The following is a 49,405-nucleotide window of genomic DNA, read 5'->3' as shown; positions in this document are numbered from 1 at the left end:
GCGCCACGGCGCGCCCGAAACGGCGCGCTCGGCCCGGGCCGCGGCCGCCGCCGCCCGCGAGGCGGCACCGGCGCCGGCCGAAGGCCTGCCGCCGCAGCCAGACCGTCTTCTTGCCGCGTCCGCCCAGCCCGCCTTGCCAGCCGGCGCGGCCCTGCACGGGGCCGGCGAAGCCGGCGAGGCGGCTGCGGCCGGCCCTGTTACCGGCCTGCCCACCGGCGCCTGGCCCACCGCCCAGCCAGGCGGCGCGCACGCCCTGCCGCAGGGCGCCACCATCGCCGCGCCGCTGTCCAGCCCCCAATGGGGGGCCGAAATGAGCCGCCAGGTCGTGCAGCTGAGCCAATCGGCCGACGGCAGGCAGCAGATCGCCGAACTGCGCCTGGATCCGCCCGAGCTGGGCCCGCTGCGCATTACGCTGAGCCTGCAGGACGGCGTGGCGCACGCCGTCTTCGCCTCCAGCCATGCGGCGGTGCGCCAGGCCGTCGAAGCCGCCTTGCCCACGCTGGAGCAGTCGCTGGCCCAGGCCGGGATATCGCTGGGCCAGGCCAACGTCAACGACCAGCAGCAACCCGGGCAGCAAGGCTTTGCGCAGGCGCAGTCCGCGCCGCGCACGGCCGGCGCCGCCAGCCAGGACCAGGAAGGCGCCACGCCCGTCCCGCGCACGGCGGCAGCCGATCCGCGCTCGCTGGTGGACACCTTCGCCTGAGCGCGCCACGGCCATGACGGCACGGGCGCGCAATAGAACGAGATGCGCGCCTAATGCCCCCTTTTTCCTCCCCATGCGTGGCGCCGCGCTACTGCACAATCACTGGGGATCCGAAGAACCCTCATTTTCTTGCTCGCGCAAGCACTGATCTACGATGGCGACTGTTAAAACCTCTCCCGCGCCCTCCCGAGGCACTCTGCCCTCCCGGGGCGGCAGCCGCATCCTGCGACCGCTGCTGGCCATCGGCGCGCTGCTGCTGGTCGCCGGCGCCAGCGTCGCCACGACCTGGATGCTGACCTCCCGCATGTACGAGACCCATGCGATGCAGGCGGCCGGCGCCGAGGCCGCGCCCAGCCCGCAGAACATCAGGTTCGTCGCGCCGCCGGCCGGGCCCGCGCAAGTGCCGGCTCCCATCTTCATGCCGCTCGAGCCGTTCACGGTGACGCTGCGCGACAGCGACGAGCTGGACCGCATCCTGCACGTGGGCCTGACCCTGCGGCTGGGCGACGAACAATCGCGCCAGCGCATCGAGAAATACCTGCCCGAGGTGCGCAGCCGCCTGCTGATGGTGCTGTCGGCGCAGTCGGCCCGCTCGATCCAGACCGCCGAAGGCAAGCAGGCCCTGGCGCGCGCGCTGGCCCAGGCAGTGGCCCGGCCCTTTGCCCCCATTCCCGACGGCCAGACGGTTTCCGATGTCCTGTTCACCGCGTTCGTGGTGCAGTAAGCATGGCCTACGAGGCGTTTCTTTCGCAGGACGAAGTCGATGCGCTGCTGGCCGGCGTCACCGGCGAAAACGACGCGCAATCCCAGGCGCCGGCCGAGCAGGCGGGCGTGCGCGCCTATGACCTGAGTTCTCCGGACCGGGTGGTGCGGCGCCGGATGCAGACGCTGGAGCTCATCAACGAGCGCTTCGCCCGCAATCTGCGCAACGTGCTGCTCAATTTCATGCGCCGCAACGCCGACATCACCGTCGGGGCGATCCGCGTACAGAAGTACTCGGACTTCGAGCGCAACCTGCCGGTGCCCAGCAACCTGAACATGGTGCAGATGAAGCCGCTGCGCGGCACCGCCCTGTTCACCTACGACCCGAACCTGGTTTTCCTGGTCATCGACAGCCTGTTCGGCGGCGACGGCCGCTACCACACGCGCGTCGAGGGCCGCGACTTCACCACCACCGAACTGCGCATCATCCGGCGCCTGCTCAATCTCACCCTGGACTGCTACGGCCGCTCCTGGGAGCCGGTCTACCCCATCGAGTTCGAGTACGTGCGCTCGGAAATGCACACGAAGTTTGCCAGCATCACCGGCACCAACGAGATCGTGGTCGTCACGCCGTTTCACATCGAGTTCGGCGCGACCGGCGGAGACCTGAACATCTGCCTGCCCTACTCCATGATCGAGCCCGTGCGCGACCTGCTCAGCCGGCCGCTGCAGGACACCACGCTCGAGGCGGTCGACCAGCGCTGGATGCGCCAGCTGGCGCGGCAGATCCGCAGCGCCGATGTCGAACTGGTGGCGCAGTTCGCCCAGATTTCCTCGACCATCGGCGAGCTGATGCGCCTGCGCGTGGGCGACGTGCTGCCGGTGGAAATCCCGCAGACGGTCGTCGGCTGCGTGGACAACGTGCCGGTCATGGACTGCACCTTCGGCACCCACAACGGACAATATGCGCTGCGCGTACAGCGGCTGCGCAACCCCAATATGGACGACTCTAACGAGGCCCCCGATCATGAGTGAGAACGACAAGACGCCCGAGTCCGCCCCGAGCGCCTCGGACGACTGGGCCGACGCGCTGGCCGAACAGACCCGCGGCAGCGCGGCCACGCAGGCCGAAGGGCTCAAAAACGCCCAGGACGACTGGGCCGAGGCCATGGCCGAGCAAGCCGCCGCCCCCAGCCAGGCCGCGGCGCCGGCGGGCGGCCCCGCCGCGGCCGGCGCGCCGGCCGCCACGCCCGCCGCCACCTCGGTATTCCAGCCGCTGTCGCAAGCCATCGGCGGGCCGGGCAACGACATCGACATGATCATGGACGTGCCGGTGCAGCTCACCGTCGAGCTGGGCCGCACCCGCCTGACCATCAAGAACCTGCTGCAGCTGGGCCAGGGCTCGGTCGTGGAACTCGACGGCCTGGCCGGCGAGCCCATGGACATCTTCGTGAACGGCTATCTCATCGCCCAAGGCGAGGTGGTGGTGGTCGAGGACCGCTACGGCATCCGCCTGACCGACATCATCACGCCGTCCGAGCGCATCAACCGGCTCAATGGCCGCCGCTGAACCCGCCCCATGAACGACGCCTCCCTGCTTCGCGTCGTCCTCAGCCTGCTGCTGGTCATCGCGGCCATCCTGTGCAGCGCCTGGCTGGCGCGCCGCTCCGGCCTGCTTACCCGCAGCGCCGGCGGCGCGCTCAAGAACGTCGGCACGCTGGCGCTGGGGCCCCGCAACCACGTCGCCATCGTGCAGGTCGAACAGACGTGGCTGGTGCTGGGCGTATCCAGCAGCCAGGTAACGCTGCTGCATACCCTGCCCGCCCCTGCGCACGCGCCGGCCTCTGGCGCCCCCGAGGCGCAAGCCGGGCCCTTCGCCGAAAAACTGGCGCGCGTGCTCAAGCGCGACCGCTAGGCTGACGCGCCGTTGTTTTCCCGTTGTCCCCGCCGGCCATGACCGCTCTATCGCGATTCCTCGCTGCCGCCCTGCGCCGCCCCGGCCCAGGACTGACCCTGCTGGTCCTGGCAGCCCTGTGGCTGCCGTGCGAGACCCTGGCGCAGGCCACGCTGCCCGCCATCACCGCCACGCCCGGCCCCGACGGCAGCTCGACCTATTCGCTCAGCGTGCAGACCCTGCTGCTGCTGACCATGCTGTCGTTCCTGCCGGCGGCCTTGCTGATGATGACCGGCTTTACCCGCATCATCATCGTGCTTGGCCTGCTGCGCAACGCCCTGGGCACCGGCGCCTCGCCGCCGAACCACGTACTGGTCGGGCTGGCGCTGTTCCTGACGTTCTTTACCATGTCGCCGGTGTTCGACCGGGTCTACACCGAGGCCTACCAGCCGCTGGCCGAAGGCTCGATCGGCTTCGAAACCGCGCTCGAGCGCGCCGCGGTGCCCATGAAGACCTTCATGCTGAACCAGACCCGCGAGACCGACCTGACCTTGTTCGCCGAGATGGCCGGGCTGCCGGAGATCCAAGGCCCCGAGGAAGTGCCCCTGCGCGTGCTGGTGCCGGCCTTCGTCACCAGCGAGCTCAAGACCGCGTTCCAGATCGGCTTTTCGATCTTCATCCCCTTTCTGATCATCGACCTGGTCGTGGCCAGCGTCTTGATGGCGCTGGGGATGATGATGGTGCCGCCCGTGACGATCGCGCTGCCTTTCAAGCTGATGCTCTTCGTGCTTGCCGACGGCTGGCACCTGCTGCTGGGCTCGCTGTCGCGCAGCTTCTACCTGTAAACGCCCGCCGCCGGAGCCGCCTGCCATGAATTCGGAATTCGTCATGTCGATGGTCTACCAGGCCATGAAAGTCACCCTGGCCCTGGCCGCGCCGCTGCTGCTGGTCACCCTGGTGGTGGGCCTGGTCATCAGCATTTTCCAGGCCGCCACCCAGATCAACGAAATGACGCTTTCGTTCATTCCCAAGCTGCTGGCCATGTGCGCCATGCTGGTGCTGCTGGGCCCGTGGCTGATCGGCATCATGACGGACTACATCCACCAGTTGCTGACCCAGATTCCCTCGCTGGTTTCCTGAGCCCGCGGCCCCGGCCATGGTGTCCGTCACTCTCGAGCAGCTGTACGGCTGGATGGCCCAGTTCCTGTGGCCGTTCGTGCGCATGCTGGCCCTGATGGGCAGCGCCCCCGTCTTCGGCGAATCGTCGGTGCCGGCCCGCGCCAAGGTCGGCCTGGCGGCGGTGCTGACCGTGGCGGTGGCGCCCGCGGTCGGGCCGCTGCCCGATGTCTCGCCCGGCTCGCTGGACGGCTTGTGGATCGTGGCGCAGCAGGTACTCATCGGCGTGGCCATGGGCCTGGCCATGCGCATGGCATTCGCCGCCGCGCAAAGCGCCGGCGAACTGGTGGGCCTGCAGATGGGACTGTCGTTCGCGTCCTTCTTCGACCCGGCCACGGGCGCCAATACCGCCGTGCTGGCCCGGCTCATGAACATCCTGGCCGTGCTGGTTTTCCTGGCGGTGGACGGCCATCTGCTGATGCTGGCCGCGCTGGTCCATTCCTTCCAGGCCTTGCCCATCTCGGCCGAGCCGCTGGCCGTGGGCGGCTGGGGCGTGCTGGTCGAATGGGCCTCGCAGGTGCTGGCCGCCGGCTTGATGCTGGCCCTGCCGCTGATCACGGTGCTGCTGACCATCAATCTTTCCATGGCCATCCTGAACCGCACCGCGCCGCAGCTTTCGGTTTTCGCGGTGGGGTTCCCGATCAGCCTGACGGTGGGCCTGGTGCTGCTGGCCATCGTGCTGCCGCAGACCACGCCCTACCTGGAACGGCTGTTCGAGCAGAGCTTCCAGGTCCTGGACCGGCTGCTCAATAGCCTGGCTGGCGGCTGACGCGGCGGCGCCTGGCGCCGCCCGGACTCAGGCTGCCTCGCGGCCGGTGCGGAACACCCGGATCGCCTCGCGCAGCCGCACGGCCTGGGCCGACAGCTCGGCCACCGTGCCGCTCAGGTGCTGCACCAGGGTGGCGTTCTGCTGCGTCACGCCGTCCATCTGCGCCACTGCCTGGTTCACTTGCTCGATGCCCGTGGACTGCTCTTGCGAGGCCGAGGCAATCTCGCTGATGATGTCGGTCACGTGGCGCACCGAGTCGACGATCTCCTGCATGGTGTCGCCGGCCTGGGCCGCCTGCGTCGAGCCGTCCGAGACCCGTGCGACCGAGTCCTCGATCAGGCCCTTGATCTCCTTGGCCGCCTGCGCGCTCTTTTGCGCCAGGCTGCGCACTTCCCCGGCCACCACGGCAAAGCCCTTGCCCAGCTCGCCGGCGCGCGCGGCTTCGACCGCCGCGTTCAAGGCCAGGATATTGGTCTGGAACGCGATGCCCTCGATGATCGTGACGATCTCGGAGATCTTCTGCGAGCTCTGCGAAATACCCTGCATGGTCTGGACCACCTGCCCCACCGCCTGTCCGCCGCGGCGCGCCACGTCCATGCTGGTTCCGGCCAGTTCATTGGCCTGTCGGGCGCTGTCGGCGTTCTGGCGCACGGTGGAGGTCAGCTGCTCCATGCTGGCGGCGGTCTGCTCCAGCGAAGCGGCCTGCTCCTCGGTGCGCCGCGACAGGTCGGTGTTGCCCTGCAAAATGCCCGCGGCCGCCTGCGTGGCGCCGCCGATGCTGCGGTTGACATCGGCCGCGATGCTCAGCAGGCTCTTGCGCATCAAGTCCAGATTGAACTGCAGCTGGCCGATCTCGTCCTGGCCGTCGGCCTCGATCTGCATCGTCAGGTTACCGGCGGCCACCTGGCGCGCGATGTCGGCCGCATCGCGCAGCGAACGCAGGATGGTTCCGCTGATGCGCCAGCCCTGGTAGAAGATCAGGCCGACGCCGGCGGCCACGCCCGCGACCAACAGGCCGGCTGTGGTGGGAGACAGCGCTTGCCAGACGGCCGACAGGCCCAGCGCCGAGGCGCCCACCAGCAAGCCTGAAGACAGCAGCGCCTGGCGCAGCATGCGGCTGCGCAACCCCGAGCGCAGGGGAAAGCTTGCCAGCTCCAGCCAGCGGCGCAGGCCGGTGGTGCGCACGCGCCCGCCCACGATGCGCAGGCCGCTTGCCTGGCCGTCCTGGAACCGCTGGTAGACCGCGCTCGCCTGCTCGACCTGCTCGGCCGAGGGCCTGACCCGCACCGAGGTATAGCCGACGATCTCGCCCTCCTCGATGATGGGCGTGACGTTGGCCAGCACCCAGTAGTAGCGGCCATCCTTGCAGCGGTTCTTGACCACGCCCAGCCACGAATCGCCGGCATGCAGGGTACGCCACAGGTCGGCATAGGCCTCGGACGGCATGTCCGGGTGGCGCACGATGTTATGCGGCGAGCCGATCAGCTCTTCACGGCTGAAACCGCTGATCTCGACAAAGGCCGGATTGGCGTAGGTGATGATGCCCTTGGTATCGGTCCGGGAGATCAGGTATTGGTCTTCCCTGACCAGCACTTCGTTGTCGTAGACAGGCAGATTCTTGCGCACGGAAACTCTCTTTCAGACGAGCGGGAGGAAAAGAAGGAGAAAAAGGCACGCGCTACCGGGGCGGTATCGCGTGCCTGCTTGGACCAGGGCCGGATGCCGGCGTCAGGCGCCTGCCAGCGCAGGATTGGCGCCTGCCTCGGGCAGGGCCTGCGTGGCCTGCTGGCCCGGAAGCTGGCGGGCGCGCACCTCGATGACTTCGCCGGCATTGAGCTTGAACACCGACACCGCCTCGGCCAGGCGCGCGGCCTGCTCCTGCAGCGAAGCCGCCGCCGCGGCCGCTTCCTCGACCAGCGCCGCGTTCTGCTGCGTCACCTCGTCCATCTGCGCCACCGCCCGGTTCACCTGCTCGATCCCCGTGGACTGCTCCTGCGAGGCCGCCGAGATCTCGCCCATGATGTCCGTCACACGCTTGACCGAGGACACGATCTCCTGCATCGTCGTGCCCGCTCGCTCGACCTGCTGCGAGCCCGCTCCGACCTTGTTCACCGAATCCTCGATCAGGCCCTTGATCTCCTTGGCCGCCTGCGCGCTGCGCTGCGCCAGCGAACGCACCTCGCCGGCCACCACCGCGAAACCCTTGCCCTGCTCGCCCGCCCGCGCGGCCTCGACCGCCGCGTTCAGCGCCAGGATATTCGTCTGGAACGCGATGCCGTCGATCACGCTGACGATCTCGGAAATCTTGCGCGAGCTGGCCGAAATCTCCTGCATGGTGTGCACCACCTCGGAGACCGCCGCCCCGCCGCGCTGGGCCACTTCCATGCTGCTGGCCGCCAGCTGGTTGGCCTGGCGCGCATTGTCCGCGTTCTGGCGCACCGTGCCGGCCAGCTCTTCCATGCTGGCCGCCGTCTCTTCCAGCGAGGCCGCCTGCTGCTCGGTGCGGCTGCTCAGGTCCGTGTTGCCCGCCGCGATCTCGCGCGAGCCCACGTTGATCTCGTCCACCCCGCGGCGCACCTGCGAGACCGTGCGCGTCAGGCTGTCCTGCATGCGCTTGAGCGCGGCGAACAGCTGGCCGATCTCGTTGCCCGAACGGTGGTCCACGCGCTGCGTCAGGTCGCCCGCGGCGATCCGGTCGAACAGCTGGCCGGCGCTGACCAGCGGCTTGACGATGACGCGCGAGAAAATGGCGCGCATCAGGATCATCAGCAGCACGGACAGCACGAAGGCGCCGCCCACCGCGGCGATGCCCAGCTGGAAGTTGCGCGCCGATTGCGCCTCGATGGCCGTCTGCTGCTCGTCGATGTAGCTGGAGAAGGCTTCCACCGACTGGATGAACGAGGCGCTGCGCGGCATGCCGTACTCGCTGTTGACCATGTAGAAGGTGGAATAGTCTTCGCTGCGCAGGGCCTCGACCATGGTGTCCACCCCGTCGTCGATGTAGGCGCGGTAGCGGCGCACCAGGTCCATCGACAGCTGGCGTCCGCGGTCATCCTGCAGCATGTGCTGCTGGAAATCCGAGAAGCTGTTGCGCACGCCATCGAGCTTGCGGATCGCGCTGTCCAGGGCGGTCTTGGCGTCCTGGGCCGCCGTGGCGCTGGAGCCCCAGCCGGCTTCCTGCAGGTAGCGCGCCGACACCAGCAGGCTGACCCGCGCATCGAGCATGTCGTTGGCAATGGTCTGCACTTGCCGGTAGCGGTCGTTCAGGCCCCGCAGGGTGTCGAGTTCCTGCGAGTTCTTGCTCAGGAAGAACACACCCAGGCCACCCACGCCCGCGATCATCAGCGTGAACAGGGCCAGCACGATCATCAGCAGCGAGCCGACCTTCATGTCGCGCAGCTTGCCGCGGCGCTCCTTGGGGCCTTTCCTGCTGTTCTTGGCCGCCTTCTTGCCGGCGGCAGCGGTGTTGCGCTCGGACTGAGTATCCATGGGAGGATTTCTCCTTGTTTTATGTACCGGTATGGGTGAAACCGTGGCGGCCCGCCTGATGCGCCGCCGTTCTTGTGAGTCAGTGGTAAGCGCCCGTGCCCAGCAGCCGTTCCCGTTGCCATGGCTCCAGGAGGATGTTGGTGGTGTCGACCAGGCGGATCAGCCGCCCGTCGGGGCCGAACAGCAGCACGGCTTCCTTGCGGTGATACAGGCCGTCATTGACAAAGCTGGCATGGTGCGACCAGCGCGCCAGGGTCGTGCCGTCGCCCTGCGCATAAAGCGCCACGGGCTGGGCGCGCAGCGCGACCTTGGTTTCGAAGAGGGTGCTCTGGCCGGGCACCAGGGTGCCCAGGCGGCTTTCGTCGAAGTTGTGGCCTGTCACCGAGCAGGCCGACACGCCCAGGGCCAGCAGCAGGGCCGCCAGCCGGCGCAGGCTAGGTCGCGGTAGCTGTGGCATCAGAAGGATTCCCAATCGTCTTCGGCCGGCTGCGTGCGCCGCGCCGGGCGGCGGACCGGCTCGGCAGGCGGGGCCTGCACGCCCGCGCGGGACTGCGTCTGGGCGGCGCGCTCGCGGCGCCGCTGCACGGCGGTCTGGGCGGCGGAGGTGGCCGTTTCTTGGGCAGGCGCGCCCACCGCTGCGGCCGCGCCTGCGCCGGCATGCGCCAGGCCGATGGGTGCGGCGCGGCTCTTTGCCGGCGCGGCGCTCTGCGCGGCTGCCTTCGGGCCGGCGGCCAGCGCGGGCGTGCCGGTTTCGGGCCTTGCGGCCGCGGGCGCGCCCAGGGCGCCGGCCGATGCCGCAGGCAGTTGCGCCGGCGCGGCAGGCTGGCTTGCCGCCAGCTGGCTGCGCACCTCGATGACTTCACCGGCATTGAGCTTGAACACCGACACCGCCTCGGCCAGGCGCGCGGCCTGCTCCTGCAGCGAAGCCGCCGCCGCGGCCGCTTCCTCGACCAGCGCCGCGTTCTGCTGCGTCACCTCGTCCATCTGCGCCACCGCCCGGTTCACCTGCTCGATCCCCGTGGACTGCTCCTGCGAGGCCGCCGAGATCTCGCCCATGATGTCCGTCACACGCTTGACCGAGGACACGATCTCCTGCATCGTCGTGCCCGCTCGCTCGACCTGCTGCGAGCCCGCTCCGACCTTGTTCACCGAATCCTCGATCAGGCCCTTGATCTCCTTGGCCGCCTGCGCGCTGCGCTGCGCCAGCGAACGCACCTCGCCGGCCACCACCGCGAAACCCTTGCCCTGCTCGCCCGCCCGCGCGGCCTCGACCGCCGCGTTCAGCGCCAGGATATTCGTCTGGAACGCGATGCCGTCGATCACGCTGACGATCTCGGAAATCTTGCGCGAGCTGGCCGAAATCTCCTGCATGGTGTGCACCACCTCGGAGACCGCCGCCCCGCCGCGCTGGGCCACTTCCATGCTGCTGGCCGCCAGCTGGTTGGCCTGGCGCGCATTGTCCGCGTTCTGGCGCACCGTGCCGGCCAGCTCTTCCATGCTGGCCGCCGTCTCTTCCAGCGAGGCCGCCTGCTGCTCGGTGCGGCTGCTCAGGTCCGTGTTGCCCGCCGCGATCTCGCGCGAGCCCACGTTGATCTCGTCCACCCCGCGGCGCACCTGCGAGACCGTGCGCGTCAGGCTGTCCTGCATGCGCTTGAGCGCGGCGAACAGCTGGCCGATCTCGTTGCCCGAACGGTGGTCCACGCGCTGCGTCAGGTCGCCCGCGGCGATCCGGTCAAACAGCTGGCCGGCCTGGTTCAAGGGCCTGACGACCTGCCGGGTCAGGAAAAGATAGCTGCCGGCCACCGCAGCCAGGACCAGCGCGCAAATGCCCAGCAGCACCAGCCCCATCAGGGCGGCGCGCTGGCGCGCGCTCTGTACCAGCCCGGCGCTGGTATCGGCGGTGAACGAGTCGAACTCGGACATCGTCTGCACCAGGCTCATGCTGGCCAGCGTGGCTTCGTTGGACTTGATCTGCAGGTAGCGCTGGCCGTCTCCGGCCGCCACGGCGCCAGCCATCTGCTCGACGGTGGCGATATAGGACTTGAAGCTGTCGGACAGCGTCTTGCGAAAGCGCTCGGCCTGCTCGCTGCTCGCAGGGGCCTGCATGTAGCGTTCAAAGGCCTCGTTGGCGTCGCGCAGGTGATTGCGCGCGACGGCGATCTGCTCCTGCTGGGCGCCACGGTCGATGATGGCCAGGGCCGAGTCGATATTGATGACGGCGCGCAAGCTGCCTATATAGGCGTTCTTGACATGGCGCACCTGCTGGGAGGCCAGGCCGTCCAGGCGGTCGAGATCGTGGCTGCTTTGCTGAATATTGAACCAGCCCAGCAAGGCGGTCCCCAGGGCGGTCAGGGATAGAAGGGCCAGTACCAGCAACAGGCCAGTGCGTACTTTCAGCTTGGACAGCATGATCGATGGATAAAGGAGCTTAGAGTGTTCGAACTCATGAAAAGCCAGGGCGGCCGGGGCGAGGCGTTCAGCCGCCGCCCTTCACCGCGAACAGGCTGGTGCTCTGGATGCGGCGAAACGCCAGGGTGGCGGCTTCCAGCGCCGCCTGGCGCAGCGACAGCGAAGCCGAGGCCGCGTAGTAGTCCACGTCCTGCAGGTTGGACAACTGCTTCTTGAAGTTCAGGCCGCGCTCGCTGCCGGCGTTGGAAATGGCCTCGAGCTCGGCCAGCCGTGCGCCCTGCGAGGCGCGCACGGTCAGCACGTTGTCGTAGTTGATCGCCACCCGCTGCAAGGCGCTGTTCAGCGTGTTGTTCAACGCGGCCTGCGCCACCGGGTCGCCGTCCGCGGGCGTCTCCAGCGCCTTGATGACCTGGTCCAGCGTGGCGAACAGGTCCAGGTCGGCCGACTGCGCCGGCAGGACTTCGAAACTGTCGCCCGGCGCGGGCGGGCCGTTGCCGATCGCCACGCTGACGCCGCCCAGGTCGATGGTGCCGGCGCCCGTATAGTCCTGCGGCGCGCTGACGCTGGAGACGGGCGGCACCACGGAATTGTCCACCGTGGTGACCGTGTATTGGAGCGGATCGCCGGCAAAGGCGATGGTGAACCGGGTGCCGGGCGCAACGCCGCCGGGATCGGTCAGCTGCGGCATGCCGATGGTGGCGGTGCCGGTATTGCCCGGCGCAGCCAGGCTCAGGTAGGCGTTGCTGCCGGGCGTGGCCCGGCTGAAGATGTCGCTGCCCACGTCGCCGGCGGCCATCTGGCGCGTCTGGTCGACCTGGATCAGGCGCTGGCCGGCATCGCCGTGGTAGGTCACCTGCCCCGTCGCCTGGTCGAACACGTAAGGCTGCACGTCGCCCCGGTAGCCCGAGAACAGGTATTGGCCGTTGCCGTCGGTCGCGTTGGCCTGCGCCACCAGGTTATCGCGCATCACGCGCAGCTCGTCGGCCAGCGAACGCCGGTCCGCGTCCGAGTAGGTGCCGTTGCCGGCCTCGACCAGCGTGGTGCGCAGGTCCTGCAGGCCCAGGGTGACCGTGTTCAGCACGGTCTCGGCAATGCTCAGGTTCTGCACGGCCACGTCCCGGTTGCGTCCATAGCGGGTGTTGACCGCATCGCTTTGCGCGAGGTTGACGGCCTGGGCGGCGGCCAGCGGGTCGTCGGCGGGCGTGACGATGCGCCGGCCCGTGCCGATCTGCTGGTACAGGTGCATCAGGTCGGACTGCTGCGCGTTGATGGTGTTGATGCCCGTGCGGAAAATCTGTGACGTGCTGATACGCATGATGGCTGGCCGGAATGGGTTGGCGTTGGCGCGGGAAGCAAAAAGGACGCGGCCTTCAGTTACGCAGGCCCAGCAGCGTGTCGAACATCTGGCTGCCGACGTCGATCAGGCGCGAAGCGGCCTGGTACTGCTGCAAATAGCGGTCGAGGTTGATGTACTCCTCGTCCAGGTTCACCCCCGAGACGGCCTGCTGGGCCGCGTAGTTCTGCTCGATGAGATTGGCCTGGGCCTTGGCGGCGGTGGCGTTCTGCTGGGTTTGCACGCCTACCTTGCTGACCAGTTGCGAGAAGGCCTCGTTCAGGCTCATGGTGCCGTTGCCCAGCACCTTGGAAGTCTGCAGCTTGGCCAGCGCCAAGGCATTGTTGCCGTTGGCCGAACCGCCTTGGGCATCGGCCGCCGCGACGGCGGCGGGATCGCTGATCACCAGGCTCAGGTCGCGGGCGGCGTTGCGCGTGGGCTGCAGGACCCAGCTGTCGCCGGCGCGCGGCGTGCCGGCGCCCAGGTTGATCTGCAGGCCGTCGATAAGGTGCGGCGGCGCAGCCGACAGTTCGCTGCCGTCGCCTTCGTAGACCACGGCGTTCTCGGGCAGGCGCGTGATGCGATAGAGCGAGCCGTCGAACTGGATCTGGTAATCCTTGCCGTTGAGCCGGTCGATGTCGGCATACTCGGCCGAGATCGCCTGGTTGCCGGTATTGCGTTGGTTGGCCAGCGCATTGACCTGGCCCAGGCCGAAGAAATCGCCGCCAGGCTGGCCGCTGGCGTCCAGGCCCTGGCGATGCTGCGCGTTGAAGGACTGGGCCAGCCCCACCGCCAGCCGGCCCAGGTCGTTCTGGATCGCGTCCAGCGAGTTGGAGCGGTAATCGAGCAGCCCGCCGAGCTTGCCGCCGCTGACCTGGTTGTCGGCCAGCTCGACCGTGGTGGTCTGGCCCGGGCCGGTGGGCACGGTCACCGCCACGACGGTGCGCGAGGGATCGGCCTGGGACGGCACCGCCTGCACCGGATACACCGAGGTGCCCGACAGCACGACCAGGCCGTTGCCGATGGTCAGGCCGAAGCTGTCGCCCTGTTCCACCACGCTGACCTTGACCAGCTGGTTCATCTCGCTGACCAGCTGGTCGCGCTGGTCGTACAGGTCGTTGGGCGGCTGGCCGTTGGCCGAGGCGCGCGCCGTGGTGATCTGCTGGTTCAGGTCGTTGATGCGCTCGATATAGCTGTTGATCTGCGAGACCGTGGTGGTGATCTGCGTGTTGATGTCCTGGCGCTGGTTCTGCAGGAAGGCGTTGGCCTCGTTGATCTGCGTCACCAGGTTGTTGGCCTGGCCGATCAGGTCCTGGCGTGCGGCCGGATCGGCCGGCGAGGAGGCGACGGCCTGCATGCCTTCGAAAAAGCGCTGCAATGCCGGGGCGATGCCCACGGTATTGTCCGCGAGCAGGTTGTTGACCTGCGAAATCTGGTTGCCATAGGCCAGGGTGGCCGCACCGTTGGACTGCGCGAAGGTCAGCTGCTTGTAGAGGAAACCGTCGTAGGCGCGGGTCACGCTATCGACCATGACGCCCCTTCCGATGAAACCCACGCCCGTCGAGGTCGCGCCGGCCGTGGAGACGACCACGCGCTGGCGGTTGTAGCCCTCGGTATCGGCATTGGCGATGTTGTGCCCGACGGTATTGAGGCGGGCCTGGGAAGCAGCCAGGCCGGACAGGCCGAGGTTGTAGAGGTTCATGGTTGCATACGCCTTGCGATGGTTGCCGGGGCCGACCCCAGGTATCGAACCTATAACGGCAATATTCGGAAATTATTTAGCTTGCGGTCTTTCATGGCGGCCTCAGACCCGGGGACCGAACTGGTCCATGATGCCGATGAGCTTGTCCGCATAGCGCGGGTCGGTGGCGTAGCCGGCCTCCTGGATGCGCCGCGCCGCCTCGATCTCGTCGCGCGCCTGGCCCACCCGCTGGTAGCGCGGGCTCTCGCCCACCAGGCGGGCATAATCGGCGAAGGCCTCGGCATACGAGCCATAGGCGCGGAAGGCCTGGACCATCTTCTGCGGGCGGCCGTCCACGTATTCGGTGGTCACCACGTCCACGGCCTTGCCGCGCCAGCCGGGCGTGGCCTTGATGCCGAAGACGTTGTAGCTGGGGCTGCCGTCGGGATGACGGATCTCGCGCCGCCCCCAGCCCGACTCGAGCGCGGCCTGCCCCAGGATCAGCCGCGCCGGGATGCCGCTTTGCGCCTCGGCGCGCCGGGCCGCCGGCCCCATCTTCTCGACAAAGGCGATCACGTGGGCGGGCGCGCCTTCGCGGGCCGCAATGGCCTTCTGCGCTTGGCCGCCGCTGGCCAGCAGGTCCAGCAAGGCCGATACCGCCGGCGTGACGGCCGGCCCGTCCTGCAGATCCTGGCCCAGCCGCGAGCGCAAGCCCGGCAGGCGCGAATTGCCGATCTCGGGCGGCTGGCGCCCGGCCTGCGGCCAGCCGGCGCCCGCCTCTTCCCGGCCCGGTCCTTGCAGGGCCTGGATCTGCTGCAAGATGGCGCGCGCCAGCCCCATGCCCGGCGTGGCCAGCTGCAAGGCAAGCTGCTCGTCGGCCATGGCCTGCGCCATGCGGGTCTGGTCGCTTTCGAACAGCCCGTCGCGCGGCGTGGCCTCGCGCATGCGCTTGATCATCATCTGCAGGAACAGCGCCTCGAACTGGCGGGCCACTTCCTTCTGCTGGCCCGAATTGGCCGGCGGCTGCTCGCGCACCTGGCGGCGCAGCCCGTCCAGGTTGCGCACGTCAAAGGCCAGCGCCTGGGCGGATGGCGGAAAACTTGCGTCGGGAAGCGACATGGCCCGGTTCCTTGCCCTGCGGGCGTCAGATGATTTCCAGGTCGGCGCGCAAGGCGCCGGCGCTCTTCATGGCCTGCAGGATGGTCAGCAGGTCCTGCGGCGTGGCGCCCAGCGCATTGAGCGCACGCACCACGTCCGCGAGATTGGCGCTGGTTTGCACCCGCTGCAGGCCGCCGCCTTCCTGGCGCAGCTCGATCTGCGTATTGGGCACGACCACGGTCTGGCCGCCGGCAAAAGGCGTATCGGGCTGCACCACGTCGTTCTGCCGGTTGATGATGACCGACAGGTTGCCGTGCGAGACGGCCGCCTCCTCGATCATCACCGTGCGGTTCATGACCACCGAGCCGGTGCGCGCATTGATGATCACCTTGGCCGCGGCCGGCGCGCGCGCCACCTGCATGTTCTCGATCTGCGAGATGAAGGCCGGCTGCTGGGCCGGATCCAGCGGTCCGCGCACCTGCACCACCCTGGCATCGAGCGCCACCGCCGTGCCGGGGCCGAACTTGCCGTTCAGCGCGTTGGCCACGTTCTGGGCCGTGCCGAAATCGTTGTCGTTCATCTCCAGGTGGATGATGCCGTCGTGCGCGTAGGTGGTCGGCACCGCGCGCTCGATGATGGCCCCGTTGCTAATGCGCCCGCCGTTCAGGGTGTTGACCTGCACGCTCGAGCCGCCGGCCTCGGCCCCGGCGCCGCCCACCAGCAGGTTGCCCTGGGCGATGGCGTAGACCTGCCCGTCCGCGCCCTTGAGCGGCGTCATCAGCAAGGTGCCCCCGCGCAGGCTCTTGGCGTTGCCCATCGACGAGACCACCACGTCCACGGTCTGGCCCGGGCGCGCGAAGGCCGGCAGCGTGGCCGTGACCATCACGGCGGCCACGTTGCGCAGCTGCATGTTCGAGCCCTGGGGCACGGTAATGCCCAACTGCGACAGCATGTTGGTCAGGCTCTGCTGCGTGAACGGGGTCTGGCGCACCTGGTCGCCGCTGCCGTCCAGCCCCACCACCAGCCCGTAGCCGATCAGCTGGTTGCCGCGCACCCCTTGGATGCTGGCCAGGTCCTTGAGCCGCTCGGCCTGGACCGCGCCGGGAAACAGGCAGGCGGCGGCCAGCAGCCACGGGGCCCAGCCGGAAAAAGAAGGAAGACGGCGCAAGAAATTCATGTCAGAACGGCGAGATATTCAGGAAGAAGCGCTGCAGCCATCCCATGGTCTGGACCTCGTCCAGCGTGCCCTTGGCGCGATACTCGATGCGGGCATCGGCCACCTGCGTGGAAGAAACCGTGCCTGCGCCGGTGATCGAACGGGGATCGACCACGCCCGAGAAGCGCACGTATTCGCTGCCCCGGTTGATGGCGATCTGCTTTTCGCCGGCGACCTGCAGGTTGCCGTTGGGCAGCACGCCGATGACGGTGGTGGTGATGGTGCCCGAGAAGGCGTTGTTGGCGCTGGTATTGCCCGTGCCGTTCATGGTGTTGCTGCCCGACAGGTCGGCGTTGTTGCGCCCGCCCAGCCAGCTGGGCAGCACCGACGGCACGACGTCCATGCCCAGCGTGGCCGAACCGCTGCGGTTGGTCGCGGTGGCCACGCCGCGGTTGGCGTTGGTGCGCTCGTTCAGCACGATGGTGACGATATCGCCGGCATTGCGCGGACGCCTGTCCTCGAACAGCGGATAGCTGCCGTAGACGGTAGGCTGGTAGATCGAGCCGTTGGGCACGCCGACCGGCATGGGCGGGGGCGGCGGCGGCGCCGACAGCGGGCCGGTCACGATGGGCTCGGGCGGCACCATGGCGCAGCCGGCCGCCACCGCCAAAGGCAGCGCGGCCAGGAGCGAACGAACCGGAATACGGACGCTCATAGCTGGGTCAGGCGCGCCAGCATCTGGTCGGAGGTCTGCACGGCCTTGCTGTTGATCTCGTAGGCGCGCTGCGTGGTGATCATGTTGACCAGCTCTTCGGCCACGTTCACGTTCGAGGTCTCGACGTATTCGTGCATGACCACGCCCGCTCCGTCCAGGCCCGGCTGCAGCAGGTTGGCCGGCCCCGAGGAATCGGTTTCCAGGTAAAGGTTCTCGCCCATGCTCTGCAGGCCGGTGGGGTTGATGAAGGTGGCCAGCTGCAACTGGCCGACCTGCACGTTCACGCCCGCGGCGCCCGGCTGGGTTACCGACACGGTGCCGTCGCGCGCGATCGTCAGCGCCAGCGCGTTGTCCGGAATGTTGATGGGAGGCTGGATCACGTAGCCGCCGGCGGTCACCAGCTGGCCGTTCTGGTCGATCTGCAGCGCGCCGTCGCGCGTATAGGCCAGCGTGCCGTCGGGCATCTCCACCTGGAAGAAGCCCTTGCCCTGGATCGCCACGTCCATGTTGCCGCCGGTATTGTTCATGTTGCCCTGGCTGTGGATGCGCTCGGTGGCCACCGTGCGCACGCCCGTGCCCACCTGCAGGCCCGAAGGCAGCTGGTGGGCCGCGCCCACTTGCGCGCCGGGCTGGCGCAGCGTCTGGTACATCAGGTCCTCGAACACGGCGCGGCTGCGCTTGAAGCCGTTGGTGCTGACGTTGGCCAGGTTGTTCGAGATGACGTCCATGTTGGTCTGCTGCGATTCCAGACCGGTCTTGGAAATCCAGAGCGAACGGATCATGCTTGTACTCCTGTGCCGCCCTGCTCATGCAAGGCAGCGGTTAGACGTTTCAATTGCCCGGACCCAGCAGCGCGTTGGCGCGCTGCGCATTGGAGTCGGCGTGCTGGATGACCTTCATCTGCATCTCGAAGCGCCGGGCGTTGTCGATCATGCCGACCATCGCCTCGACCGGACTGACGTTGCTGCCTTCGATGGCGCCGGAGGTGATGCGCACGAGCGGGTCGGCCGGCAGCGGCGCGGCCGCCTCGCCGTCCTCGCCCGCCGGCATGCGGAACAGGCCGTCCGCGCCCAGCAGCAGCTGGTCCTCGGGCGGATTGACCAGCTTGAGCTGGCCCAGCACCATGACGTTGTTGGGCGGGTCGCCCGCGCCCAGCGCCGTGATGGTGCCGTCCGAGGCAAAAGTCAGCGAGGCGCCCTCGGGCACCTCGATCACCGCGTTGTCGGCCGAGAGCACCGGCTGGCCGCGATAGTTCTGCAGCACGCCGTCGGCGCCGACCTGCAGGCCGCCGTTGCGCGTATAGGCCTCGCCGTCCGCGGCCTGGACCGCCAGCCAGCCGGGGCCGGCCACCGCCACGTCCAGCTCGCGGCCGGTGCTCTGTATGTTGCCCAGCGCAAAATTGTTGCGCGGCGTCAGGCTGACCACGCCGATGCGGCTGTCCATCGTGTTGTCCCCGACGATGGGCACGGCGCGATGGATGGCCAGCTGCTCGCGAAAGCCCGGCGTATTGGCGTTGGCCATGTTGTTGCTGATCACGGCCTGCTTCTCGAGGGTGCGGGAAGCGCCGTTCATGGCGGTGTAGACGTAGCGGTCCATGCGCTTAGCGGATCTGCATCAGGGTTTGCAGGACCTGGTCCTGGGTCCTGATGGTCTGCGCGTTGGCCTGGTAGGCGCGCTGCGCGATGATCATGTTCACCAGTTCCTGGCTCATGTCCACGTTGGACTCTTCCAGGGCCTGGCCCCTGAGCTGCGCCAGGCCGTTGGTGCCGGGCTGGCCCAGGATGGCCTGGCCCGAGGCCGAGGTCTCGATCCAGGCGTTGCTGCCCACCGGCTGCAGGCCCTGCAGGTTGTTGAAGTTGGCCAGCACGACGGTGCCAAAAGCCATCTGCTCGCCGTTGGTGTAGTTGGCCATCAGCGTGCCGTCGGCATCGATGGAGACGCTGGCGAACTCGCCGGTGGGATAGCCGTCGGGCGTGACGTTCTGGGTCAGCGCCCCGCCGTACTGGGTGGTGCCCGTGTAGTCCAGGGCGATCACCAGCGGCTCGGCCGGCGAGGCCAGCCCGCCGGGCTGGGTGTAGGTCAGGGTGACGCCGGGCTGGCTGCTCAGCACGCCCTCGGGCGTGAAGGTCATGGCCACGGGGCCGCCGCCGGCCGGCACGTCCATGGGCTGGCCATCCAGGTAATAGTAGGCATCCCACTGGCTGGCTTCGCCCGCCAGGCCTTCGCGCTTGACCAGGTACTGCACCAGCTGGTGGGCATTGCCCAGCGAGTCGTACACCGAGGTCGGCACCAGGTGCGTATAGCTGGCCGGATTGGTGGGGCTGAAGGGCACCGCCGGCACGGCCGCCTGGTAGGCGACATAACCGTCGAAGCCGCTGACCGGATCCTGGGGCTGGCCGCCGTCGAAGGTGACGGTGCCGGCGCCGCCCGCCTCGGTGTACAGCTCGCCGTCGGTGGGCGCGGCGCCCACCCAGGTATAGCCGCCGGTGGAATTGAGCCGGAACGTGTAGGTCTGCGTGGCGCCGGTCGAGTCGATCAGCGCCAGCGAGCCCAGTTGCTCGGCCGCGCCGGTTTCGCTGATGACCGGCGCATTGGCGTTGACGTTGAGCACCACGCCGGCCTGCGAGGTGGCCTGCGGCGCGATGTTGCCGCGCGGCACGGTCAGCGGGACCGGGTCCAGGCCCACGCCGCCGATCGGATAGCCGGTCAGGCGGTGGCCCTGCAGATTGGTGATGTAGTTGTCCTTGTCCGCGAAGAATTCGCCATTGCGCGAATACAGCACCTGCCCGCTGGTGTCGACCAGCCGGAACATGCCCTTGGCGCCGTCGATGGCGATATGGAACTGGCCGCCCGTGACCGAGACATTGCCCACGGTGAAACGCTGGTTGATGCCGGCCACCTGCACGCCCAGGCCGACCCGGGAACTGGCGTACACATCGGCAAAGCTGGCCGAGCCCGCCTTGAACCCGACCGTGCCCGCGTTGGCAATGTTGTTGCCGATGACGTCCAGGTTCTGCGAGGCGGCGTTCAAGCCGCTAAGTCCTTGTCCGAAACCCATGTTGATACCTCGTTCTTGAGCAGTTTTGTCCGGGTCGCCGCCGGTGCGCGCGCACCGGGCAGGCGCGTTACATGATCTTGCGTACGTCCATCAGGCTGTAGCGCCCAGCCAGGCCCATGTCCAGGCGCAGCCCTTCGGCGGTATAGGCCACGCTGCCCACCTTGCCGTAGGTCAGGGCCTCGACCGTCACGGGCTCGCCCTCGCCGTCGGCGGCGGCAACCTGGATGGAATACTTGCCATCGGGCAGCGCCAGGCCCGTATCGTCCTTGCCGTCCCAGTCGACCGAGACGATGCCCACCGGCTGCGGGCCCAGGTCGATCTTGCGCACGGCCTTGCCGCTGGCGTCCAGGATGGAAACCGTGGTCGAGGTCGTGGGCGCGACGATATCCACGCCAAAGGGCGTGGCTTCGCGGGTTTCGCCGTCCGGGGCGGTGCCCAGCGCCACCTTGTCGCCGGGCACCAGCACGCCCTTGCCGATCAGGGCGGCCGCCTGCATGGATTGCGACACGTCGATCTGGCCCGACAGCGCCAGCAGGGTGTTGTTCAGCTGGGTGATGCCGTTGACCGTGGACAGCTGCGCGATCTGCGAGGTGACCTGCGCGTTGTCCATGGGGTTGAGCGGATCCTGGTTCTGCATCTGCGCCACCAGCAGCGTCAGGAAACGGTCCTGCGTATCGTTGATGAGGTTCTGCGTGGAAGCGCCGGCGGTATTGAAGGCGGCGTCGGTCGCGTTGCGGGTCGAGGTGCTGTCAAGGACGGTCATGACGGGATTCCTGGGACTGGGCCGGCTTACTGGCCGATGGACAGCGTGCGCTGCATCAGCGTCTTGGCCGTGTTGAGCACTTCGATATTGGCCTGGTAGGAGCGCGAGGCCGAGATCATGTTCACCGTTTCGGCCACCACGTCTACGTTGGGCATGGCCACGTAGCCGCTTTCGTTGGCCAGCGGATGCCTGGGGTCGTAGACCATGCGCGGCGGCGAGGTATCGCGTACCACGCCGGCCACGGCCACGCCGCCGATTTCCGAGCCGGCCTGCTGGCCGGCGACCGGCGCCAGCTGGAAGAACACCTGCCGGGCCTGGTAGGGCTGGCCATCGGGGCCGGCCGCGCTTTCGGCGTTGGCCATGTTGCTGGCCGAGACGTTCATGCGCTGGCTCTGGGCCGTCATGGCCGAGCCGGCGATCTGGAAGATATTGAGCAGCGACATGCTGTGGTGGCTCCTGTGTGTCGGCTTACTGCTGCTGCATGGCGGCCATCAGCCCGCGGATCCGGCCGGACAGCACCGCCAGGCTGGTCTGGTACTTGAGCGTGTTGTCGGCGAAGTTGACCCGCTCGACGTCCATGTCCACGGTATTGCCGTCCAGGCTGGGCTGCACCGGCACCCGGTACATCAGGCCCTGCGGATCGGGCGAGAGCGCCTTGGCCGGGATGTGCCGCGCCGAGGTCAGCGCGAGCCGGGTATCGGGCAGGCGCATGCTGCCTTCCATCGCGCCGCGCAGCGCCTGGGCGAAGTCGAAGTCGCGCGCCTTGTAGTTCGGCGTATCGGCATTGGCGATATTGGAAGCCAGCACTTCCTGGCGCTGGGCGCGCAGGCTGATGGCCTGCTGGAAGAAATTGAGATCCTGGCTGATGCGGTCGGTCATCGTGGCGTTGTCGGCAAAACCTGCAAGGAATGATCGGGCCGGCCATTCCGGCTTTTGATACGCCATGAATATTAGGATCGTCGCAGATTCGACAATGACCCAAACAAGCCGGCGTTTTTTGGTCAATTCCCTTGTTGGCGGGCCGTGCTCCCTTCCTACAATGGCTACCCATGAAAGGTCCCGCCCTCCTTCGGATCGCGCAGTTCGCGCTGGCCGCCCTGGCGCTGCAGGCCGTGCCGGCCCAGGCCGGCGCGCGGGCGCAGGCTCCCGCCGGGCAGGCGGCCCAGGCCATCGAGGCGCTGGCCGAGTCGTTCCTGATGCAGCAGCTGGCGCACCTGCCCGGACAGCCGGAAATCGCCGTCGAACCGGTGCGCGCACGGCAGCTGGCCGGCTGCGACAGCCTGGACGCCTTCCTGCCCGCCGGCGTGCGCCCCCGGCCGCGCATGAGCGTGGGCGTGCGCTGCATGGGCCCGGAAAACTGGACGCTGTACGTACAGGCCAGCGTGACGGTGCCCGGCACCTATTACGTGGCCGCCGCGCCGGTGGCCATGGGCCAGACCCTGGCCGCCGAGCACCTGGCCCCGCGCTCGGGCGATCTGCTGCGCCTGCCGCCGGGCGCCGTCACCGACCCCGGCATGGCCATCGGCCATACGGCCAGCCAGCGCATCGCGGCCGGCCAACCCTTGCGCCAAAGCGTCCTGCGCGACCCGCGCTCCGTGCTGCGCGGCAACACGGTCAAGGTGCTGGCCAGGGGGCCCGGCTTCATGGTCGCCAGCGAGGGCCAGGCGCTGGACAACGCCACCCCGGGCAGCACCGTCATGGTGCGCACGCCCAGCGGCCAGATCGTCAGCGGCGTGGTGCAGGATGCCGCCACCGTCGAGATCCAGCTATGAGCCGACTCGCGGCCACGCCCGCGTCACGCCGGGTTAAAGTTGTCGCCCGACCGACCGTTATCGATGAAAGGCGCCGGGGTGAAACCCGCCCAGCGCCTTTCGGAGAAAAACCTTGAAGATCCAGCCTCCTCCCGTTTCAACGGCGACCGGCGCCTCGGCCAGCGCGATGCGCGGCGAGAACGGCGCGCCGGCGCAATCCGGCGCGCGCCAGGCCAGCAGCGCCCAGGTCGAGCTCAGCGCCGCCTCGCGCACGCTGCTGGCCATGCAAAACGGCGATGCCGACATCGGCTTCGCCAAAGTGGCCGCCATCCGGGACGCCATCGCGCGGGGCGATATCGCCATCGACGCCGGCAAGATCGCCGACGGCCTGCTGGCCAGCGCCCGCGAACTGCTCAAATAAACCCTTTTCCCGCCCCCTGCCCCATGAACCAGCCGACCCCCAGCTCCCTGCTCGCCTGCCTGCAAGCCGAAATCGATGCGGTACGGCGCTTCACGCAGTTGCTGCAGGAGGAAGCGCAAAGCCTGACCGAGCCGGCCGCGTTCGAGGCGCTGAACGAAATCACCGAGCGCAAGAACCAGCTGGCCGAGGAGCTGGCCGGGCTGGGCGGGCAGCGCAACACGCTGCTTGGCCGGATGGGCCTGGACAGCGACCATGCCGGCGGCCAGGCTGCGGCCGCCGCCGACCCGGCGCTGGCGCCGGTGTGGCAGGCGCTGCTGCAGGCCGTGGCCCAGGCGCGCGAACTGAACCAGCGCAACGGCATCCTGCTGGAAACCCACCTGCGCCATGTGCAGCATTCGCTGGACGCGCTGCGCGCGCTGACGGGCCAGGCCAGCCTCTATGACGCGCAAGGCCGCGCGCGGCGCGTCAGCCCGGGCAAGGCCATCGCCGCCGGCTAGGATCCTTCGCCAAGCCCCGTCCCTCGCCAGGTTCCTGCCTGGCTCAGGCGGCCTGCCGTACCGGCGGGTTCATTTCCATCAGCGCATACAGCCGCAACAGGCCGGCCAGCAGCTTGCGGTCGCTGGCCAGCGCCTGCGCTCCCCCCAGCATATGGGCCAGCACCTGCCGCACCGGTTCGGCCTGCGGCGCGCTGCGCACCTGCCAGGCCGCCAGCGCGAGCTGCGTGGCGGCCGCCGAGCAAGCCAGCCATTGGCTGGCCGGGCGTTGCGCGGCACCCAGCGCCGTCCAGGCCTGGGCGGTCAGCCGCTGGCACGCCCTGGCCGATTCGCTCAGCGCCAGCCACTGTGCCAGGCAGGCGGTATCGGCCTCGTCCGGCTCCAGATTGGTCAGTCCATAGTATTGCGCCAGCGTACGGCCCGACAGGTCATCGACCTCGCGCACCGAAACCAGCCGGAACAGGCGTTGCGGCAGGCGGCGCACGCCCAGCGCCACGCCGGTTTCGGCAGCCCAGAGCGTAGCCGCCTGGCATGCCTGCGCACCCGGGCCGGGCGCGGCCTGCAAGGGCGCATGGACCAGCGGGCCGGCGATGGCCTGCGCCGCGGTGGGCGCGGCTTCATGCACCAGCCGCCTGGCCGGCGTGCAGCGAGCCAGCCAGGCGGTCCGCGCATCACCGGCCAGCCCGGCGCCCAGCAGGGCATCGCTCTCGAAGCAATGCACCATCGGAACCTGCGGCATCCGTTCGCAGAACCAGCCTACCCGCTGCTGGGCTGTGTCCTGGCCGGCCAGCGGCCAGTTGGCCAGGCTCGCTTGCGCCAGCGCAAGATGCTGCAAGGTGCCGACCAGCGCCGTGCCGGTATCGCCCCAGGCCAGGGTGCCGGCCAGGACAGCCTTGCCTTCGCGCAGGGCCAGGCGGGTGCTCCCGTGCATGAGCAGCAGCTGGCGCCGGCAATGGCTGGCGTACCCCTGCTCGATCACGCCGGCCTGGGCTTGGAGCCAATGCTGCGGGGCGGCGTGCTCCTGGCCCTGCAAGCGCCAGCTTTCGCGCGCCCGCGCGCAGGCCACGTCGCTGGCCATCCATGCCAGCGCCGCATCCAGGCCGGCCGGCGTCAGGCCCGGCCGACCGGCGGCGGGCACGCCCAGCGCCGCCAGCATCAGCTGGCGGGTGCGCACCTGGTGGCCGGCCTCCTGCAGGCTGCCGCCGCTGCCGGGGCGGGTGCCCGACCACAAGGCGGCCAGGTCGGCCTCGTTGGGCGCATAGAGCGCCCGGCGCGTATCGATGCAGGCCAGCGCCTGGTCGACCAGTTCGCTGGCGCTGGGCAGGGCCAGGTGTTCGGGCACCTTCTGGCCATGCGAGACATAATGCACCGGCAGGCGATGGCGGATGGCGGTATCGAGCGCCGCGCCGAGCTGGGTGGCCTCGTCGAGCTTGGTGACGATGCACCCGGCCAGCTCGTCGTGCTCGCTCCGGTAGGCATGGGCGACCTCGTCCAGCGTATCGCCATGGCTGGCCGCGTTCAGCACCAGCAGCTTGCGCACCGGACGCCCCGCGCCGCACAGCATGGCCGCCTGCACGCCGACCTGGCGGTCCCGCTGGCTGATGCCCACGTTGTCCACCAGCACGATATGGCGCCCGCCCGCCTCGAGCAGGGCCTGGCGCAAACCCTGGCCGTCCTGCACGGCGATCACCGGCACGCCCATCAGCCGGCCGTAGATCTGCAGCTGCTCGTGCGCGCCGATACGATAGCTGTCGGTCGTGATCATGAGCACGCGGCCGGCGCCCTCGCGCTTGACGCAGCGCGCCGCCAGCTTGGCCAGCGTGGTGGTCTTGCCCACGCCGGTGGGGCCGACCAGGGCGAACACCCCGCCCTGCGCCCATAGATCGTGCTCCTGCCGCATCATCGGCAAATGGGTGACGAGCTCGTTGCGGGCCCAGGCCAGGGCCTGCGCATGCGCCAGCCCTTCGGGCATGCGCTGCAGCATGGCCTTGACCAGCGCGCTGCTGAAGCCGGCCGACAGCAGCTGCCGGTACAGCGTGGCGGCAAGGGGAAGACGGCGCAGCTGTTCGCCCCAGGCCAGGCCGTCCATGCGGGTTTCGAGCATGCCGCGCAGGTCGGTAATGGCGCCCAGCAGGTCGTCCTGTGCGGGCCGGTCGGGGGCCGGCGCGTCCGAGGGCGCCACGGCCGGCGAGGGATGGCCGGCGGGCTGGGCCGCGGGCTGCCCGGCCGCGCCGGCCGTCTCGGGCAAGGCCGTGCCGTCGGTCGCCATGACCTCCACCCCGCCATTGACGCGCCGGTTGGAGATGATCAGGGCGTCGGGCCCGAGCGCCAGGCGTACCTGGCGCATGACTTCGCGGCTGGTGGCGCCCACGAACCGGCTGATGTTCATCGGGCGCCCCCGCCCACTACGTTGGTGATGCGCACGATACGTTCGTCAGGCAATTCGGCGTTGGAAAGCACCCCCATCTGCGGCAGGTGGTGGCGCAGGAACCGGGATAGCGAGGCCCGCAGCGGCGGCGATACCAGCAGCACCGGCGGATCGCCTGCCGCCTCCTGGCGCTCGACCGCGGCGGCGGTCTCGCGCAGCAGGGTCTCGGCCAGCCCGGGCTCGAGCGCGCCGCTGGTGGCAAGCGCCTGGTTCAGCACCCGCTCGAGTTTGGCGTCCAAGCCGATGGCGCGCAATTCGCCTTCGCCGGGAAACCACTGCTGCGTGATGGCCCGCCCCAGCGCCCTGCGCGTGATGGCCAGCAATTCCTGGGTGTCGGGCAGCGCGCCGGCGGCGCTGCCCGCCGCCAACCGGGGGGCATGCTCGGCCACGGCATCCAGGATGGTGCGCATGTCGCGGATGGGCACCTCCTCTTCGAGCAGCCCCTGCAGCAGCTTTTGCAGGGCGGTCAGCGATACCGTCTTGGGCACCAGGTCTTCCACCAGCTTGGGCGCTTCGCGGCCGATGCGGTCGATCAAGGCCTGTACTTCCTGGCGGCCCAGCAAGGCCGCGCCATGCCGGTGCATCAGGTGGTTCAGGTGCGTGGCCACCACAGTGCCGGCGTCCACGACCGTATAGCCCGCGACCTGCGCATGCTCGCGCTGGGAGGCGTCGATCCAGACCGCCGGCAGGCCGAAGGCCGGGTCCGTGGTGTAGTTGCCGGGCAGTTTCATGGTGACGCCGCCCGGATCGATGGCCAGCCACTGCCCTGGCACGGCGCTGCCCTGGCCGATTTCCACCCCCGACAGCAGGATGCGGTAGTCGCCCGGCTTGAGTTCGAGATTGTCGCGGATGTGCACCACAGGCGGCAGGAAGCCGACCTCCTGGGCAAATTTCTTGCGCAGGCTGCGGATGCGATGCAGCAGTTCCCCGCCCTGGCCGTGGTCCACCAGCGGAATCAGGCGGTAGCCCACCTCCAGCCCCAGCGGGTCGACCAGCGACACGTCGTCCCAGCTGGCCTCGGCGGCAGCCGCCTCGGCCGCCGCCTGCGCCTGGGCGGGCGGCTGGACCTGCGCCGCGGCCGCGGCCATCTGCCGCTTGCGCAGCGTCCATCCGGCCCAGGCGAGCACGGCGGCCAGCGTCAGGAAAGCCAGGTGCGGCATATTGGGAATCAGGCCCATGATGCCGACGATGGCCGCCGTGATGAACATCACGTTGGGATTGCTGAAAAGTTGGCCGACCATCTGCTGGCCGACGTCCTGGTCGGTGGCCACGCGCGAGACGACGACGCCCGCCGCGGTGGAGATGATCAGGGCCGGGATCTGCGCCACCAGCCCGTCGCCGATGGTCAGCAGCGTATAGACCCGGCCCGCCTCGCCAAAGCTCAGGCCGTGCTGGGCCACGCCGATGATCAGCCCGCCGATGATGTTGATGATAAGGATGAGCAGGCCGGCCACCGCATCGCCGCGCACGAACTTGCTGGCGCCGTCCATGGAACCGTAGAACTCGGCTTCCTGCCCCACTTCCTGGCGGCGGCGGCGGGCCTCGTCCTCGCCGATCAGGCCGGCGTTCAGGTCGGCGTCGATGGCCATCTGCTTGCCCGGCATCGCATCCAGGGTAAAGCGCGCGCCCACCTCGGCGATGCGCCCTGCGCCCTTGGTGATCACCATGAAATTGATGATGACCAGGATGATGAACACCACCACGCCCACCGCGAAGTTGCCGCCCACCAGGAAATGCCCGAAGGCTTCGATCACCTGCCCGGCCGCGTCCGGGCCCTCGTGGCCGTGCATCAGCACCACGCGCGTGGAGGCAATGTTCAGCGCCAGGCGCAGCAGGGTGGCAAACAGCAGCACCGCCGGAAACGCGGCGAAATCCAGCGGCTTCTTGGTGAACATGGCCACCAGCAGGATCATGATGGCCAGCGAGATGTTGAAGGTGAACAGCAGGTCCAGGATGAACGGCGGCAGCGGCAGGATCATCATGGCCAGGACCATGACGATGAGCACCGGGCCGGCCAGCAGCCGGGCATTGGCCGCGCCTTGGTTCTTGAACAGGGACAGCAGGGCACTCATGAAACGTCAAGCTCCTTGGCTAGCGCGCGCGGCCAGCGGGTCGAGCTCGCGCGGCACCGGCAGCCCGGCCGGCCGGGACGGCGCGGCGGCCTGCCCGGCGCGCCAGGCACGCAGTTGGAACACCCAGGCCAGCACCTCGGCCACGGCAGAATACAAGGCGGCCGGAATCTCGCGATCCAGCTCCACGTGATGGTGCAGCGCGCGCGCCAGCGCCGGCGCCTCCAGCAGGGGCACCCGGTGCTGCTCGGCCAGCTCGCGGATGCGTGCGGCGATCAGGTTGGTGCCCTTGGCCACCACCACGGGCGCGGCATGCGTGCCGTCCTGGTACTTCAGCGCGACGGCGTAGTGGGTGGGGTTGGTCACCACCACGTCGGCGCCCGGCACCTGGCTCATCATGCGGCGCCTGGCCATCGCGCGCTGCTGCTGGCGGATGCGCGCCTTGACGTGCGGATCGCCCTCGCTTTCCTTGTGCTCCTGGCGCAGGTCCTCCTTGGACATGCGCAGTTTTTTCAGGTGGCTGAAAATCTGCCAGGGGGCATCGATGGCCACCACCAGGATCAGCGAAGCGATGATCAGGGCCGCGCACAGGGCCACCAGCTGCATCGAGCGGGCCAGGCCCTCGATCGGCGCGGCATGCATGAGCGAGAGCATCTCGTCGCGATGGCTCCACAACACCCATACCGCCACCCCGCCCACCAGCAGGGCCTTGGCGATGGTCTTGAACAGCTCGACCAGCGTCTGCGCGGAAAAAAGCCGGGCAAAGCCCTTGATGGGGTTCAGGCGGCCGAACTGCGGCTGCAGCGCCTTGTTGGACAGCAGGAAGCCGCCCAGCATGGCCGTGGCCAGCACGGCAGTCACGGCAAGCAGGCCGAACAGGGGCAGGATCGCCAGCAGGGCATGCATGGCGCCGTTGACCGTCACCGCCAGGGTGGCGCCCGGATCGCGCACCAGCGCCGCATCGAAGGTCATGCCGTTGCGCACCACGCCGCGCAGCCGCTCGTACAGGGCCCCGCCGCCTATCCACAGGCCGGCGGCGCCCATCGTCAGCAGCGCGAACGTCACCAGCTCGCGCGAACGCGCGACCTGTCCCTCCTCGCGCGCCTTTTCCAGGCGCCGGGGCGAGGCGGGTTCGGTTTTTTCGAGATCGCTGTCTTCGGCCATTCAGGCAAGGGCGGCACGGGGTGGCTGGCGGCCCGCGCGGCGGCGCGGCCGGGGCCGCGCACGCGCAGCCAAGCGCTTGCCGACGGCCTGCCGGCATTCTAGAAGCCGCCCTGCCCCGGCGAATGGCGAAGAAACCGGGTATAGAGGGCGCTATTCGGCACACCGCGCACGCCCGCGGCCGGCTTGCCCGGGGCGGCAGGCGCCCGGCCCGGCCGGCGGCCTGCCCTGCAGGTCCTGGGCGCTCAGAAGCCCAGGCTGTCGAGCAGGTCGTCCACCTGCGCCTGGCTGGTCACCACGTCCGCCTTGCCTTCGGGATTGACCTGGGGGCCGTTGAGCAGCGAGTTGGCCTCCTCGCGCCGTTCGATGGGCACGTTGTCGATCAGCACCTGCAGCAGTTCGCGCTCGATCGTGCCGATCACGCCCATCATGCGCATGATCACCTGGCCGGTGAGGTCCTGGAAATCCTGCGCCATGATGATTTCCATCAGATGGCCCTGGGTGGCCTGCGAGCCCTGGCCCACCTCCTTGAGAAAGCCGCGCGTCTCGTCGACCAGCGCGCGCGCCTCGGGCAGCTCCTTGGGCGCATCGAACCATTCCTGCCATTGGCCGTCCAGCGCCTGGGCGCGCCGCTGCATCGCCTCCTGCAGCGGCTGGGCGCTCTCGCAGGCATTCAGGACACGATGGGCGGCCTGCTCGGTCATCTTGGCAACGTAATCCAGGCGGTCCCGCGCATCGGGAATGGCCTGGGCGGCATCCTTGATGGCCTGGTCCAGCCCCAGCTCGCGCATGCTGTCGCGCAGCAGGCGCGTAAGCGCGCCGATCCGGGCGATGAGGTCCTCGGCGGGCTGCACGGCATTCGTATTGGCGGCACTCATCACATCCCCAGCTTCTCGAAGATCTTGTTGAGCTTTTCCTCCAGCGTCGCCGCGGTAAACGGCTTGACCACGTAGCCGCTGGCGCCGGCCTGGGCAGCCGCCACGATGTTCTCCTTCTTGGCCTCGGCCGTGACCATCAGCACCGGCAGCGACGCCAGGGCCGGGTCGGCGCGGATCTGCTTGAGCATCTCCAGCCCGTCCAGGTTGGGCATGTTCCAGTCGGACACCACGAACTGAAAGCCGCCGGTACGCAGCTTGTCCAGCGCCATCGCGCCGTCCTCGGCCTCGTCCACGTTCTCGAAGCCCAATTCCTTGAGCAAATTGCGCACGATGCGGCGCATGGTGGGGAAATCGTCCACCACCAGTATCTTCATGTTCTTGTCTGCCATTACAGCTCCATAGACGCCATAGGGTATGAAAAGCGGCGCGCGGTCTTCAGACCCGGTGTGCGCGCTCGCCCAGGTTGCTCAAGCGGGCCAGGATGCGCTCGCTCATTTCGTAAAGGGACACCACCTCGTCGGCCGCGCCCAGCGCGATGGCTTCGCGCGGCATGCCGAAGACCACGCAGCTGGCCTCGTCCTGCGCCAGGGTCTGCGCGCCGGCCTGCTTCAGGGCCAGCAGGCCGGCCGCGCCATCCTTGCCCATGCCCGTCAGGATCACGCCGATAGCGTTCTTGCCCGCGCTTTGCGCGGCGGACCGGAACAGCACGTCCACCGAGGGCCGGTGCCGGTTGACAGGCTCGCCGGGCTCGAGCGCAATCACGTAGTTGGCGCCGCTGCGCGCCAGCTTCATGTGCGCATCGCCGCCGGGCGCCAGGTAGACGTGCCCCGGCAGCACGCGCTGGCCATCGCTGGCCTCGGTGACCGTCATCGCGCTGAGCGTATCCAGGCGCTGCGCGAACGAGCGGGTAAAGCCGGCCGGCATGTGCTGCGTGATGAGGATGGCCGGGCTGTCGGCCGGCAGGGGCTGCAGCACCTCCTTGATGGCCTCGGTGCCGCCGGTGGACGAGCCGATGAGAATGATCTTCTCCGTGCTGGCCAGCGGCCCGCGCGAAAGCAGCGCCGGCTTGCCCGCGTTGGGGCTCGGCACGCGTGCGCGCACCCGCGCGCGCGCCGTGGCGCGGATCTTCTCGGCGATACGCTCGGAATACTCCATCAGGCCGTCGCGTATGCCCAGCCGCGGCTTGGTGACAAAATCGACAGCGCCCAGCTCCAGCGCGCGCAGGGTGATCTCCGAGCCGCGCTCGGTCAGCGAGGACACCATCAGGACCGGCATCGGCCGCAGGCGCATCAGCCGCTCCAGGAAATCGAGCCCGTCCATCCTCGGCATCTCGACGTCCAGGGTCAGCACGTCCGGATTGTGCTGCTTGATGAGCTCGCGGGCCACCAGCGGGTCGGGGGCCGTGGCCACCACTTCCATGTCGGGCTGGCTGTTGATGATCTCGCTCATCAAGCCGCGCACCAGCGCCGAATCGTCTACGCAAAGAACCCTGATCTTGGACATGTCTGTATCGCTTCCCGCCTGCCGCGGTGCCCAGGTTGCAGTCGCGCCGAGCCGTCAAGCCGGCCGGGACAGCTCGTATACCGTCTGTCCCCGCAGCTTGAAGCTCTGGCTGATATAGGTAAAGTTTTCGGAATGCCCCGCGAACAGCAGTCCCCCGGGCTTGACCAGGGGCACGAAGCGCTTGAGGATGCCGGCCTGGGTGGATTTGTCGAAATAGATCATCACGTTGCGGCAGAAGATCGCATCGAACGGGCCGGCCACGTCCCAGCGCGGCGACAGCAGGTTCAGGGGAGCGAACTCCACGATCTCGGCCACTTCGGGACGCACCCGCACCATGCCTTCGTTGGCGCCCTTGCCGCGCAGGAAAAAACGGCGCAGCCGCTCGGGCTCCATGCGTTCGACGCGGTCCAGGCCATAGATGCCGCGCTGGGCCTTCTCCAGCACCTGGGTATCGATGTCGGTGGCCAGCACGCGCGCATCGCGGGCCTGCGGACCCAGGGCCTCGAACAGCGTCATGGCGATGGAGTACGGCTCCTCGCCCGTGGAGGCCGCGCAGCACCAGACCGATATCGGCCGCGGGCGGTGCCTGACCAGCTCGGCCAGGACCGGGAAATGATGCCCCTCGCGAAAGAACGCCGTCAGGTTCGTGGTCAGCGCATTGACGAACTCTTCCCACTCGGCCGACGCCGTATCGGCCTCCAGCCCGTCCAGGTAGGCGGTAAAGCTGTTGCGGCCCAGGCTGCGCAGCCGCCGGGCCAGCCGGCTGTAGACCATCTCGCGCTTGTGCGCGCCCAGCGAAATGCCGGCGCGCTGATAGATCAGGCGCCGCACGCGGTCGAAGTCGTCGTCGCGGAACTCGAACTGCTTGTCCGCGGCCGGACCGGGCATCAGCGCCGTTTTTTCCATGGTGCAGCTGCGGCGCCCCGCTAGACGGCCGCCTTCTCGACCAGGGCCAGCTCGTCGCTGGTCATCAGCCGCTCGATATCCACCAGGATCAGCATGCGCTCGTCGACCGTTCCCAGGCCGGTCAGGTACTCGGTGGACAGCGTGGCGCCGAACTCCGGCGCCGGCCGGATCTGCGCCGACGAAAGCATCAGCACGTCCGATACGCCGTCCACCACGATGCCGACCACGCGGTGGTTCAGGTTCAGGATGATGACCACGGTCTGCTCGTTGTACTCGACCTTGCCGAGGTTGAACTTGATCCGCAGGTCGACGATGGGCACGATGATGCCGCGCAGGTTGGTCACGCCCTTGATGAAGGGCGGCGAATTGGCGATGCGCGTGACCGCGCCGGCGTCATAGCCGCGGATCTCCTGCACCTTCAGGATGTCGATGCCGTACTCCTCGTCGCCCAGCGTAAAGACGAGGAATTCGCTGCCTATGTCCTCGCTGCGGTCGGTCGCAGACGCAAGGGGGTTGTTCATGGTGATCTCCGTCAATTCAACAGGGCTTCCGGTTGGGCCCATTTTTCACGGTTGGCGCGCGCCAGGGAAAACACGTCCACGATCAGCGCGACGCTGCCGTCGCCCAGGATGGTGGCCGCCGATATGCCGGGTACCTTGCGGTAGTTCGATTCCAGGTTCTTGACCACCACCTGGTGCTGGCCCACGAGATGATCGACCAGCAGGGCGAAACGGCGGTCCTCGGCCTGCATGATGACGGCGATGGCCTGGGTCGGATCGGTCTGCGCGCCCTCGACAGAAAACACCCGGTGCAGCTCGACCAGCGAAAGGTATTCCCCGCGCACGTGGATGACGCGCTCGTTGCCCGCCACCGAATGGATCTGGTCGGCCGCCGGCTGCAGCGACTCGGTCACGTGGCTTAGCGGCAGGATGAACGTTTCCTCGCCCACGCGCACGGACATGCCGTCCAGGATGGCCAGGGTCAGCGGCAGCACGATGCGCGTGGTGGTGCCCTGCCCCGCCCGCGAACTGAGCTGCACATGACCGCCCATGGCCTGGATGTTGCGCCGCACCACGTCCATGCCGACCCCGCGGCCGGAAATGTCGGTGATCTGCTCGGCCGTGGAGAACCCGGGGGCGAAGATCAGCTGCCACACTTCGTCGTCGGTGGCGTTCTCGCTGACCGGGATGCCCTGTTGCTGCGCCTTGCGCAGGATGCGCTCGCGGTTCAGGCCCGCGCCGTCGTCGCGCACCTCGATCACGATGTTGCCGCCGTTGTGCTGGGCCGACAACACCAGCTTGCCGGTGGGCGACTTGCCGGCGGCGCGGCGCACCTCGGGCGTCTCGATGCCGTGGTCCAGGCTGTTGCGCACCAGGTGCGTGAGCGGATCGATGATGCGCTCGATCAGGCTCTTGTCCAGTTCGGTGGCCCGGCCCAGGGTCTGCAGCTCGATCTGCTTGCCGGTCTTGGCGGCGATGTCGCGCACCACGCGCGGAAAGCGGCTGAACACGTAGTCCATCGGCATCATGCGGATGGACATCACGGCCTCCTGCAGGTCGCGCGCGTTGCGCTCGAGCTGCTCCATGCCGTTGAGCAGGCGGTCGTGCACCACGGGATCCAGGTGCGAGGCGGTCTGCGCCAGCATGGCCTGCGTAATGACCAGCTCGCCGACCAGGTTGATGATCTGGTCGACCTTCTCGACCCCGACGCGGATGGAAGTGGATTCCTTGTCGGCTGCCGCGGCGGCGGCGCGCGCGGCGGCGGCAGGCTTGGCCGCAGCGGCCGGGGCCGAACCCGCGGGGGGAGCCGCTGGGGGAGCCGTCGAAGGGACGGCCGCAGGGGCCGCCGCGGGCGCTGGCGCGGCGGCGGCGGGCGGCTGCGGCGCGCTGGCCGGCTGCGGGGCCTGGGCCTGACGGGCGAACTGCTGCGCGGCCTGCGCGAAATCGTCCAGGGCCGCGGCTGCCGCGGCCGGCGGCGCCTCGGGGGCAACCTCGATCTGGTCGGCGTCGATGATGAAGCAGCACACCGCCTCGATATCGTCCACCGAGCAGGTGGTCTCCACCCACACCGTCAGCAGCCCGGGTTCGTTCGTGCTGTGCAGGACGCGGCCCAGGTTGCCGATTTCTTCCAGCAAGGCCAGCGCGTCCTTCTCGGAGGCGCGGCTGATGCGCACCCGCAGGCACGGCGTGGCCTGGCTGCCGGCGGCCTGCGCGGCAGGCGCCTGCGCGGCGGGCGCCGCAGCCGCGGACGGGACCGCCGCAGCCGGCTGCGGCGGCTCGGCGGCCGGGGCCTGGGCCGGCTCGGCAGGCGCCGCGGCCGTGCCGGCCGGGCCATGCTGCTCCAGGGCCAGCTGGCGCAATACCGCGCAGATGCGTTCGTAGGCCGCCATATCGGGCGTCTCGCCCGCGCGGTAGGCATCGAGCTGGTCTTTCAGGACGTCCTTGGTTTCCAGGAAGGTATCGATCATGTCGGTGCGCAATGCCATTTCGTCGCGCCGGATCGCGTCCAGCAGGTTCTCGAGCAAATGCGTGGTGTCCGCCAGCTGCGCGAAGCAGCCGAAGGTGGCCGCGCCGCCCTTGATGGAATGGGCGGCGCGAAAGATGGCGTTGAGCTGCTCGATGTCCGGCGTATCGGCATCGAGCATCAATAGCAGCTGCTCCATCTCGGCCAACAGCTCGTCGGCCTCGTCGAAGAAGGTTTCGTAGAACTGGCTGAGATCGACTCCGGTACTCATGGCCGGGTTGCCTCGTCTTCAGGAGGGTTGGAAGAATGCAGCGCCGTGCGCACCGTCTGCACCAGGAGTTCGGGATCGAGCGGCTTGCGCAGCCAATATGACAAGGACAGCTCCTGCGCCAGCTCTGCCCACACCGACGGCGACTCGGTGCTCAGCACCACGATGGGCAGCAAGGCCGTCGCCGGGCGCGCACGCAGCGCCCAGGCCAGGTCCTGGCCCGAAAGCGGCGACATGTGCCAATCCGTCACGACCAGGTCGACCGGGCAGCTGCCCAGCACGTCCAGCGCCTCGCCGCCATCGGACGCGGTCACTACCTGCCAGCCCGCCGCACGCAGCGTGCTTTCCACTATCAACCGCATGGTCGCCGAATCGTCGGCCACCAGTATCGTTGCGCCCATCGAGTCCCTTTACGTCTCGCCGCCCTCTATCACGAGGACAACCCCGCCCGCCGGGCCGCCGGACGACGCGCCCTGCGCACCGGCGCCCGGCCCGGCGGGAACCGTCCCGGTGCCGGCCTGCTCCCCGGATACGGCGCCCTCGCCGGGTACGGCGCCTTGCCCGGACACCGGGTCTTGCCCGGATGCCGCCTCCTGTCCGGACTCGGCGCCTTGTCCGGCGTAGGCGCCCTGCGCCTGGCGCTCTTCGTCATGCAGGCGCTTGATGGCATCCACGGTTTCGCTGGCGCCCTGCGCGGTGACGTCGGCGGCGGCGGCGTTCTCGTGCTCTATCTGCTGCTGAGTCCGCTGGTTCAGGACAACCAGGCTGATTCGACGGTTAACGGCAGCATAGGGATCATCTTTAATCAGGCTCATGCTGGAGGACAGCCCCATCACCCGCATCACCTTGGTCTCGTTCATGCCGCCGGCCACCAGCTCCTGACGCGAGGCATTGGCCCGGTCGGCAGAAAGCTCCCAATTGCTGTAGGCGCGCTCGCCGCGCGCGTACTGCACCGCATCGGTATGGCCCGAGATGCTGACCCGGTTGGGCAGTTCGTTGAGCACCGGCCCCAGCTCGCGCAGGATGTCGCGCATATAAGGCTGCACGATGGCGCTGCCGGTGGCGAACATGGGCCGGTTCTGGTTGTCCACGATCTGTATGCGCAAGCCTTCGGTGGTCATGTCGATGAGCAGCTGCGGCCGGAAATTCTTGAGCACCGGATTGGTCTCGATCATTTGCTCCAGCTTGCGCTGCAGCCCCTCGAGCCGCTGGCGGTCGCGCCGCTCGCCCTGGCTTTGCGCCTCGAGCCGGGTGCCGTCGGCACGGCGCACCTGGCCCAGGTCGCGCAGCGGATCGGCCCCGCCGCCGGGCAGGACATGGCTGTTGACACTGGAGTCGGGCCCGCCCGTGATCGCCACCTTCAGCGGCATGCGGAAATAATCGGCGATGCCGCGCAAGTCTTCGCGCGGGATGATGCTGATCAGCCACAGCACCAGGAAGAACGCCATCATCGCCGTGATGAAATCGGCGTAGGCGATCTTCCAGCTGCCGCCGTGGTGGGCATGCCCATGCCCATTGACCTTCTTGCGGCGGATGACGACGCGGTTGCTGGCGTTCGGGTTGTTCATGCGCGGACCTGTCAGCCCTTGGCGGCCGCGCTCTTGGCTTGCTTGACGTGCTCTTCGAGCTCGGCGAAGCTGGGCCGCAAGGACGTGAACAGCACCTTGCGGCCGAATTCCACGGCCAGCTGGGGCGGATAGCCGTTCATGCTGGCCAGCAGCGTGGTCTTGACGCAGTTCAGGATCTTCAGGGTCTCGTCATTGCGGCGCTCGACCCTGGAGGCCAGCGGCGCGACAAAGCCGTAGGCCAGCAGGATGCCCAGGAAGGTGCCCACCATGGCCTTGGAGATCAGGTCGCCCAGGATCGCCGGCGGCTGGTCCACCGCCCCCAGCGCCTTGATGACGCCCAGCACGGCCGCCACGATGCCGAAGGCCGGCAGCCCGTCGGCCACCGCCCGCAGGGCCTGCGTGGGCACGTCAAGCTCGTGGCGGAAGGTTTCGATGTCTTCGTCCATGAGCGTCTCGATCTCGAACGGGCTCATGTTGCCGCTGATCATGATGCGCATGTAGTCCGTGATGAACTCCATGAGCTTGGCGTCCTTCAGGATGCGCGGGTAATCCGAGAAGATCGGGCTGGAACCAGGATCCTCGATATGCGATTCGATGGCCATCAGGCCTTCGCGCCGGGCCTTGTTCAGCAGCACGTACATCAGGCCCATGAGTTCCATGTAGACGGCCTTGCTGTAGGGCGCGCCCTTGAAGCTCTGGGGCAGGGCCTTGCCCACCAGCGACAGCGACTTGCGGCTGTTGGCCGCCAGGAACGCGCCGAAGGCGCCGCCCGCGATCAAGGTCAATTCCAGCGGTTGGTACAGGGCGCCCAGGTGCCCCCCCAGGCCGACATAGCTGCCAAACACGGCAAGCAGCACGATCACATAGCCGATGACGATTAACACTCGATTCCTCTGCCAGGTAGGGACGGACGCAAACGCACAGAATCATCCCCCCTAAAGCCCGTCCGGAAAGCCGGGTTTAGGGGGGCTTTTTCATGGCTTTTTGGCTTATCGCGCCGAGCCGGCGGCCGCGGCGCGCGGGGATGGAACCGCCTGGGCCGGCCAGGACCGGCGCGGGCGGCGGCGCGGATCAGGCCCGCGATACCGCGGCGGCGGCCTGCGAAGCCGCCGCGCGGGTCTTGCCGGCGCGCGGCGGCGGCCGGCAGATGGCGCAGACAAAATCGCCTTGCGGATCGTGCGCGTGCGCCACGAAATCGCCCCCGCACTGCCGGCAGGACGACAGCTGCAGCATCCCGCCGTCGTAGAACCGCACCAGCATCCAGGCTCGCGTAAAGCTCAGCACGGGCTCTTCCTTGCGCTCGACCGAAGCATGCTCGAGATAGAGCCGGTAGGCGTCGATGATGGCGCGTATCCCCTTGCTGGGGGTATGCGTCACCATGAAGCGGTAGACATTAAAGAACAGCGAAGAATGGATGTTCGGCAGCCAGGTCATGAACCAGTCGACCGAAAAGGGCAGCATGCCCTTGGGCGGCGAGCAGCCCCGGATCTCGCGGTACAGGCGCGCCAGCCGGTCGTGGCTGAGGCTGGTTTCCGCCTCCAGCACCTGCAGCCGCGCGCCCAGTTCGATCATTGCGCTGGCGAGCTGGATCTCGGCAGCTTCCTTGGAAACGCTTTTGGTGGCCATGGCGATCTGCTCGGCGTGCGCGTCAGCCGAGCGTCTCGACCGGCTGCTTGGCCAGCAGGATGGTGGCATGCGCCTGCTGCAAGGCCCCGCCCAGCACGTCGTGCGTCAGGGCCGACAGCAGGCCGTAGTCGTCGAAGCGGAACCGGCACAGCAAGGAACTGGAGCTGGCCAGCTTGACCAGCTGCGCAGGAGAGAGCCGCATGATGATATCTGCGACCTCGTTGCTGAACCCCAGGCGGAACACCCCTGCCGAGTAATCGTCGCGCAGCATGCGCTGCGCCAGCAAGAGGTAGGAAAGATTTACTTCGCGGATGTCGCTCAGCAATGCATTTTCGGCCATTTCGATTCTCAACGCGGTTGTGGAGAGCTGTCTCTTATGTAATGGTCAAGCGCCGACTCCCCCGGAGCCCAGATGCGGCACATCGCGAACATTTGTACACAATTGTGTCAATTCGTCGCATGTTTGATGCAATGTACCACATAAGGTTGCATTTTTGCGCCTAAATATGACAAAACATGTGCGGAACACGACAATTCACAATTTATCGTTAATTCTTGACACCTAAAAACCACACCGCCGGCAGGGCAGCGGCCCGCCACCGCAACGATGCCGCCGGACGGCCCCTCGCAATCCACCGAATAAGGCCGCAAAAATGCACATGCTTGGCGCATGGCGGCGGACACGGCTGTCACACAATCCAGCCGATCCCAACCCCTGCCGCCAGCATGCTTCCTGCGCAAGACAGCCTCGTAGTCCAGCACACCCCGCTGGTGCGCCGCCTGGCCCTGCAGCTGCTGGCGCGCCTGCCGGCCAGCGTCGAGCTGGACGATCTGGTGCAGGCCGGCATGATCGGCCTGCTCGACGCCGCGCGACGCTACCGTTTGCTGCCGCAGGCGCAGTTCGAGACCTACGCCACCGCCCGCATTCGCGGCGCCATGCTGGACGAGCTGCGCGCCCAGGACTGGCTGCCGCGCAGCGTGCGCAGCAAGGCCAGGAGAATCGAGCAGACCATACAGAAGCTGGAGCAGGAACTGGGGCGCCCGCCCCAGGAGGCCGAGATCGCGCAGGACCTGAACCTGCCCCTGCCCCAATACCACGAGCTGCTCAACGATGCGCAAGGGGTGCAGATCGTGCACTACGAGGATTTCGGCCGCGACGACGAGGCCCAGGCCGACTGGCACGAACGCGCCGCCCCGGCCGAGCCGGGCAGCGACCCGCTGTCCAGGCTGCTGGCCAGCGACCTGCGCGCGGTGCTGGTCAGCGCCATCGAGGCGCTGCCCGAACGCGAGAAGCTGCTGCTCTCGCTCTATTACGAACAGGGCCTGAACCTGAAGGAAATCGGCGCGGTGCTGGGCGTGACCGAGGGCCGCGTGTGCCAGCTGCGCACCCAGGCCACCGCCCGCATCCGCGCGCGGCTCAAAGAAGAAGCCTGGCATGAGCTGCCGCAGGACTTGGCGGGGGCGCAGTTGATTTAGCCATCAGCCGATGCATCGGTCCGTCGCGCCTAGCCTTCCCTGCGTAGCGGACCGAAGCCCAGCCCTGCTCCGGCCGGCAAGCCTCTTGGCAAAAAATTGGCAAGACGGCCTAAAGGCTGCATGACACCAACCGTAAACCCGGAAGTACAGGAAACACGGGCCTGCCCGGCACCGCAAGGTGCAGGCCAGGGTTCCACCCCGCAAGGGGTTTTCCTGGCCAAGCGGCAGCAGCGCTGCTGCCTTTTCCCCTACAGGAGTCTTTCATGTCCGTCATCAATACCAACTACCTGGCTCTGGTTTCGCAAACCAACCTGAGCAAGTCCCAAAACTCCCTGGGTACGGCCATCGAGCGCCTGTCCTCGGGCCTGCGCATCAACAGCGCCAAGGATGATGCCGCCGGCCAGGCCATCGCCAACCGCTTCACCGCCAACATCAAGGGCCTGACGCAAGCCGCCCGCAACGCCAACGACGGCATCTCGATCGCCCAAACGGCGGAAGGCGCCCTGAACGAGATCAACAACAACCTGCAGCGCATCCGCGAACTGGCGGTGCAAGCCCAGAACGGCACGAACTCGGCGTCCGACATCGACTCCATCCAGTCGGAAGTCAACCAGCGCCTGGAAGAAATCAACCGCGTTGCCGAGCAGACCCAATTCAACGGCATCAACATCCTGGCCTCCAGCGGCAGCACCACCATTTCCATCCAGGTCGGCGCCAAGGATGGCGAAAAGATCGACATCAACATCGCCGGCAACACTGGCTGGAACGTGTACACCAGCGGCGGCGTCTCTGGCATCGCCGGTGACCTGACGGAGGCCCGCACTGTCAACACCCATGGCATCGACGTCCTGGCGACCGACGTGCTGGCTGACGTCGATGCCGCCCTGAAGGCTGTCGACACGCAGCGCAGCGACCTGGGTGCCATCCAGAACCGCTTCCAGTCGACCATCACCAACCTGAACAACACGGTCAACAACCTGTCCGCGGCCCGTTCGCGCATCGAAGATGCGGATTACGCCACCGAAGTGTCCAACATGACCCGCGCGCAGATCCTGCAGCAGGCCGGCACCTCGGTGTTGGCGCAAGCCAACCAGGTTCCGCAGACCGTGCTGTCGCTGCTGCGTTAATCCGCCAAACGGTGGTGCTGCTCCAGGCCTTTTAAAAAACAAGCTGCTAGCCGCAGCGACTGGAGCGGCAAACTTCTATGTGAAGTCCATGACTTCGCCACTGGCTTGACCGCACAGCCCCTATGGCCATATCGCCACTGGGGCGTTTTTTTTGCTGTGCCCAGGAGCAACAAATCGGCGCAACCCGATGATTAAAATCTCCAATTCCAAGCCCGCCTAGAAGCCCATCCGGGGCCGTATCGCAAGCCTGCCATAACCAATACCCACGCACAGGAACCGACGTGTCGACCATTCTGCTCTGCAACAATACACTCCTCAATTTCGCCGGATCAGAACTGTTGACACTGGAACTTGCACAGCATCTAAGAACTCAGAACCATGACGTTACGGTTGCCTCCTTCGCATATCAAGGGAGGCTGACGGAAGCATTCGAGGCTGCGGGGGTCAGGTGGCTGGACCTTTCGGACAATTCAGTGCGAAAGCACCCCGATTTCGACCTGCTATGGGGACACCATTGGTCCTGCTTCGACGCCCTCTTGCTTAACAAAGGCATCAACGCTTCACGAATCATTTATTCGTCCCTGTCTCCCTACGAGCCGCTAGAGTGCCCGCCACTGTACACAGGCCGTTTTTCTTTGCATTTAGCCAACTCATACGAAACCAGGGATAAGCTAAAAGAATACGACATTTCCTCGGATTCCATCGTGGTAATGCCCAATTGCGTTACCAGTGAATGGGCCGACCACCCACCCGCCAAAGTAAGGGAACAAATAAAATCCGTTGCCATAGTATCGAACCATATACCAGCGGAAATCTCGACTCTTGCCGCTGCGCTGGCGCGTCGCGGCATTCAGGTGAATATCTATGGGATTTCCCATGCGCACCAGAAGGTGACGCCAGCCCTTCTGGCTCAAAACGATGTCGTCATTACCATCGGCAGGACGGTGCAGATGGCGCTATCGATTTCCGTCCCCGTTTATTGCTATGACCGTTTCGGCGGACCAGGATACATAACCCTGGAAAATTTCGACCAGGCCGCCTATTTCAATTTTTCGGGGCGCTGCTGCAACCGCAAAGCGAGCGCCTCCGAAATTGCCTCCGAGCTTCTAGCTAATTATGATCTGGCGCGCCACCAGGTTCCTGAGCTCGCCTTGCGGATCCGAAAGGATTTTTTCCTTCCTGCGTGGGTCAGTGCCATTCTCCAGAAAGTAGAAGCCACCCCGAAGCTCTCCACGTCGGCGATAGGCAAGCTCAAGCAAGCCAAGCGGCTGCAATCGACGGCAACCCGATCAGACAAGAGCCCGATTTCTGATTGGCTCCATGCACGAAAACCGACCTCCCGACAGAATCGCCTGATCCAGGAAACCCTGGGCACAAAAAACGGTAGCCCACTGATAAGCGTCATCGTCGTCGACCGGCGCAACCGGCCGGAAGCGGTAGAGAAAACCCTGAAAAGCCTACTTCCGGTCAATTGCGGTTACAGCAACGTCCAGCCGCACGTGGTAAGTCAAATGCCCAGCAATCCAAGCATGCTGAGCATTAGTCCGGCCAAAACTTGCTGGCATTCCGCTACGCCGGACGCAATAGCCGGCACCATCAACCGGATTGCCGCCCAATCGAACAGCGACTGGATCTTGTCCATCGATGCCGGCGATGAGTTCACCCCGTTTGGCTTGGTTGCTCTGGCTCAGGAACTGGCGAATGCTGACGGGATACGCGCGGCGTATGCCGATGAAATGATGCGCCTGCCATCCGGCGATCTGTCAGCGCTGCTGCGCCCGGATTTCAACCTGGACCTACTGCTGTCCATGCCCGCCGGCATGGCTCGGCGCTGGCTGTTCCGGCGTGATGTATTCATCGAAGCGGGCGGCTTTGACCCGGCTTTCGCCGATGCGCCCGAATTCGACCTGTTGCTGCGCCTGATCGATGCCGGTGGCGTCGCCGGCCTCGGTCACGTCGACGAACCGCTGTTGATCATAGATACCCCGACAATCACCACCACCCAGGCTGAACAGATCGCGCTATTGCGCCATCTGCGCAATCGCGGCTACGAACAGGCCAAAGTCGCCGCGCACCTGCCAGGCTGCTATCGCATCAATTACGGACACCCGGCGACACCGGCCGTGTCCATCATTATTCCTACCCGCAACCAGTTCCAACTGCTGCTGCGGTGCGTGGAAACCTTGCTGGAAAAGACTGCCTACAAGAACTATGAAGTGCTGATCGTGGACAACGGGAGCACCGATGCCGATGCTTGCGCCTGGCTAGATGGTATCGAGTCGATGAACAGCCCGCAGTTGCGCGTGTTGCGCTATCCCCAACCGTTCAACTACTCGGCGATGAACAACCTGGCCGCACGCCACGCGCGTGGCGAATATCTCGTGCTGCTCAACAACGATACGGCAATGCTGCGAGAAGACTGGTTGGATGCCATGCTAAACCATGCGCAACGTCCGGAAGTGGGCATCGTGGGGGCGAAGCTGCTATATCCCGACGGCCGCGTCCAGCATGCCGGTGTGGTGCTGGGCTTGCGCGGCCCGGCAGACCATCCTTTCATCGGCGAGAGCGCGGATGCCCCCGGCTATATGTACCGCTTGCAAGTCGACCAAAACTACAGTGCCGTCACGGCCGCCTGCCTGATGATCCGCGCGTCGGTCTATGCTGAGATTGGCGGGCTGGACGAAGATGCCTTCAAGGTTTCCTATAACGACGTTGACCTGTGCCTGAAAGCGCGTCAAGCCGGTTACCTGGTGGTATGGACGCCACATGCCGTAGTGATGCATGTCGGCAGTGTCAGCCAAGCCAAGGTGGACACTACTGACGGACAGGCCAAGATGAAGCGGTTCCAGGCAGAACAGGATGCGCTTTATGAAAAATGGCTCCCGGTTATTGCGCGAGACCCCGCCTATAACCAGAACCTTACGCTTGAAGGTGCTGGATTTCAGGTCGACATACATAATGAGAACAATTGGCGCCCATTGCGCTGGCGCCCCCTTCCTGTCATTTTGGCGCAGCCGGCCGACCGTCAGGGTTGCGGGCATTACAGGATAATGCAGCCGTCCCGGACGATAAACGATTTCGGACTGGCTGACTCCAGGACCAGCGATCGGTATTACTCTCCGGTGGAAATGGAGCGCCTAGCTCCCGATACTCTGGTATTGCAGCGTCAGTTGGTCAAGGAGCAGATCGAGTTGCAAAAGCGGCTGGCACGCTTTAACCGGTGTTTCAAGGTCGCCGAGCTGGACGATTACTTGCCCAACTTGCCGCTCAAGAGCGCACATCAAGGGCAATTGCCCAAGGACATCCTCAAGACGATGCGGGAAGCTTTGAAACTGGTGGACCGGTTCATCGTCTCGACACCAGCGTTGGCCGAAGCGCTGGATGGCCTGCATCCGGATACACGGGTCGTCGAAAACCATCTGCCGCTGCATTGGTGGTCGAATGTACAAGGCCAGCGCCGCCAAGGTCTGCGGCCACGCGTGGGCTGGGCTGGAGGAAGCAGCCATCGTGGTGATCTGGAACTGATCGCCGAAGTGGTGAAGGCGCTGTCTGACGAGGTCGAATGGGTGTTCTTTGGTATGTGTCCGGACAGCATCCGCCCATACATTCACGAGTTTCATCCGGGTGTGCCCATCGAGGAGTATCCGGCAAAATTGGCCGGCCTGAACCTGGATCTGGCGCTGGCCCCCTTGGAAGATAATTTGTTCAACCGGTGCAAGAGCAACTTGCGCCTGCTGGAATATGGAGCCTGCGGTTTTCCTGTCGTTTGCAGCGATATCATGCCTTATCGAGGACCGCTGCCGGTGACGCGTGTCAAGCCGCGCTTCAAGGATTGGGTGGAAGCGATTCGAATGCATACCCATGATCTCGATGCAACAGCCAAGGCCGGCGATGCACTACGCCAAGCGGTGCTACAGAACTGGATGCTGGATCAAAAGCACGCCGCGTACTGGCTATCGCAGTGGCTGGCTTGATCCACGGGAGAGCCGAGCACCTTTCCCACGCAGCGGGTGGCGGATCGTATTCTGATGCAGACCTGCGTGACCACGGCTATGACCATCCGCTTTTAGTCAGCGCAAGCTCGCGTGCTCCGATGCCAGCCTTGGACTGCCTGCCCGGCATCTTGCTGTCGGCAAGGAGGCCAAGCTAGCATGAAAGCCGACACAATGGGATACGGGCTCCTTCCTGCGGCGCTCACCTGCCGCTCCACGAGGATTGGTGGAATCCATGCAGCATCAATCTGACGCTCCTTCCGTTTTACCCGCGAGCCTCGTGGTCAGCCTGACCTCATACAGAAAGCGGTTCGGCACGCTCGACCTGACCCTGCGCTGCCTGCTGAACCAATCGCTACAACCAGATTACACCATCCTGTGGATCTCGCACGAGGACCGCCAGTACGTACCTGAAGCGGTTCTCGAGCTTCAATCGCATGGCCTGCGAATCCGCTACTGCCAAGATATTAAGTCGTACAAAAAAATCATACCTACATTGCAGGCCTTCCCTGCGGCCTTCATCGCCACTGCCGACGACGACGTGCGTTACCCCGCGCACTGGCTGGCGGGCCTGGTCCGGGCCTGGCGGAACGAGCAGGCCGGGCCATCCGAGGCGCGCCCCGCCACGGCGGTGGCTTGGCGCGCGCATCGCATCGTGCTCGATCCCGCCAGCCGGCGCCCCCTGCCCTACCGCAAGTGGCAGTGGAATTGCTGGGAAATCGACCGGCCGTCCTCGCTGGTCTTTCCGACCGGCGTGGGCGGCGTCCTGTATCCGCCCGGCATCTTCCATCCCGACGTGGCCGACCGCCAGCGGTTCGAGGCGCTTTGCCCTGGCGCCGACGACGTCTGGCTGTATTGGATGTGCCGGCGCAATGGCGGACGCTTCAAGGCCACCGGCCAGCCGCTGACCCTGCGCCACTGGCCCGGCACGCAGCTCGACAGCCTCTGGCACAAGAACCTGGTGCTGGGCAACAACGACCGGTGCATCCGGAACATGATCGAGCACTACGGGCTGTTCGAGGATGCGCAGGCATGGCAGATAGGCATGGAGACTGCGGGGCAAGCCGGCGCGGCGGTCTGAGGCGCTTTGCTGAACGCCAGACGAATTGACCGAATCGAACGATTCGACTAGAATCAGATCAAATCGCTCCCTTCTGCGAGGCAGTTATGCTGACCTTTACCGCCAACGACGCCAAGACACGCTTTGGCGAAATGCTGGATCGCGTTCAGCGGGAACCCGTACAAGTCACCCGCCACAACCGGGTAGTAGGCATCATGGTGTCGCCCCAAGACTACGAAGCGATGCGCCGCTTTTACGCCAACCGGCTGCGAGACACCTTGGCCAGCACGGCAAAGTCCGCAGCCCAGGCTGGACTGACAGAACAGGAGCTGGAGCGCCTGCTGGCTGATGAAAGCTGATCGCATCGTCATTGACACAAACGTCCTCATCAGCGCAGCCTTGCTTTCCACATCCGCCCCGGCGCAACTCGTGCAGTGGGCGTTGGAAAACACCGTCCTGCTGTTTTCGCCCGCCACCTTTGACGAGTTGCAAACGCGCCTGTGGCGACCGAAATTCGACCGCTACCTCAGTCTCGAACAGCGACAGTCCCTCTTGCATGACATGGGTGCCGCGGCACTTTGGATGACGCCGGCACCCTCCCCGATGCGCGCATTCAGTCGCGACCCGGACGACGACAAGTTCATCCACCTGGCCTTGGCAGGACAAGCGGCCTGGCTCGTCACAGGCGATCAGGACCTGCTTGTCTTGGGAAGCATCGAAGGGGTCGAAATCCTGACGCCGGGTCAGGCGATGGAAAAGATCGAGAGAGACTGAGCCCTTGCTGGGGGCCGTGACAAAACAGCGCACGCCTAGCCCCATGACGGCACCGATCCCTATAGAGTCCGGGCTTCGTCCCGCCTCGATGGAATCTCCGGCATGCCTCGCCACGACCACGCCTATCGCAACCTGTTCGGCCACCCTTCGATGGTGGCCGATCTGCTGCGCGGCGTCATCCGGCAGGACTGGATCGCCCAGCTCGATCTATCCACCTTGGAACGGGTCAACGGCGAACACGTCGCCGGCCTGCACCAGCGCCGCTCCAGCGACATGGTGTGGCGCGTGAAGGAATGCGATAAACACGGCTACGCCTATCTGCTGCTGGAGTTCCAATCGCGCAGCGATACGCACATGGCCCTGCGGGTATTGACTTACTTGGCCCTGCTCTACGAGGACATCAAGCGCCAGGGCAAGCTGCTGCCCCGCGGCCGTCTGCCGGCGGCGCTGCCCATCGTCCTTTACAACGGCGTGCCACGCTGGCGGGCGGCACGCCAGGTGGCCGATCTGGTCGAGCCCGTGCAGGGACTGCAAGGTTACACACCCTCGCTGCGCTATCTGCTGATCGACCAGGGCCAGTTCCTGGCCGAAGGAGGATTGCCGCCCGACAACCTGGCCACGCTGTTGTTCCGGCTGGAACATGCGCGTAGCGAGGATGAGCTGCGCGAAGCCCTGCAGCGGCTGATCGGCCGTCTACACGAGCCGGCGCTGGAGGATTTGCAGCGCGCCTTCGTGGCTTGGCTAAGGGATGTTTTGCTGCCCGAGCGTGCCCCTGACGTTAGCATTCCAACCGTCACCACCTTGCAAGAGCTTGAAGCCATGATCGTCCAAGACAGGATCGACTGGAGTTTGCGCTGGAAGCAGCAGGGCCTGGAAAAAGGCCTTCAGGAAGGCCGGAAGGAAGGCGAATCCCTGATGCTGCGGCAACTGCTCGTCCGGCGTTTTGGCGCACTGCCCGAGCAGATCGACCAGCGCCTGGCCCAGGCCAGCACCGACGAATTGGAAGCCTGGGCCTTGAATGTACTGGACGCCCGGACATTGGACGAGGTCTTTCAGCATGGACAGCTGACTTCTTAGCGGTAAACGCACCCGCTGAAGCACCAGTTCGGCCAGATCACGGTTGGCCGTTCTTCGACCAGCGTGGCGCCTCCACGCTGCTGCGGCACTTTTTATCCCAGCGTACCGAAGGTGTGTCCCGTCGTGCCGGCGGTGCGTTTCGGGCGGCGTTACTTGCCTTTCAATTACCATTGTAGTAACGTTCCTACATTAAGTTGGTGCAAGAGGCGCCCCATGACCATCACGACCCTATCCAGCCGGGAACTGAACCAGGATGTGACGCGGGCAAAGAAAGCCACCAAAAGTGGCCCGGTGTTCATCACGGATCGCGGTAAGCCGGCGCACGTGCTGTTGAGCTTCGAGGACTATCAGCGGCTGACAAGACAGCGGCGCAACATCGCCGATGCACTCGCTATGCCGGGCATTGCGGACATCGAGTTCGAGCCGCCGCGCGTGACCATTGGAGCGCGGCCGGCGGATCTCTCATGATGTACGTTCTCGATACCAACGTGCTGTCGGAGTTGCGCAAGGTACGGCTTACCAAGGCCGATGCGAATGTCACGGCATGGACGGAAAGCGTTGATGCCGCCGACCTCTTTGTATCGGCCATCACCATCATGGAACTGGAGCTTGGCGTCCTGGCGATCGAGCGCAAGGACGCTACCCAGGGGGCCATGCTGCGCTCGTGGCTTGAGCAGCACGTATTACCCGAATTCTCCGGACGCACATTGCCTATCGATACTGCTGTGGCGCAACGTTGCGCTCGTCTTCATGTACCCGACAGGCGCGGCGAGCGCGACGCGCTCGTCGCGGCGACGGCACTGGTGCACGGCATGGCGGTAGTAACGCGCAACGTGGCTGATTTCGAGCCGACAGGTGTGATCATCGTTAATCCGTGGGAACCGTTGCCATGACCGCGTACGCGGCTCAGGGAAGGGGTCGAAATCCTGACGCCGGATCAGGCGATGGAAAAGATCGAGAGAGACTGAGCCCTTGCTGGGGCCGTGACAAAACCAGCGCACGCCTAGCCCCATGACGGCACCGATCCCTGACGCAGCATACGGGTCCCGTGTCTTGCGCCATTGATGCCTGCGGAGCTTTCGATATGGGTGCGGGACGCATGCTGCCCCGATGGCAACATGCCGTTCCTGCCCGCACCGAAGCCGGCCCACCCCCATGCCGGCCTTTTCGAGGCTAAGCAGGCCGGCGCGCAGCCGGCCAGTGCCGGCGCTATTTCTTCCTGGCCGGCGGCAGGTCGGTGCAGGTGCCTTCGGCCACTTCCGCGGCCATGCCCACCGATTCGCCCAGGGTCGGGTGCGGATGGATGGTCTTGGCGATGTCCACCTTGTCCGCGCCCATCTCGATGGCCAGGGCCACTTCGCTGATGAGGTCCCCGGCGTGCGTGCCGACGATGCCGCCACCCACCACGCGATGGGTC

At 66.9% G+C, this 49,405-nt stretch carries 49 protein-coding genes and 1 pseudogene (1 of these 50 running past the window's edge); 20 read left to right on the top strand and 30 right to left on the bottom strand.

The window, feature by feature from the left end; genetic code table 11:
- The 8 genes from V8Z80_RS15695 to fliR form a co-directional block, all read left to right on the top strand.
- Positions 1–703 (top strand): flagellar hook-length control protein FliK (locus V8Z80_RS15695; RefSeq protein WP_336062623.1); only part of this gene is annotated, 703 nt, incomplete at its 5' end.
- Positions 704–857: 154 nt separating this feature from the next.
- Complete coding sequence (gene fliL, locus V8Z80_RS15690; protein WP_155195013.1) at positions 858–1,427, top strand: flagellar basal body-associated protein FliL; 570 nt, start codon at positions 858–860, stop codon at positions 1,425–1,427.
- A gap of 2 nt (positions 1,428–1,429) precedes the next feature.
- Entirely contained in the window at positions 1,430–2,440 is a 1,011-nt protein-coding gene (fliM, locus tag V8Z80_RS15685) for a flagellar motor switch protein FliM (RefSeq protein ID WP_155195012.1), read from the top strand.
- Positions 2,433–2,975 (top strand): flagellar motor switch protein FliN, encoded by a 543-nt coding sequence (fliN, locus tag V8Z80_RS15680; protein ID WP_155195011.1) that lies wholly within the window; start codon positions 2,433–2,435, stop codon positions 2,973–2,975. Before fliM ends, fliN begins: the two co-directional genes overlap by 8 nt.
- Positions 2,976–2,984: 9 nt before the next feature.
- On the top strand, positions 2,985–3,320 hold the full coding sequence (fliO, locus tag V8Z80_RS15675; RefSeq protein ID WP_336062622.1) for a flagellar biosynthetic protein FliO: 336 nt from the start codon (positions 2,985–2,987) through the stop codon (positions 3,318–3,320).
- 38 nt (positions 3,321–3,358) lie between these two features.
- Positions 3,359–4,144 (top strand): flagellar type III secretion system pore protein FliP, encoded by a 786-nt coding sequence (gene fliP / locus V8Z80_RS15670; RefSeq protein ID WP_155195009.1) that lies wholly within the window; start codon positions 3,359–3,361, stop codon positions 4,142–4,144.
- A 25-nt stretch (positions 4,145–4,169) separates the two neighbouring features.
- A complete protein-coding gene (fliQ, locus tag V8Z80_RS15665) occupies positions 4,170–4,439 on the top strand; it encodes a flagellar biosynthesis protein FliQ (protein WP_155195008.1) in 270 nt (89 codons plus the stop codon).
- A 16-nt stretch (positions 4,440–4,455) separates the two neighbouring features.
- A complete protein-coding gene (gene fliR, locus V8Z80_RS15660; RefSeq protein ID WP_336062621.1) occupies positions 4,456–5,244 on the top strand; it encodes a flagellar biosynthetic protein FliR in 789 nt (262 codons plus the stop codon).
- Between the two features lie 27 nt (positions 5,245–5,271).
- Here the strand turns inward: fliR and V8Z80_RS15655 are convergent, their stop codons facing one another.
- From V8Z80_RS15655 to flgB, 15 genes are all read right to left on the bottom strand, one after another.
- The gene (locus V8Z80_RS15655; RefSeq protein WP_336062620.1) at positions 5,272–6,870 is read right to left on the bottom strand and encodes a methyl-accepting chemotaxis protein; all 1,599 of its coding nucleotides are present in this window, start codon (positions 6,868–6,870) and stop codon (positions 5,272–5,274) included.
- Between the two features lie 102 nt (positions 6,871–6,972).
- Complete coding sequence (locus tag V8Z80_RS15650; RefSeq protein ID WP_155195006.1) at positions 6,973–8,733, bottom strand: methyl-accepting chemotaxis protein; 1,761 nt, start codon at positions 8,731–8,733, stop codon at positions 6,973–6,975.
- A gap of 79 nt (positions 8,734–8,812) precedes the next feature.
- A complete protein-coding gene (locus tag V8Z80_RS15645) occupies positions 8,813–9,190 on the bottom strand; it encodes a hypothetical protein (protein ID WP_155195005.1) in 378 nt (125 codons plus the stop codon).
- Positions 9,190–11,142 carry a methyl-accepting chemotaxis protein gene (locus tag V8Z80_RS15640; protein WP_336062617.1) on the bottom strand — a complete coding sequence of 651 codons (1,953 nt, stop codon included), beginning with the start codon at positions 11,140–11,142 and terminating at the stop codon, positions 9,190–9,192. The genes V8Z80_RS15645 and V8Z80_RS15640 overlap by 1 nt, the downstream gene beginning before the upstream one ends.
- A 67-nt stretch (positions 11,143–11,209) precedes the next feature.
- A complete protein-coding gene (flgL, locus tag V8Z80_RS15635) occupies positions 11,210–12,457 on the bottom strand; it encodes a flagellar hook-associated protein FlgL (protein WP_155195003.1) in 1,248 nt (415 codons plus the stop codon).
- Positions 12,458–12,512: 55 nt separating this feature from the next.
- The gene (flgK, locus tag V8Z80_RS15630) at positions 12,513–14,177 is read right to left on the bottom strand and encodes a flagellar hook-associated protein FlgK (RefSeq protein ID WP_155195002.1); all 1,665 of its coding nucleotides are present in this window, start codon (positions 14,175–14,177) and stop codon (positions 12,513–12,515) included.
- A gap of 102 nt (positions 14,178–14,279) precedes the next feature.
- A complete protein-coding gene (gene flgJ, locus V8Z80_RS15625; protein WP_155195001.1) occupies positions 14,280–15,275 on the bottom strand; it encodes a flagellar assembly peptidoglycan hydrolase FlgJ in 996 nt (331 codons plus the stop codon).
- A 25-nt stretch (positions 15,276–15,300) separates the two neighbouring features.
- The gene (locus tag V8Z80_RS15620) at positions 15,301–16,431 is read right to left on the bottom strand and encodes a flagellar basal body P-ring protein FlgI (RefSeq protein ID WP_155195000.1); all 1,131 of its coding nucleotides are present in this window, start codon (positions 16,429–16,431) and stop codon (positions 15,301–15,303) included.
- A 1-nt stretch (position 16,432) separates the two neighbouring features.
- Positions 16,433–17,125: a flagellar basal body L-ring protein FlgH gene (locus V8Z80_RS15615; RefSeq protein ID WP_155194999.1), complete on the bottom strand. Its 693-nt coding sequence runs from the start codon at positions 17,123–17,125 to the stop codon at positions 16,433–16,435.
- Positions 17,122–17,907, bottom strand: coding sequence for a flagellar basal-body rod protein FlgG (flgG, locus tag V8Z80_RS15610; protein ID WP_336062616.1), 786 nt, complete (start codon positions 17,905–17,907; stop codon positions 17,122–17,124). Before flgG ends, V8Z80_RS15615 begins: the two co-directional genes overlap by 4 nt.
- A gap of 49 nt (positions 17,908–17,956) precedes the next feature.
- Entirely contained in the window at positions 17,957–18,721 is a 765-nt protein-coding gene (locus V8Z80_RS15605; protein WP_155194997.1) for a flagellar basal body rod protein FlgF, read from the bottom strand.
- Between the two features lie 4 nt (positions 18,722–18,725).
- Positions 18,726–20,183, bottom strand: a complete 1,458-nt coding sequence (locus tag V8Z80_RS15600) for a flagellar hook-basal body complex protein (RefSeq protein WP_155194996.1) — start codon at positions 20,181–20,183, stop codon at positions 18,726–18,728.
- A gap of 67 nt (positions 20,184–20,250) precedes the next feature.
- Positions 20,251–20,946 (bottom strand): flagellar hook capping FlgD N-terminal domain-containing protein, encoded by a 696-nt coding sequence (locus tag V8Z80_RS15595; RefSeq protein WP_155194995.1) that lies wholly within the window; start codon positions 20,944–20,946, stop codon positions 20,251–20,253.
- A 26-nt stretch (positions 20,947–20,972) separates the two neighbouring features.
- The gene (flgC, locus tag V8Z80_RS15590; protein ID WP_155194994.1) at positions 20,973–21,389 is read right to left on the bottom strand and encodes a flagellar basal body rod protein FlgC; all 417 of its coding nucleotides are present in this window, start codon (positions 21,387–21,389) and stop codon (positions 20,973–20,975) included.
- Between the two features lie 25 nt (positions 21,390–21,414).
- A complete protein-coding gene (gene flgB, locus V8Z80_RS15585) occupies positions 21,415–21,825 on the bottom strand; it encodes a flagellar basal body rod protein FlgB (RefSeq protein WP_155194993.1) in 411 nt (136 codons plus the stop codon).
- Positions 21,826–21,995: 170 nt separating this feature from the next.
- Here flgB and flgA point away from each other — a divergent pair, with 170 nt between their 5' ends.
- From flgA to V8Z80_RS15570, 3 genes are all read left to right on the top strand, one after another.
- Positions 21,996–22,718, top strand: a complete 723-nt coding sequence (gene flgA, locus V8Z80_RS15580) for a flagellar basal body P-ring formation chaperone FlgA (protein WP_155194992.1) — start codon at positions 21,996–21,998, stop codon at positions 22,716–22,718.
- A 112-nt stretch (positions 22,719–22,830) separates the two neighbouring features.
- Positions 22,831–23,118, top strand: a complete 288-nt coding sequence (gene flgM, locus V8Z80_RS15575; RefSeq protein ID WP_336062615.1) for a flagellar biosynthesis anti-sigma factor FlgM — start codon at positions 22,831–22,833, stop codon at positions 23,116–23,118.
- Between the two features lie 23 nt (positions 23,119–23,141).
- Entirely contained in the window at positions 23,142–23,615 is a 474-nt protein-coding gene (locus V8Z80_RS15570; RefSeq protein WP_336062614.1) for a flagella synthesis protein FlgN, read from the top strand.
- A gap of 43 nt (positions 23,616–23,658) precedes the next feature.
- On the opposite strand, the gene flhF is transcribed toward V8Z80_RS15570, so the two are convergent.
- The 14 genes and pseudogenes from flhF to flhD form a co-directional block, all read right to left on the bottom strand.
- Complete coding sequence (gene flhF, locus V8Z80_RS15565; RefSeq protein WP_336062613.1) at positions 23,659–26,001, bottom strand: flagellar biosynthesis protein FlhF; 2,343 nt, start codon at positions 25,999–26,001, stop codon at positions 23,659–23,661.
- Entirely contained in the window at positions 25,998–28,112 is a 2,115-nt protein-coding gene (gene flhA / locus V8Z80_RS15560) for a flagellar biosynthesis protein FlhA (protein ID WP_155194988.1), read from the bottom strand. Before flhA ends, flhF begins: the two co-directional genes overlap by 4 nt.
- Positions 28,113–28,118: 6 nt before the next feature.
- Complete coding sequence (gene flhB / locus V8Z80_RS15555) at positions 28,119–29,273, bottom strand: flagellar biosynthesis protein FlhB (protein ID WP_155194987.1); 1,155 nt, start codon at positions 29,271–29,273, stop codon at positions 28,119–28,121.
- A gap of 242 nt (positions 29,274–29,515) precedes the next feature.
- Entirely contained in the window at positions 29,516–30,148 is a 633-nt protein-coding gene (cheZ, locus tag V8Z80_RS15550; RefSeq protein WP_336062612.1) for a protein phosphatase CheZ, read from the bottom strand.
- Positions 30,148–30,537, bottom strand: a complete 390-nt coding sequence (cheY, locus tag V8Z80_RS15545) for a chemotaxis response regulator CheY (protein ID WP_336062611.1) — start codon at positions 30,535–30,537, stop codon at positions 30,148–30,150. The genes cheZ and cheY overlap by 1 nt, the downstream gene beginning before the upstream one ends.
- Positions 30,538–30,583: 46 nt before the next feature.
- Complete coding sequence (locus tag V8Z80_RS15540) at positions 30,584–31,651, bottom strand: protein-glutamate methylesterase/protein-glutamine glutaminase (protein WP_336062610.1); 1,068 nt, start codon at positions 31,649–31,651, stop codon at positions 30,584–30,586.
- 54 nt (positions 31,652–31,705) lie between these two features.
- Complete coding sequence (locus V8Z80_RS15535) at positions 31,706–32,557, bottom strand: CheR family methyltransferase (protein ID WP_336062609.1); 852 nt, start codon at positions 32,555–32,557, stop codon at positions 31,706–31,708.
- Between the two features lie 20 nt (positions 32,558–32,577).
- The gene (gene cheW, locus V8Z80_RS15530) at positions 32,578–33,078 is read right to left on the bottom strand and encodes a chemotaxis protein CheW (protein WP_155197126.1); all 501 of its coding nucleotides are present in this window, start codon (positions 33,076–33,078) and stop codon (positions 32,578–32,580) included.
- Positions 33,079–33,089: 11 nt separating this feature from the next.
- On the bottom strand, positions 33,090–35,291 hold the full coding sequence (cheA, locus tag V8Z80_RS15525; RefSeq protein WP_336062608.1) for a chemotaxis protein CheA: 2,202 nt from the start codon (positions 35,289–35,291) through the stop codon (positions 33,090–33,092).
- The gene (locus V8Z80_RS15520; RefSeq protein ID WP_155197128.1) at positions 35,288–35,689 is read right to left on the bottom strand and encodes a response regulator; all 402 of its coding nucleotides are present in this window, start codon (positions 35,687–35,689) and stop codon (positions 35,288–35,290) included. The genes cheA and V8Z80_RS15520 overlap by 4 nt, the downstream gene beginning before the upstream one ends.
- Before the next feature lie 171 nt (positions 35,690–35,860).
- Positions 35,861–36,856, bottom strand: a pseudogene (gene motB / locus V8Z80_RS15515) (flagellar motor protein MotB); the annotation flags it as partial.
- Positions 36,857–36,867: 11 nt separating this feature from the next.
- On the bottom strand, positions 36,868–37,740 hold the full coding sequence (gene motA / locus V8Z80_RS15510; RefSeq protein WP_336062606.1) for a flagellar motor stator protein MotA: 873 nt from the start codon (positions 37,738–37,740) through the stop codon (positions 36,868–36,870).
- Positions 37,741–37,927: 187 nt separating this feature from the next.
- On the bottom strand, positions 37,928–38,482 hold the full coding sequence (gene flhC / locus V8Z80_RS15505) for a flagellar transcriptional regulator FlhC (RefSeq protein WP_155197130.1): 555 nt from the start codon (positions 38,480–38,482) through the stop codon (positions 37,928–37,930).
- A gap of 22 nt (positions 38,483–38,504) precedes the next feature.
- Positions 38,505–38,822 carry a flagellar transcriptional regulator FlhD gene (flhD, locus tag V8Z80_RS15500; RefSeq protein ID WP_155197131.1) on the bottom strand — a complete coding sequence of 106 codons (318 nt, stop codon included), beginning with the start codon at positions 38,820–38,822 and terminating at the stop codon, positions 38,505–38,507.
- A 386-nt stretch (positions 38,823–39,208) separates the two neighbouring features.
- Here flhD and V8Z80_RS15495 point away from each other — a divergent pair, with 386 nt between their 5' ends.
- The 9 genes from V8Z80_RS15495 to V8Z80_RS15455 all read left to right on the top strand — a co-directional run bounded on the left by V8Z80_RS15495 (position 39,209) and on the right by V8Z80_RS15455 (position 48,881).
- Positions 39,209–39,958 (top strand): RNA polymerase sigma factor FliA, encoded by a 750-nt coding sequence (locus V8Z80_RS15495; protein WP_336062605.1) that lies wholly within the window; start codon positions 39,209–39,211, stop codon positions 39,956–39,958.
- A 263-nt stretch (positions 39,959–40,221) separates the two neighbouring features.
- On the top strand, positions 40,222–41,085 hold the full coding sequence (locus tag V8Z80_RS15490; RefSeq protein WP_336062604.1) for a flagellin N-terminal helical domain-containing protein: 864 nt from the start codon (positions 40,222–40,224) through the stop codon (positions 41,083–41,085).
- A gap of 281 nt (positions 41,086–41,366) precedes the next feature.
- Complete coding sequence (locus V8Z80_RS15485) at positions 41,367–45,059, top strand: glycosyltransferase (RefSeq protein ID WP_336062603.1); 3,693 nt, start codon at positions 41,367–41,369, stop codon at positions 45,057–45,059.
- Positions 45,060–45,312: 253 nt separating this feature from the next.
- Positions 45,313–46,158 (top strand): hypothetical protein, encoded by an 846-nt coding sequence (locus V8Z80_RS15480; protein WP_336062602.1) that lies wholly within the window; start codon positions 45,313–45,315, stop codon positions 46,156–46,158.
- A gap of 86 nt (positions 46,159–46,244) precedes the next feature.
- Positions 46,245–46,496: a type II toxin-antitoxin system Phd/YefM family antitoxin gene (locus V8Z80_RS15475; protein ID WP_155197135.1), complete on the top strand. Its 252-nt coding sequence runs from the start codon at positions 46,245–46,247 to the stop codon at positions 46,494–46,496.
- Complete coding sequence (locus tag V8Z80_RS15470) at positions 46,486–46,911, top strand: putative toxin-antitoxin system toxin component, PIN family (RefSeq protein ID WP_336062601.1); 426 nt, start codon at positions 46,486–46,488, stop codon at positions 46,909–46,911. The genes V8Z80_RS15475 and V8Z80_RS15470 overlap by 11 nt, the downstream gene beginning before the upstream one ends.
- Before the next feature lie 102 nt (positions 46,912–47,013).
- Complete coding sequence (locus tag V8Z80_RS15465) at positions 47,014–47,988, top strand: Rpn family recombination-promoting nuclease/putative transposase (protein ID WP_336062600.1); 975 nt, start codon at positions 47,014–47,016, stop codon at positions 47,986–47,988.
- A 213-nt stretch (positions 47,989–48,201) separates the two neighbouring features.
- Positions 48,202–48,456: a type II toxin-antitoxin system Phd/YefM family antitoxin gene (locus V8Z80_RS15460; protein WP_155197299.1), complete on the top strand. Its 255-nt coding sequence runs from the start codon at positions 48,202–48,204 to the stop codon at positions 48,454–48,456.
- Positions 48,453–48,881 (top strand): type II toxin-antitoxin system VapC family toxin, encoded by a 429-nt coding sequence (locus V8Z80_RS15455; protein WP_336062599.1) that lies wholly within the window; start codon positions 48,453–48,455, stop codon positions 48,879–48,881. The genes V8Z80_RS15460 and V8Z80_RS15455 overlap by 4 nt, the downstream gene beginning before the upstream one ends.
- Before the next feature lie 316 nt (positions 48,882–49,197).
- On the opposite strand, the gene lpdA is transcribed toward V8Z80_RS15455, so the two are convergent.
- Positions 49,198–49,405, bottom strand: partial view of a dihydrolipoyl dehydrogenase gene (gene lpdA, locus V8Z80_RS15450; RefSeq protein WP_336062598.1) — the end only. It continues 1,637 nt past the right edge of the window; only the last 208 of its 1,845 coding nucleotides appear in the window; the start codon falls outside the window, past its right edge; the stop codon is at positions 49,198–49,200.

Source organism: Orrella sp. JC864 (assembly GCF_037026685.1).
Lineage (GTDB): Bacteria > Pseudomonadota > Gammaproteobacteria > Burkholderiales > Burkholderiaceae_B > Orrella.
This window is presented reverse-complemented; position numbering and strand designations above follow the sequence as displayed.

Excerpts from the sequence above, each read along its gene's own strand:
- fliL (WP_155195013.1), top strand. The coding sequence starts at position 858 with ATGGCGACTGTTAAAACCTCTCCCGCGCCCTCCCGAGGCACTCTGCCC.
- fliM (WP_155195012.1), top strand. The coding sequence starts at position 1,430 with ATGGCCTACGAGGCGTTTCTTTCGCAGGACGAAGTCGATGCGCTGCTG.
- fliN (WP_155195011.1), top strand. The coding sequence starts at position 2,433 with ATGAGTGAGAACGACAAGACGCCCGAGTCCGCCCCGAGCGCCTCGGAC.
- fliO (WP_336062622.1), top strand. The coding sequence starts at position 2,985 with ATGAACGACGCCTCCCTGCTTCGCGTCGTCCTCAGCCTGCTGCTGGTC.
- fliP (WP_155195009.1), top strand. The coding sequence starts at position 3,359 with ATGACCGCTCTATCGCGATTCCTCGCTGCCGCCCTGCGCCGCCCCGGC.
- fliQ (WP_155195008.1), top strand. The coding sequence starts at position 4,170 with ATGAATTCGGAATTCGTCATGTCGATGGTCTACCAGGCCATGAAAGTC.
- fliR (WP_336062621.1), top strand. The coding sequence starts at position 4,456 with ATGGTGTCCGTCACTCTCGAGCAGCTGTACGGCTGGATGGCCCAGTTC.
- V8Z80_RS15650 (WP_155195006.1), bottom strand. The coding sequence starts at position 8,733 with ATGGATACTCAGTCCGAGCGCAACACCGCTGCCGCCGGCAAGAAGGCG.
- V8Z80_RS15645 (WP_155195005.1), bottom strand. The coding sequence starts at position 9,190 with ATGCCACAGCTACCGCGACCTAGCCTGCGCCGGCTGGCGGCCCTGCTG.
- V8Z80_RS15640 (WP_336062617.1), bottom strand. The coding sequence starts at position 11,142 with ATGCTGTCCAAGCTGAAAGTACGCACTGGCCTGTTGCTGGTACTGGCC.
- flgL (WP_155195003.1), bottom strand. The coding sequence starts at position 12,457 with ATGCGTATCAGCACGTCACAGATTTTCCGCACGGGCATCAACACCATC.
- flgK (WP_155195002.1), bottom strand. The coding sequence starts at position 14,177 with ATGAACCTCTACAACCTCGGCCTGTCCGGCCTGGCTGCTTCCCAGGCC.
- flgJ (WP_155195001.1), bottom strand. The coding sequence starts at position 15,275 with ATGTCGCTTCCCGACGCAAGTTTTCCGCCATCCGCCCAGGCGCTGGCC.
- V8Z80_RS15620 (WP_155195000.1), bottom strand. The coding sequence starts at position 16,431 with ATGAATTTCTTGCGCCGTCTTCCTTCTTTTTCCGGCTGGGCCCCGTGG.
- V8Z80_RS15615 (WP_155194999.1), bottom strand. The coding sequence starts at position 17,125 with ATGAGCGTCCGTATTCCGGTTCGTTCGCTCCTGGCCGCGCTGCCTTTG.
- flgG (WP_336062616.1), bottom strand. The coding sequence starts at position 17,907 with ATGATCCGTTCGCTCTGGATTTCCAAGACCGGTCTGGAATCGCAGCAG.
- V8Z80_RS15605 (WP_155194997.1), bottom strand. The coding sequence starts at position 18,721 with ATGGACCGCTACGTCTACACCGCCATGAACGGCGCTTCCCGCACCCTC.
- V8Z80_RS15600 (WP_155194996.1), bottom strand. The coding sequence starts at position 20,183 with ATGGGTTTCGGACAAGGACTTAGCGGCTTGAACGCCGCCTCGCAGAAC.
- V8Z80_RS15595 (WP_155194995.1), bottom strand. The coding sequence starts at position 20,946 with ATGACCGTCCTTGACAGCACCTCGACCCGCAACGCGACCGACGCCGCC.
- flgC (WP_155194994.1), bottom strand. The coding sequence starts at position 21,389 with ATGTCGCTGCTCAATATCTTCCAGATCGCCGGCTCGGCCATGACGGCC.
- flgB (WP_155194993.1), bottom strand. The coding sequence starts at position 21,825 with ATGACCGACCGCATCAGCCAGGATCTCAATTTCTTCCAGCAGGCCATC.
- flgA (WP_155194992.1), top strand. The coding sequence starts at position 21,996 with ATGAAAGGTCCCGCCCTCCTTCGGATCGCGCAGTTCGCGCTGGCCGCC.
- V8Z80_RS15570 (WP_336062614.1), top strand. The coding sequence starts at position 23,142 with ATGAACCAGCCGACCCCCAGCTCCCTGCTCGCCTGCCTGCAAGCCGAA.
- flhF (WP_336062613.1), bottom strand. The coding sequence starts at position 26,001 with ATGAACATCAGCCGGTTCGTGGGCGCCACCAGCCGCGAAGTCATGCGC.
- flhA (WP_155194988.1), bottom strand. The coding sequence starts at position 28,112 with ATGAGTGCCCTGCTGTCCCTGTTCAAGAACCAAGGCGCGGCCAATGCC.
- flhB (WP_155194987.1), bottom strand. The coding sequence starts at position 29,273 with ATGGCCGAAGACAGCGATCTCGAAAAAACCGAACCCGCCTCGCCCCGG.
- cheZ (WP_336062612.1), bottom strand. The coding sequence starts at position 30,148 with ATGAGTGCCGCCAATACGAATGCCGTGCAGCCCGCCGAGGACCTCATC.
- cheY (WP_336062611.1), bottom strand. The coding sequence starts at position 30,537 with ATGGCAGACAAGAACATGAAGATACTGGTGGTGGACGATTTCCCCACC.
- V8Z80_RS15540 (WP_336062610.1), bottom strand. The coding sequence starts at position 31,651 with ATGTCCAAGATCAGGGTTCTTTGCGTAGACGATTCGGCGCTGGTGCGC.
- V8Z80_RS15535 (WP_336062609.1), bottom strand. The coding sequence starts at position 32,557 with ATGGAAAAAACGGCGCTGATGCCCGGTCCGGCCGCGGACAAGCAGTTC.
- cheW (WP_155197126.1), bottom strand. The coding sequence starts at position 33,078 with ATGAACAACCCCCTTGCGTCTGCGACCGACCGCAGCGAGGACATAGGC.
- cheA (WP_336062608.1), bottom strand. The coding sequence starts at position 35,291 with ATGAGTACCGGAGTCGATCTCAGCCAGTTCTACGAAACCTTCTTCGAC.
- V8Z80_RS15520 (WP_155197128.1), bottom strand. The coding sequence starts at position 35,689 with ATGGGCGCAACGATACTGGTGGCCGACGATTCGGCGACCATGCGGTTG.
- flhC (WP_155197130.1), bottom strand. The coding sequence starts at position 38,482 with ATGGCCACCAAAAGCGTTTCCAAGGAAGCTGCCGAGATCCAGCTCGCC.
- flhD (WP_155197131.1), bottom strand. The coding sequence starts at position 38,822 with ATGGCCGAAAATGCATTGCTGAGCGACATCCGCGAAGTAAATCTTTCC.
- V8Z80_RS15495 (WP_336062605.1), top strand. The coding sequence starts at position 39,209 with ATGCTTCCTGCGCAAGACAGCCTCGTAGTCCAGCACACCCCGCTGGTG.
- V8Z80_RS15490 (WP_336062604.1), top strand. The coding sequence starts at position 40,222 with ATGTCCGTCATCAATACCAACTACCTGGCTCTGGTTTCGCAAACCAAC.
- V8Z80_RS15480 (WP_336062602.1), top strand. The coding sequence starts at position 45,313 with ATGCAGCATCAATCTGACGCTCCTTCCGTTTTACCCGCGAGCCTCGTG.
- V8Z80_RS15475 (WP_155197135.1), top strand. The coding sequence starts at position 46,245 with ATGCTGACCTTTACCGCCAACGACGCCAAGACACGCTTTGGCGAAATG.
- V8Z80_RS15470 (WP_336062601.1), top strand. The coding sequence starts at position 46,486 with ATGAAAGCTGATCGCATCGTCATTGACACAAACGTCCTCATCAGCGCA.
- V8Z80_RS15465 (WP_336062600.1), top strand. The coding sequence starts at position 47,014 with ATGCCTCGCCACGACCACGCCTATCGCAACCTGTTCGGCCACCCTTCG.
- V8Z80_RS15460 (WP_155197299.1), top strand. The coding sequence starts at position 48,202 with ATGACCATCACGACCCTATCCAGCCGGGAACTGAACCAGGATGTGACG.
- V8Z80_RS15455 (WP_336062599.1), top strand. The coding sequence starts at position 48,453 with ATGATGTACGTTCTCGATACCAACGTGCTGTCGGAGTTGCGCAAGGTA.